The 55,471-nt window shown below is 73.2% G+C and carries 57 protein-coding genes (2 of these 57 cut by a window edge); 37 read left to right on the top strand and 20 right to left on the bottom strand.

Annotated features, from left to right (window positions below; translation table 11 throughout):
• From AC4BGE_RS07945 to AC4BGE_RS07875, 15 genes are all read left to right on the top strand, one after another.
• Positions 1–89, top strand: partial view of a response regulator gene (locus tag AC4BGE_RS07945; RefSeq protein WP_490574915.1) — the end only. Its footprint begins 577 nt before the window's first position; only the last 89 of its 666 coding nucleotides appear in the window; its start codon lies off the left edge, out of view; its stop codon occupies positions 87–89.
• A gap of 45 nt (positions 90–134) precedes the next feature.
• A complete protein-coding gene (locus AC4BGE_RS07940) occupies positions 135–857 on the top strand; it encodes a lysoplasmalogenase (RefSeq protein WP_490574914.1) in 723 nt (240 codons plus the stop codon).
• Positions 858–1,107: 250 nt separating this feature from the next.
• Positions 1,108–1,863 (top strand): GntR family transcriptional regulator, encoded by a 756-nt coding sequence (locus tag AC4BGE_RS07935; RefSeq protein ID WP_490574913.1) that lies wholly within the window; start codon positions 1,108–1,110, stop codon positions 1,861–1,863.
• 2 nt (positions 1,864–1,865) lie between these two features.
• The gene (locus tag AC4BGE_RS07930) at positions 1,866–2,810 is read left to right on the top strand and encodes an ABC transporter permease (RefSeq protein WP_490574912.1); all 945 of its coding nucleotides are present in this window, start codon (positions 1,866–1,868) and stop codon (positions 2,808–2,810) included.
• A 34-nt stretch (positions 2,811–2,844) separates the two neighbouring features.
• Positions 2,845–3,720, top strand: coding sequence for an ABC transporter permease (locus AC4BGE_RS07925; protein ID WP_490574911.1), 876 nt, complete (start codon positions 2,845–2,847; stop codon positions 3,718–3,720).
• Positions 3,717–4,649, top strand: coding sequence for an ABC transporter ATP-binding protein (locus AC4BGE_RS07920; protein ID WP_490574910.1), 933 nt, complete (start codon positions 3,717–3,719; stop codon positions 4,647–4,649). Before AC4BGE_RS07925 ends, AC4BGE_RS07920 begins: the two co-directional genes overlap by 4 nt.
• Positions 4,646–5,425, top strand: a complete 780-nt coding sequence (locus AC4BGE_RS07915) for an ATP-binding cassette domain-containing protein (RefSeq protein ID WP_490574909.1) — start codon at positions 4,646–4,648, stop codon at positions 5,423–5,425. Before AC4BGE_RS07920 ends, AC4BGE_RS07915 begins: the two co-directional genes overlap by 4 nt.
• Before the next feature lie 120 nt (positions 5,426–5,545).
• Entirely contained in the window at positions 5,546–7,189 is a 1,644-nt protein-coding gene (locus tag AC4BGE_RS07910; RefSeq protein WP_490574908.1) for an ABC transporter substrate-binding protein, read from the top strand.
• A 55-nt stretch (positions 7,190–7,244) separates the two neighbouring features.
• Positions 7,245–8,849 (top strand): amidase family protein, encoded by a 1,605-nt coding sequence (locus AC4BGE_RS07905; RefSeq protein ID WP_490574907.1) that lies wholly within the window; start codon positions 7,245–7,247, stop codon positions 8,847–8,849.
• Complete coding sequence (locus tag AC4BGE_RS07900) at positions 8,846–10,138, top strand: MFS transporter (protein WP_490574906.1); 1,293 nt, start codon at positions 8,846–8,848, stop codon at positions 10,136–10,138. Before AC4BGE_RS07905 ends, AC4BGE_RS07900 begins: the two co-directional genes overlap by 4 nt.
• Positions 10,116–10,322 carry a hypothetical protein gene (locus AC4BGE_RS07895; RefSeq protein WP_490574905.1) on the top strand — a complete coding sequence of 69 codons (207 nt, stop codon included), beginning with the start codon at positions 10,116–10,118 and terminating at the stop codon, positions 10,320–10,322. The genes AC4BGE_RS07900 and AC4BGE_RS07895 overlap by 23 nt, the downstream gene beginning before the upstream one ends.
• Positions 10,319–11,722 (top strand): amidase, encoded by a 1,404-nt coding sequence (locus tag AC4BGE_RS07890; RefSeq protein WP_490574904.1) that lies wholly within the window; start codon positions 10,319–10,321, stop codon positions 11,720–11,722. Before AC4BGE_RS07895 ends, AC4BGE_RS07890 begins: the two co-directional genes overlap by 4 nt.
• 30 nt (positions 11,723–11,752) lie before the next feature.
• Positions 11,753–13,147 carry an amidase gene (locus AC4BGE_RS07885; RefSeq protein WP_490574903.1) on the top strand — a complete coding sequence of 465 codons (1,395 nt, stop codon included), beginning with the start codon at positions 11,753–11,755 and terminating at the stop codon, positions 13,145–13,147.
• 80 nt (positions 13,148–13,227) lie between these two features.
• A complete protein-coding gene (locus AC4BGE_RS07880; RefSeq protein ID WP_490574902.1) occupies positions 13,228–13,419 on the top strand; it encodes a hypothetical protein in 192 nt (63 codons plus the stop codon).
• Positions 13,420–13,641: 222 nt separating this feature from the next.
• On the top strand, positions 13,642–13,779 hold the full coding sequence (locus AC4BGE_RS07875; RefSeq protein ID WP_490574901.1) for a hypothetical protein: 138 nt from the start codon (positions 13,642–13,644) through the stop codon (positions 13,777–13,779).
• A gap of 12 nt (positions 13,780–13,791) precedes the next feature.
• Here the strand turns inward: AC4BGE_RS07875 and AC4BGE_RS07870 are convergent, their stop codons facing one another.
• Positions 13,792–14,598 (bottom strand): hypothetical protein, encoded by an 807-nt coding sequence (locus AC4BGE_RS07870; protein WP_490574900.1) that lies wholly within the window; start codon positions 14,596–14,598, stop codon positions 13,792–13,794.
• A 153-nt stretch (positions 14,599–14,751) separates the two neighbouring features.
• On the opposite strand from AC4BGE_RS07870, the gene AC4BGE_RS07865 reads away from it, so the two are divergent.
• A complete protein-coding gene (locus tag AC4BGE_RS07865) occupies positions 14,752–16,107 on the top strand; it encodes an HNH endonuclease signature motif containing protein (protein ID WP_490574899.1) in 1,356 nt (451 codons plus the stop codon).
• A gap of 63 nt (positions 16,108–16,170) precedes the next feature.
• On the opposite strand, the gene AC4BGE_RS07860 is transcribed toward AC4BGE_RS07865, so the two are convergent.
• A complete protein-coding gene (locus AC4BGE_RS07860; RefSeq protein ID WP_490574898.1) occupies positions 16,171–16,638 on the bottom strand; it encodes a hemerythrin domain-containing protein in 468 nt (155 codons plus the stop codon).
• Positions 16,639–16,866: 228 nt separating this feature from the next.
• Between AC4BGE_RS07860 and AC4BGE_RS07855 the strand changes: the two genes are divergently transcribed.
• The 3 genes from AC4BGE_RS07855 (at position 16,867) to AC4BGE_RS07845 (ending at position 20,283) form a co-directional block, all read left to right on the top strand.
• Positions 16,867–17,970 (top strand): ankyrin repeat domain-containing protein, encoded by a 1,104-nt coding sequence (locus AC4BGE_RS07855; RefSeq protein WP_490574897.1) that lies wholly within the window; start codon positions 16,867–16,869, stop codon positions 17,968–17,970.
• Positions 17,971–18,198: 228 nt separating this feature from the next.
• Positions 18,199–19,704 carry an SDR family NAD(P)-dependent oxidoreductase gene (locus tag AC4BGE_RS07850; RefSeq protein WP_490574896.1) on the top strand — a complete coding sequence of 502 codons (1,506 nt, stop codon included), beginning with the start codon at positions 18,199–18,201 and terminating at the stop codon, positions 19,702–19,704.
• Positions 19,705–19,737: 33 nt separating this feature from the next.
• Complete coding sequence (locus tag AC4BGE_RS07845) at positions 19,738–20,283, top strand: maltokinase N-terminal cap-like domain-containing protein (protein WP_490572101.1); 546 nt, start codon at positions 19,738–19,740, stop codon at positions 20,281–20,283.
• A 20-nt stretch (positions 20,284–20,303) separates the two neighbouring features.
• Here the strand turns inward: AC4BGE_RS07845 and AC4BGE_RS07840 are convergent, their stop codons facing one another.
• Positions 20,304–20,861 carry a hypothetical protein gene (locus AC4BGE_RS07840; protein WP_490574895.1) on the bottom strand — a complete coding sequence of 186 codons (558 nt, stop codon included), beginning with the start codon at positions 20,859–20,861 and terminating at the stop codon, positions 20,304–20,306.
• 43 nt (positions 20,862–20,904) lie between these two features.
• Complete coding sequence (locus AC4BGE_RS07835) at positions 20,905–21,336, bottom strand: antitoxin (RefSeq protein WP_490572099.1); 432 nt, start codon at positions 21,334–21,336, stop codon at positions 20,905–20,907.
• 73 nt (positions 21,337–21,409) lie between these two features.
• Here AC4BGE_RS07835 and larB point away from each other — a divergent pair, with 73 nt between their 5' ends.
• From larB to AC4BGE_RS07810, 5 genes are all read left to right on the top strand, one after another.
• Positions 21,410–22,117: a nickel pincer cofactor biosynthesis protein LarB gene (gene larB / locus AC4BGE_RS07830; protein ID WP_490574894.1), complete on the top strand. Its 708-nt coding sequence runs from the start codon at positions 21,410–21,412 to the stop codon at positions 22,115–22,117.
• Entirely contained in the window at positions 22,114–23,343 is a 1,230-nt protein-coding gene (gene larC, locus AC4BGE_RS07825) for a nickel pincer cofactor biosynthesis protein LarC (RefSeq protein WP_490574893.1), read from the top strand. Before larB ends, larC begins: the two co-directional genes overlap by 4 nt.
• A gap of 5 nt (positions 23,344–23,348) precedes the next feature.
• Complete coding sequence (locus AC4BGE_RS07820; protein ID WP_490572096.1) at positions 23,349–23,966, top strand: TMEM165/GDT1 family protein; 618 nt, start codon at positions 23,349–23,351, stop codon at positions 23,964–23,966.
• A gap of 150 nt (positions 23,967–24,116) precedes the next feature.
• Entirely contained in the window at positions 24,117–25,370 is a 1,254-nt protein-coding gene (locus AC4BGE_RS07815) for an arginine deiminase (RefSeq protein ID WP_490574892.1), read from the top strand.
• An 89-nt stretch (positions 25,371–25,459) separates the two neighbouring features.
• A complete protein-coding gene (locus AC4BGE_RS07810; protein WP_490574891.1) occupies positions 25,460–27,613 on the top strand; it encodes a phage holin family protein in 2,154 nt (717 codons plus the stop codon).
• On the opposite strand, the gene AC4BGE_RS07805 is transcribed toward AC4BGE_RS07810, so the two are convergent.
• Complete coding sequence (locus tag AC4BGE_RS07805) at positions 27,524–28,303, bottom strand: MBL fold metallo-hydrolase (RefSeq protein WP_490574890.1); 780 nt, start codon at positions 28,301–28,303, stop codon at positions 27,524–27,526. The two genes, AC4BGE_RS07810 and AC4BGE_RS07805, sit on opposite strands and share 90 nt — an antisense overlap.
• Before the next feature lie 18 nt (positions 28,304–28,321).
• Positions 28,322–28,657, bottom strand: a complete 336-nt coding sequence (locus AC4BGE_RS07800) for a YnfA family protein (protein WP_490572092.1) — start codon at positions 28,655–28,657, stop codon at positions 28,322–28,324.
• Positions 28,658–28,710: 53 nt separating this feature from the next.
• Here AC4BGE_RS07800 and AC4BGE_RS07795 point away from each other — a divergent pair, with 53 nt between their 5' ends.
• The gene (locus tag AC4BGE_RS07795; RefSeq protein ID WP_490574889.1) at positions 28,711–29,238 is read left to right on the top strand and encodes a DUF2243 domain-containing protein; all 528 of its coding nucleotides are present in this window, start codon (positions 28,711–28,713) and stop codon (positions 29,236–29,238) included.
• A 146-nt stretch (positions 29,239–29,384) separates the two neighbouring features.
• On the opposite strand, the gene AC4BGE_RS07790 is transcribed toward AC4BGE_RS07795, so the two are convergent.
• On the bottom strand, positions 29,385–30,374 hold the full coding sequence (locus AC4BGE_RS07790; RefSeq protein ID WP_490574888.1) for a DUF5926 family protein: 990 nt from the start codon (positions 30,372–30,374) through the stop codon (positions 29,385–29,387).
• Between the two features lie 10 nt (positions 30,375–30,384).
• Complete coding sequence (locus AC4BGE_RS07785) at positions 30,385–31,167, bottom strand: glycerophosphodiester phosphodiesterase (RefSeq protein ID WP_490574887.1); 783 nt, start codon at positions 31,165–31,167, stop codon at positions 30,385–30,387.
• 132 nt (positions 31,168–31,299) lie between these two features.
• Here AC4BGE_RS07785 and AC4BGE_RS07780 point away from each other — a divergent pair, with 132 nt between their 5' ends.
• The 3 genes from AC4BGE_RS07780 (at position 31,300) to AC4BGE_RS07770 (ending at position 33,548) form a co-directional block, all read left to right on the top strand.
• Entirely contained in the window at positions 31,300–31,938 is a 639-nt protein-coding gene (locus AC4BGE_RS07780; RefSeq protein WP_490572088.1) for a fasciclin domain-containing protein, read from the top strand.
• 112 nt (positions 31,939–32,050) lie between these two features.
• The gene (locus tag AC4BGE_RS07775; RefSeq protein ID WP_490572109.1) at positions 32,051–32,650 is read left to right on the top strand and encodes an RNA polymerase sigma factor; all 600 of its coding nucleotides are present in this window, start codon (positions 32,051–32,053) and stop codon (positions 32,648–32,650) included.
• Positions 32,637–33,548 carry an anti-sigma factor gene (locus AC4BGE_RS07770; RefSeq protein ID WP_490574886.1) on the top strand — a complete coding sequence of 304 codons (912 nt, stop codon included), beginning with the start codon at positions 32,637–32,639 and terminating at the stop codon, positions 33,546–33,548. Before AC4BGE_RS07775 ends, AC4BGE_RS07770 begins: the two co-directional genes overlap by 14 nt.
• 72 nt (positions 33,549–33,620) lie before the next feature.
• On the opposite strand, the gene AC4BGE_RS07765 is transcribed toward AC4BGE_RS07770, so the two are convergent.
• Both AC4BGE_RS07765 and AC4BGE_RS07760 read right to left on the bottom strand, forming a co-directional pair.
• On the bottom strand, positions 33,621–34,055 hold the full coding sequence (locus tag AC4BGE_RS07765; protein WP_490574885.1) for a hypothetical protein: 435 nt from the start codon (positions 34,053–34,055) through the stop codon (positions 33,621–33,623).
• 103 nt (positions 34,056–34,158) lie between these two features.
• On the bottom strand, positions 34,159–35,373 hold the full coding sequence (locus tag AC4BGE_RS07760; RefSeq protein ID WP_490574884.1) for an ATP-binding protein: 1,215 nt from the start codon (positions 35,371–35,373) through the stop codon (positions 34,159–34,161).
• Between the two features lie 132 nt (positions 35,374–35,505).
• Between AC4BGE_RS07760 and AC4BGE_RS07755 the strand changes: the two genes are divergently transcribed.
• The gene (locus tag AC4BGE_RS07755; RefSeq protein ID WP_490572084.1) at positions 35,506–36,387 is read left to right on the top strand and encodes an Fpg/Nei family DNA glycosylase; all 882 of its coding nucleotides are present in this window, start codon (positions 35,506–35,508) and stop codon (positions 36,385–36,387) included.
• 13 nt (positions 36,388–36,400) lie between these two features.
• Here AC4BGE_RS07755 and AC4BGE_RS07750 read toward each other — a convergent pair whose 3' ends face one another.
• Both AC4BGE_RS07750 and aat read right to left on the bottom strand, forming a co-directional pair.
• The gene (locus AC4BGE_RS07750) at positions 36,401–36,841 is read right to left on the bottom strand and encodes a hypothetical protein (protein ID WP_490572083.1); all 441 of its coding nucleotides are present in this window, start codon (positions 36,839–36,841) and stop codon (positions 36,401–36,403) included.
• Positions 36,842–36,923: 82 nt separating this feature from the next.
• Positions 36,924–37,610, bottom strand: coding sequence for a leucyl/phenylalanyl-tRNA--protein transferase (aat, locus tag AC4BGE_RS07745; RefSeq protein ID WP_490572082.1), 687 nt, complete (start codon positions 37,608–37,610; stop codon positions 36,924–36,926).
• Positions 37,611–37,665: 55 nt separating this feature from the next.
• Here aat and AC4BGE_RS07740 point away from each other — a divergent pair, with 55 nt between their 5' ends.
• Entirely contained in the window at positions 37,666–38,346 is a 681-nt protein-coding gene (locus AC4BGE_RS07740; protein WP_490572081.1) for an EcsC family protein, read from the top strand.
• On the opposite strand, the gene AC4BGE_RS07735 is transcribed toward AC4BGE_RS07740, so the two are convergent.
• Genes AC4BGE_RS07735 through AC4BGE_RS07710 form a run of 6 tightly spaced genes read right to left on the bottom strand, consistent with a single transcriptional unit; the run spans position 38,307 to position 46,539 of the window.
• Entirely contained in the window at positions 38,307–39,569 is a 1,263-nt protein-coding gene (locus AC4BGE_RS07735; RefSeq protein WP_490572080.1) for a hypothetical protein, read from the bottom strand. The two genes, AC4BGE_RS07740 and AC4BGE_RS07735, sit on opposite strands and share 40 nt — an antisense overlap.
• Positions 39,566–40,750: a hypothetical protein gene (locus tag AC4BGE_RS07730; RefSeq protein WP_490574883.1), complete on the bottom strand. Its 1,185-nt coding sequence runs from the start codon at positions 40,748–40,750 to the stop codon at positions 39,566–39,568. Before AC4BGE_RS07730 ends, AC4BGE_RS07735 begins: the two co-directional genes overlap by 4 nt.
• 8 nt (positions 40,751–40,758) lie before the next feature.
• Complete coding sequence (locus AC4BGE_RS07725; RefSeq protein WP_490572078.1) at positions 40,759–41,844, bottom strand: hypothetical protein; 1,086 nt, start codon at positions 41,842–41,844, stop codon at positions 40,759–40,761.
• Positions 41,841–42,914: a hydroxymethylglutaryl-CoA lyase gene (locus AC4BGE_RS07720; protein WP_490574882.1), complete on the bottom strand. Its 1,074-nt coding sequence runs from the start codon at positions 42,912–42,914 to the stop codon at positions 41,841–41,843. Before AC4BGE_RS07720 ends, AC4BGE_RS07725 begins: the two co-directional genes overlap by 4 nt.
• Positions 42,911–44,911: an acetyl/propionyl/methylcrotonyl-CoA carboxylase subunit alpha gene (locus tag AC4BGE_RS07715; RefSeq protein WP_490574881.1), complete on the bottom strand. Its 2,001-nt coding sequence runs from the start codon at positions 44,909–44,911 to the stop codon at positions 42,911–42,913. Before AC4BGE_RS07715 ends, AC4BGE_RS07720 begins: the two co-directional genes overlap by 4 nt.
• Positions 44,912–44,916: 5 nt before the next feature.
• A complete protein-coding gene (locus AC4BGE_RS07710; protein ID WP_490574880.1) occupies positions 44,917–46,539 on the bottom strand; it encodes a carboxyl transferase domain-containing protein in 1,623 nt (540 codons plus the stop codon).
• Positions 46,540–46,652: 113 nt separating this feature from the next.
• Between AC4BGE_RS07710 and AC4BGE_RS07705 the strand changes: the two genes are divergently transcribed.
• From AC4BGE_RS07705 to AC4BGE_RS07675, 7 genes are read left to right on the top strand one after another with little or no spacing between them, the layout of a single operon-like run.
• Entirely contained in the window at positions 46,653–47,375 is a 723-nt protein-coding gene (locus AC4BGE_RS07705) for an LbetaH domain-containing protein (protein ID WP_490574879.1), read from the top strand.
• Positions 47,376–47,406: 31 nt separating this feature from the next.
• Positions 47,407–49,050, top strand: coding sequence for a DUF2142 domain-containing protein (locus AC4BGE_RS07700; RefSeq protein WP_490574878.1), 1,644 nt, complete (start codon positions 47,407–47,409; stop codon positions 49,048–49,050).
• Positions 49,007–50,116: a DegT/DnrJ/EryC1/StrS family aminotransferase gene (locus AC4BGE_RS07695; protein ID WP_490574877.1), complete on the top strand. Its 1,110-nt coding sequence runs from the start codon at positions 49,007–49,009 to the stop codon at positions 50,114–50,116. Before AC4BGE_RS07700 ends, AC4BGE_RS07695 begins: the two co-directional genes overlap by 44 nt.
• 13 nt (positions 50,117–50,129) lie before the next feature.
• Positions 50,130–51,359 carry a glycosyltransferase family 4 protein gene (locus tag AC4BGE_RS07690; protein WP_490572071.1) on the top strand — a complete coding sequence of 410 codons (1,230 nt, stop codon included), beginning with the start codon at positions 50,130–50,132 and terminating at the stop codon, positions 51,357–51,359.
• Positions 51,356–52,495 carry a DegT/DnrJ/EryC1/StrS family aminotransferase gene (locus AC4BGE_RS07685; protein ID WP_490572070.1) on the top strand — a complete coding sequence of 380 codons (1,140 nt, stop codon included), beginning with the start codon at positions 51,356–51,358 and terminating at the stop codon, positions 52,493–52,495. The genes AC4BGE_RS07690 and AC4BGE_RS07685 overlap by 4 nt, the downstream gene beginning before the upstream one ends.
• A gap of 27 nt (positions 52,496–52,522) precedes the next feature.
• On the top strand, positions 52,523–53,446 hold the full coding sequence (locus AC4BGE_RS07680; RefSeq protein WP_490572069.1) for an NAD-dependent epimerase/dehydratase family protein: 924 nt from the start codon (positions 52,523–52,525) through the stop codon (positions 53,444–53,446).
• Positions 53,447–53,451: 5 nt separating this feature from the next.
• Positions 53,452–53,907 carry an acyltransferase gene (locus AC4BGE_RS07675; RefSeq protein WP_490574876.1) on the top strand — a complete coding sequence of 152 codons (456 nt, stop codon included), beginning with the start codon at positions 53,452–53,454 and terminating at the stop codon, positions 53,905–53,907.
• On the opposite strand, the gene AC4BGE_RS07670 is transcribed toward AC4BGE_RS07675, so the two are convergent.
• Positions 53,894–55,435 (bottom strand): hypothetical protein, encoded by a 1,542-nt coding sequence (locus AC4BGE_RS07670; RefSeq protein WP_490574875.1) that lies wholly within the window; start codon positions 55,433–55,435, stop codon positions 53,894–53,896. The genes AC4BGE_RS07675 and AC4BGE_RS07670 overlap by 14 nt on opposite strands.
• On the bottom strand, positions 55,428–55,471 hold the 3' end of the coding sequence (locus AC4BGE_RS07665; protein ID WP_490572066.1) for a Gfo/Idh/MocA family protein. Its footprint extends 910 nt past the window's final position; the window shows 44 of its 954 coding nt (coding positions 911–954); its start codon lies beyond the right edge, outside the window; its stop codon occupies positions 55,428–55,430. Before AC4BGE_RS07665 ends, AC4BGE_RS07670 begins: the two co-directional genes overlap by 8 nt.

The raw sequence follows: 55,471 nt of genomic DNA, 5'->3' as shown, positions 1-55,471 counted from the left end.
CCAACCTGCGCAAGAAGCTCGAGGCGCAGCCGTCGCGGCCGCGGCACCTGATCACCGAGCCGGGGATGGGCTACCGCTTCGTTCTCTGAGGGCCCGGGTGGCGGGCGTGGCGCCCACCCCTCAGGATGGGCGCCATGTCTCCCGTCGCCCGCCCCGTCAGGACCCTCCTGCCCGCCGCCGCCTACGCCGTCGCGGCGGTCGCCGACAGCGTGGCGGCGGGCCGCCGCGGCAGCACCGCCCGACGGGCCCGTGTCCTCCTCAAGCCGGCCCTGATGCCGGCGCTGACCACCGCCTTCCTGGTCGCCACCCGCGACGACCAGGCCCGCGGGGAGACCCGGGTGCTGCACGCCGGGACGGTCGCCGCCCACGCACTCTCCTGGGGCGGCGACGTGGCGCTGCTCGGCACCGGCCGGCGGTCGTTCCTCACCGGGGTCGCGTCGTTCTTCGGGGCGCACGTCGCCTACATCGCGGCGTTCTCGTCGGTGCGCGGCGAGCGCGCGACCCACCAGAGCACACCGCTCAAGGTCGCGCTCGGCACTTGGCTGACCCTGGCTCCGGCGATGAGTGCCGTCGCCGGGCGCCAGGACCCGGCCCTGCGGCTGCCCGTCGCCGCCTACGCGACGATCCTGACCGGCATGTTCGCCACCTCGCAGATGCTCGACCCGGCGTTGCCGCGGGAGGCACGCCGGCCGCTGCAGGCCGGGACGGCGCTCTTCCTGATCTCCGACACCGTGCTCGGGGTGCAGCGGTTCGCCCTCCGGGCGCCGCACCCGGTCCTCGGGTCGGTGGTGATGGCGACCTACACCGCCGGCCAGGGCCTGATCGCGCTCGGCGTCGCGCGCGCCACGCGGGACTAGCCTCCGGGAGGTCGGCGAGCTCCTGCCCTGCAAGGAGACGCGCATCACGCGAATCGTGGAGACCCACGTCACACCTGCGCGACGCGGTGGCTGCACGCCGCGGCGTGGGGCCACCAACTTTCGGCGCTACGGGCCGCCCTGGAAGGAATATGCGCAGGTCAGGGGCATGAAGAGCGGACCCTTCGTGGCGTAACTGTCGCGTAACTCCTATGGGGTCGGGGCGGAACATCGCGCCCCCATCGTTTTGGTCATGGAAGCCGCCACGACCCGCCTCGATCCCCGGACGAGCCGCCGCCACGCCACCGCCCGGCGCATCCGCGACCTCGTGCGCTCCTCGATCGTCCGCCAGGAGATCGCCGCCGGCGCGCTGCCCAGCGAGCCCGAGCTGATGATCGCGTTCTCCGCCAGCCGTCAGACCGTGCGCGACGCCCTGCAGCTGCTGAAGGCCGAGAGCCTGATCCGCCGGATCCCCGGCAACGGAACCTTCGTGACCGCCTCCCGGGTGAGTCATCCTTTCGACCACCTGCACGGTCCGTACACGGACCGCGAGGTCTCGCACCGGCTCACGAGCGTGGAGACGATCACCGCCTCCCCCGGAGTCGCCGAGCGACTCGGCGTCCAACCCGGGGGGCCGTGCGGCGTGGTCGACTACCTCGCCACGATCGACGGGGAGCCGTACTACACCTGCACGGCGTACATCCGCCCCCAGCTCACCGGCATCATCCGGCACGCCTCGGCGGTCGACGAGTGGTACGCCCTCTACGAGCGGGCCGGGATCTCCATCGGGATCAGCGACGTGTCGGTCGAGGCCACCCTGGCCGACGACCACGCCGCCGCCCAGCTCGGCGTCCCGGTCGGCGCGCCGGTGATGCTCTTCGAGCGGCTGCTGCGCGACCAGAGCGGCCAGACCCTCGAGTACGCGTTCGCCCGGGCCCGCGGCGACCGGATCACTTTGCAGGTGCAGTCGCCCCGGCACGGCCGGCGTCCGCACGAGAGGAGGCAGTGAGCATGCTGTCGTTCATCGGAAAGCGCCTGATGATGGCGGTCCCCACCCTGATCGGGGTCTCCCTCGTCATCTTCGCCACCATCAAGATCATCCCCGGGGACCCGGTCACCGCGATGCTCGGCCCGACCGGAACCCCCGAGGCCCGAGCCCAGCTGGAGGAGCGGCTCGGCCTCAACGACGCCCTCCCCGTGCAGTACTGGTCATGGCTGACCAGCACGGTGACCGGCGACTTCGGCACCAGCCTCTCGAAGCGCACGGCCGTCGCGCCGATCGTGCTCGACGCCCTGGTCAACACGCTGATCCTCACGTTCGTCGCCGCCCTCATGGCCCTGGTCCTGGGGCTGCTCATCGGCGCGATCACCGCGGCGCGGGAGAAGGGCGTGGTGGCCCGGCTGGCCAACGCGTTCGCGCTCTTCTCGATCTCCGTCCCCCAGTACGCCGTCGGCCTGCTGCTGATCATCTACCTCGCCGCAGGCGCCCAGCTCTTCCCGGTCAGCGGGATGTACAGCGCGAGCGGCGACCGCGGGATCGCCGACCTGCTCCACCACGTCGCACTCCCGGCCTTCACCGCGGCCCTCGTGCCGGCCGGGATCATCGCCCGGATGTTCCGCAGCTCGATGCGCGACGTGATGAGCATGGACTTCATCGAGGCGCTCAAGGCGCGGGGGTTCTCCAAGCGCAGGATCATGGTCCACGCCCTGCAGAACACGGTGCCGTCGCTGCTCACCGTCGCCGGGCTCCAGATCGGCTACCTGCTCGGCGGCGTCATCTTCGTCGAAGCGGTCTTCGCGTGGCCCGGCGTGGGACAGCTGGTCTACCTGTCGATCTCCCAGCGCGACCTCCCGGTGATCCAGGCCGGCGTCCTCGTCTCCGCCCTCGCATTCGTCCTGCTCAACCTGGTCGTCGATGTGCTGCAGGCCCTCATCGACCCCCGCGTCCGCGCCTGAGCTCCGCCCTCCCCTCGATCGCCTAGGAGATGCCATGACACTCACCGCCACGGCGGCCGGGAGCCGGCGCCGCGTGCGCAGCTCGGAAGGCGCCAGACGCCGCCTCCCGCTCAGCGCCCGGATGTCCGCGCTCGTCGTCCTGCTGGTCTTCCTGCTGGCCCTGCTCGGCCCGCTCTTCGTGGGCGACCCCAACGTGGGCAACACGGCGGACAGGCTGCAGCCCGTGGGCTCCGCGGGCCACCTGCTCGGCACCGACAGTCAGGGCCGCGACGTCCTCACCAGGCTGGTCGTCGGCACCAAGCTCTCCCTGCTGGCAGGGCTGGCGCCGGTGATCTTCGCCGGCATCGTCGGCAGTGCCCTGGGCGTCGCTGCCGGCCTCGGCAGCCCGTGGCTCCACCGGGTCGTCATGCGGACCCTCGACGTCTTCTACGCCTTCCCGGCCGTGCTGCTCGCGATCGCCATCGCGGCCGCCCTGGGGTCTGGGACCAGCAATGCCGTCCTCGCCCTGGCCGTGATCCTCGTGCCTCCCGTGGCCCGGGTCGCAGAGACCGAGACCCGACGCCTGGTCGAGCTGGACTACATGGAGGCCGCGCGGGCGTCGGGGGCGACCACCGTCAGCATCGCCCTGCGCCAGGTCCTGCCGAACGTGGCCCCGCCCGTGGTCGTCTACTGCACGGCCCTGATCGGCCTCTCGATCGTCTACGCCGCGGGACTGAGCTTCCTCGGCCTCGGGGTCTCGCCCCCCACGGCCGAGTGGGGCCTGATGGTCAGCGAGGCCACCCAGTACCTGTACTCCGCACCCGTGCTGGCCGTGCTCCCGGCGGTGGCGATCCTCGTCCCGTCGGTGGCGTTCAACGTCCTCGGCGACGGTCTGCGGGACTACCTCGACGTCCGCGGAGGAGACCGATGAACACCACGACCACGACCACGACCACGACCCACCTGCAGAAGGGCGCCGTACCGGAGGACGCCCTCACCCCGAAGTCGCCACTGGCGGTCGAGGGACTGCACACCTCGTTCGTCCGCGGCGGCCACCGCAGCGCCATCGTGAAAGACGTCTCCTTCGCCCTCGAGCGGGGCAGGACGCTGATGCTGCTCGGCGAGAGCGGGTCGGGGAAGTCGGTGACGGCCCGGTCCATCCTGCAGCTCTACGGCAGCGGCGCCGAGATCTCCGGCTCCGTCACGATGAACGGCGTCGAGCTGATCGGCGCCAGCGAGGCCGAGCTGCTCCGCATCCGCGGCGGCGTCATCGCGATGATCCCGCAGGACCCGACCGGCGCCCTGAACCCGCTGCGCAGGATCGGGCCCCAGATCAGCGAGGTCCTGCGGGTGCATCAGGACCTACCCCGGCGGGCCGCGGCGCGGCGGGCCGAGGAGCTGCTCGCCCAGGTCGGGATCGACGACCCCCGCCGCGTGGCCGGCAGCTACCCGCACGAGCTCTCCGGGGGGATGCGGCAGCGCGCGGTGATCGCGATCGCGGTCAGCTGCGACCCGCAGGTCCTGATCGCGGACGAGCCGACGACCGCGTTGGACGTGACGGTGCAGAAGCAGATCCTCGACCTGATCGCCCGGCTGCGCGAGGAGACGGGCACGGCCGTCCTCATGGTCACCCACGACGTCGGGGTCGCCGCGGACTACGGCGACGAGGTCGCCGTCATGTACCGGGGCCGGCTGATCGAGCGCGGTCCCGCGGCCACCGTGCTGCGAGACCCCCAGCATCCGTACACCCGCGGGCTCCTGGCCGCGCAGCCACGACCGGGGGTGGCCCGGGGCGCACTGCCCACCATGGCCGCCTGGTCGCTGGAGAACATGGACCTGGACGAGGAGATCGCGTCATGAGCACCGCGCAGACACCCGTGCTGCGGGCCGAGGGACTGGTCAAGACGTTCGGCGCCTTCCGCGCCGTCGACGACGTCGGCTTCACCGTCGCCAGGGGCGAGATCCTGGGAGTGGTAGGCGAGTCCGGCTCGGGCAAGTCCACCACCGCCAAGATGTGCCTGGGCCTCCTCAAGCCGGACGCCGGGACGGTCGAGTTCGACGGCGTCGACCTCACGGCGCTCTCCCGCAAGGCGATGCGGGCCCTGCGGGCGCGTCTCCAGGTCGTGCCGCAGAACCCCCAGACCTCGCTCAACCCGCGGCTGACGGTCGGGTCGTCGATCGAGTTCAACATGCGGGTTCACGGCGTGGAGAGGCCGAGCCGGCGGGATCGGGTCGTGGAGCTGCTGGAGCGGGTGGGCCTGCGGGCCTTGCACGCCGAGCGACACCCGCACCAGCTCTCCGGCGGTCAGCTCCAGCGCGTGGCCATCGCCCGTGCCCTGTCCACCTCGCCGGACCTGGTGGTCTGTGACGAGGCCGTCTCGGCGCTGGACAAGAGCGTCCAGGCCCAGGTGCTGAACCTGATCGCCGACCTGCAGCAGGACCTGGGCGTGGCCTTCGTCTTCATCACCCACGACCTCACCGTCGTCGAGCACATCTGCGACAACGTCGTCGTGATGCGCCGCGGAAAGGTGGTCGAGCAGGGGCCGGCCGAGCGGATCTGGACCAACCCCGAGCACGAGTACACCGCCACTCTGCTCGACTCCATCCCCGGCAGGTCGCTGCTCGACACCGCCTAGCCCAGCGGGACCACCCCGCCCGGCCGACCCATCCACCTGACCGCCGACGCTCCGCGTCGTCGGGCGGTCGAGCACACCCTCCACCCGGTCCACCCCGGATCGCCTCAGAAAGGAACCGCCGTGCCCACTCCTCCTCCATCGAAGCGGCCCCCCGCCGCTCGACCGGGCCCGCTCCGCCGGCGTACCGCCCTTGCCTCCGTCGCCGTCCTCGGCGCCTCCCTGCTGGCCGCCTGCGGCAGCGGCACCGGCAGCGGTGGCTCGGGGGCCGGCGGCGAGAACGTCCTGGTCATCGGCATGACTACCTCCGACATCCCCGTGCTCGACACCGGGCTGGCCCAGGGACAGGGATACGAGGGCCTGCGCTTCGTCGCCAACCAGCTCTACGACGGGCTGACCCGGTTCGATCTCACCGACGAGGAGTCGATCCCCCAGATCGAGCCGGCGCTCGCGGAGTCCTGGGAGGCCAACAAGGACCTCACCGTGTGGACCTTCGCCCTGCGGCCCGACGTCACCTTCCATGACGGCGAGCCGTGGAACGCCGATGCCGCGGTCTTCAACCTCGAGCGCTACATCGACACAGGCAAGCCCCACTACTACCCGGACCTCAACGGTCAGGGCGGCATGTCGATCGCCGGCATCAAGTCGTTCCGCAAGGTCGACGACCTGACCCTGGAGATCACCACCAAGTCGCCCTGGTCCTACCTCCCGGTCGACCTGGCCACGGTCTACTTCGGCAGCCCCAAGGCGATCAAGGAGCTGGGCAACGAGGAGTTCGCGCTCAATCCCGTCGGCACGGGGCCGTTCGAGTTCGAGTCGCTCCAGCGCGGTCAGCAGCTGACCCTGGGAGCGAACGCGGAGTACTGGGACGGGGAGCCCGGGACGGAGAAGGTCATCCTGCGGCCGATCCCCGACGCGACCGCCCGGACCGCGGCACTGCGCTCCGGTGAGGTCAACTGGATCGAGGTGCCCCCGCCGGACGACGTGCCCGCGCTCGAGGACGCGGAGTTCCAGGTGCTGACCAACTCCTACGACCACAGCTGGCCGTGGGTCTACAACACCCGGAAGCCGCCGTTCGACGACGTCCGCGTGCGCCAGGCCCTGAACTGGGCGATCGACCGCGACGCCATGGTCGAGGACATCCTGCACGGCACCGCCGAGGCTGCCGCCGGCGTGGCGCCCCGGGCCAACACGGCCTACCGGGAGGAGAACGAGCTCTACGGCCACGATCCCGACAAGGCGAAGGCCCTGCTCGCGGATGCCGGCTACCCCGACGGGCTCTCGATCACCGTCTCCTACCCGACCAGCGGTTCGGGGAACATGATCCCCGGCCCGATGAACACCGCGCTCCAGGCCGACCTGGCCAAGATCGGGGTGGAGGTCGAGCTCAAGCCGATCGAGTGGGCCGCGATGCTCACCGACTTCTTCGCCGGCCGCATTCCCGACGACGCCGACGCGCTCAACATCTCGCTGTCCTTCCAGCAGGAGGGCTTCTGGGACATGTGGTTCGGCACCAGCGAGGGGTCGATCAACGCCGGGAAGTACGCCAACGACGAGGTCGACGCCCTGCTGGCCGAGGCCCGCACCATCCTCGACCCCGACGAGAGGGCCGAGATCTACGCCAAGGTCGCCGGGATCCTCACCAAGGACGCCGCCTGGCTGACGGTCGTGAACGACCGGAACCCGCGGGTGCTCGCACCCAACGTCAAGGGCTTCGTGCAGGCGCAGTCCTGGTTCGCCGACCTCACCCCCATCACCGTCGAGTGACCGGACCCGGGCCGGAGCGATCCGGCCCGGGTCCCCTACCCCGAGGAGCAACCCCATGGCCCAGCCACGCGGCCGCATCCGCGGCTTCATCCGCCGCCCCACCCCGACCCAGCTCACCGAGCTGGCCGCCCTCGAGCACATGACCCTCACCCCGTCGGAGGCCGAGCAGTACGCCGACGCGCTCGACGGCATCCTGGCGGCGGTCGACCGGCTCGACGAGCTGCCGGTCACCACGCCCCGGCTCCGGCACACCCACCGGGACCCCGGCTGGGTGCCCGGCGACGCCGAGGACCCGTTCCACGCGTTCATCCGTCGCTGCCTGGTGGAGGGCTCGGGCGAGGGGCCGCTGGCGGGCATGACGGTCGGGGTCAAGGACAACCTAGCGGTGGCCGGCGTGCCCGTGACCAACGCCAGCCGGACCCTCTCCTACACCCCGACCGCCGACGCCGTCGTCGTCGAGCGGGTCCTTGACGCCGGAGCCTCGGTGACCGGGAAGACCAACCTGGACGACTTCTCCTCCTCCGGCATGGGCGAGTCGAGCTGGTACGGGCCGGCGCGCAACGCGGTCGACCCGCGCCGCTCGCCCGGCGGCAGCTCCGGCGGGTCCGGGTCCGCCGTCCGCTCCGGCGCCGTCGACCTCGCGATCGGCGTCGACGAGGGCGGCTCGGCCCGGATCCCGGCGTCGTTCAACGGCGTGGTCAGCATCAAGCCCACCCACGGCCTGGTGCCCTCCCACGGCCTGACCTACATGGACCACACCATCGACGGGGTCTGCCCCATCGGCCCCACGGTCGAGCTGACCGCCCTGATGCTCGACGTGATGAGCGGGCACGACGACCGCGACCCCCAGTGGGTGCGCGGAGTGCCCGAGCGCACCCAGGCGGTCGCGACGCTGCGGGACGGGGTGGCCGGGCTGCGGATCGGCATCGTGGCCGAGGGCGTGAACCCCGACATGTGCGAGCCCGGCGTGCTGGAGGCGTTCGACGCGGCCTGCCAGGAGCTGGTCGCCGCCGGGGCGAGCGTCGAGCGCGTCGCCATCCCCCTCTGGGCCGAGGCGTGGGCCATCCAGCTGCCGCTCCTCCTCCACCTGGCGTGGCTGACCAGCCAGACCGACGGCGCCGGCTACTCCCACCTCGGTGAGGTCGACGTCGAGCGGACCCACGCCTTCGGGCTGGTCCGCCGGCTCGAGGCCGACTCGTTCGCCCCGTTCTTCAAGACGTGGCTGCTGGGTGGCCGCTACCTCCACGACGCCTACTTCTCGACGTACTTCGCCAAGGCCGCCAACTTGCGGCGCGAGCTGACCAGGCAGGTCTCGGAGGCGCTCGGGCAGTACGACCTGCTGGTCACGCCCACGACGCCGCAGGTCGCGCCGCTGCTGCTCGAGGGCCCGGCGGACGACGAGACGCTGCTCTCCCGGGGTACCACGATGGTGGCCAACACCTCGGTGCTCAACCTGACCGGCCACCCCGCCCTGGCCGTCCCCAGCGGGGTCGACCCGGCCACCGGGATGCCGACCTCCATCCAGATCGTCGCCGCCCACTGGCGCGACGCGCTGACCTTCAGGGCCGGCCAGGTGGTCGAGAACGCCGTCGGCGTGATGCCGGGAACAGGCGTGTCCGCCGACCTCGCGGACACCGGGGTCGCGGTGACCCGGCGGTGACCGAGACAGCACGGCTGGTGGAGGCACCGGTCGCCGGGATCGGCGGGGCCACCGGGGCACACCGCAGGTTCCTCGCGCTGGTCGTGGTCGCGGGAGTCGGACTGGGCCTGACCGCGCCGTTCACCGCGGTGCTGGTCACCGCGCTGAACGGTTCGGGGACCGCGGCTTCGGTCGTCGTCGCCTCGATGGGCCTGTCTCTGCTGCTCTGTGACGTCTTCGCCTCGCGGCTCATCCCGCGGCTGGACGCCCGGGTGCTGGTGGCGGGAGCGCTGCTCGTCTTCGGGCTGGGCTCGGCGGCCACCGCGGTGGCCGCCACGTGGGAGCTGGCGGGGCTGGCCCGGCTGGCGCAGGGGTTCGGCACCGCCCTGTTCATGAGCGGGGGAGTCCACATCGCCCTCGCGCTCGGGCGGGCCCGGTCGACGGTCCCGGAGTCCGGGCGTCAGGCGACGGCGATCGGGTCGTTCAACGCCGCCTGGTTCGCCGGGGTCGCCTGCGGTCCCCTGGGCGGCGGCCTGATCGCCTCCCTCCACCCCGGGGTGGACGGCCTGCGGCTGCTGTTCGCGGTCTGCGCCGGAGTCAACCTGGTGGGGGCCGTGCTCGGCTGGTTCCTCATCCCGCGGGTCCCGGTGGAGACCCCCAGGTCGCTGCGCGAGGCGATGCGCCTGCTCGGGCCGCCCGCCGGGCTGGCCCTGCGCGGTCGCAGGGTCTGGGGCGCGCTGGTGCTGGTGGCCGTCGGGCAGGGTGTGCGCTCAGCCATCGCGCTGACGCTGGTCCCGCTCGTCGCCGAGGAGCAGGGCATGGGCTGGCTGGCCATCGGGTTCGCGCTCGCGGCCCTCTCGGTCACCGACATCGCCACGATGCAGGTCTCCGCCGGGTGGAGCGACCGCTGGGGCCGGCTGCCGGTCATGGTGGTCGCGCTGGCCGTCGGGGCCGTGGCCACCGGCTTCCTCGCGGGACTGCCGACGAGCCCCGCCGAGATCGTGGCACTGGCGGCCCTGCTCGGGGTGACCGTCGGCATCACCTGGGTGGTTCCGGCCACCATGATCGTCGACCTCGTGCCGCGCGAGGAGGACGCCGTCATCTCCTACCGCATCGCCAGCGACGTCGGGATGCTCGCCAGCGGCCTCCTCGTGGGAGCCGCCCTCCTCTTCGTCCCCATCCGCGCCGCGTTCGGCCTCTGCGCCGCCCTGCTGCTGCTCAGCATCGCCCTCACCCGTGCCGTCGGGGAGACCCGCCCCGCGGCCCTCACCCACCCAGGAGGATCACATGCCGTTCCCGTCGATCGATGACTTCGAGGCGATCGCCTCGAGCCAGGACATCACCCTGCTCCCGGAACGGCTGGCCGCCGCCCGGGAGACCCACCTCGCCGCCTGGCCGGACCTGCTGGCCCTGCGGGCGATGGACCTCGACTTCCTGACCCCCGACGAGCCCGTGACGGCGCTCGCCTGGATCGCGAACGGAGGCCGGTCGTGAGCCCCGCCGAGCTTTCCGCCAGCGAGCTCCTGGAGGCCTACGCCGCCGGGACGCTCACCCCCACGGAGGTCGTGGAGGCCTGCCTGGCCCGCATCGAGGAGACCGACGAGAGGTTCAACGCCACCCGCCTCGTGCTGCCGGAGCTGGCCAGGTCCCGGGCCGCCGAGTCCGACCGCCGCTGGCGCGAAGGCACGGCGCGGCCCCTGGAGGGGGTGCCCTACGGCCTGAAGGACATCGTGGCCACCGAGGGCATCACGACCACCGGAGGGTCGGCGCTCTTCCGCGACCACGTCCCGGAGCACAGCGCGCTGCTGGCCGCCCGGCTGGACGAGGCGGGTGCGGTGCTCGTGGCCAAGCTGGAGACGTTCGAGTTCGCCTGCGGAGGTGCCGTGAACCGCACCTTCGGGCCCGTGCACAACCCCTGGGACGAGGCACGCACCACGGGCGGATCCTCCAGCGGCTCGGGGGCGGCAGTGGCACTGCGCCAGCTCCCCGTCGCGATCGGCACCGACACCGGAGGGTCGATCCGGATCCCCAGCGCCTTCTGCGGCATCACGGGGATCAAGGCCACCTACGGGCGGGTGCCGCGCGACGGCGTGATGGGCCTGTCGTGGAGCCTCGACCACGCGGGGCCGATGACCCGCTCGGTCGAGGACTGCGCACGGGTGCTGGAGGTGATCGAGGGGGCCGACCCGGCCGACCCGGCGTCGCTCCCGGCCGACGGGGGCTACGTCGACGCCGTCTCCCGCGACGTCGCCGGGATGAGGGTGGCACGCAACTCCGCGTACCTCGAGGCCGAGATGCACCCCGACGTGCGGGCTGCCTACGAGGCCTCGCTGGCCGAGCTCGAGGGGCTCGGGGTGACGCTGGTGGAGGTCGACCTCCCAGACTTCGAGCACATCGCGACGGCGTCCTGGACGATCATCTACGCCGAGATGCTGTCGCTGCACGAGGCGCACGTCCCCGACCTCGAGAACCGCGACGCGATGGGGGCGGGCCTGCTCGCCGCCGCGCCCTTCGTCAGCGCGGCGGACTACCTCCGGGCGCTGCGGCTGCGCAGCCGCTTCCAGCGCACGCTCGAGGTGGCGATGACGGGCGTCGACGCCCTCGTCTGCCCGGGCATGACCACCCTGCCCCCGTTCATTGCCAGCGACATGGTCTCCGACCTCGGCGACCGCGAGGTGTCCTGGCTGGACGCCGCCTGCCGCACCCACGTGCCGTTCAACCTGACCGGCAACCCGGCGCTCGTGGTGCCGGCCCACCCGGTCGACGGGCTGCCGACGAGCCTGCAGCTCGTGGGACGGCCCCGCGACGAGGCCACCGTGCTGGCCCTCGGCGCCGCCTTCCAGCGCGCCACCACCCACCACCAGCGTCAGCCCTTGCCGGTCATGGCGGGGTAGCTCGTCCCACCCACCCACGAAGGAGACACGATGTACCTGACGATCAAGGACGCGGCCGACGCGCTGCGGAGCGGAGAGACGACCTCGGTGGCGCTGGTCACCGAGGCCATGGAGATGACCGAGGCCCACGACAAGGAGCTCGGCGTCTATCTCGAGGTCTACCAGGAGTCGGCCCTGCTCACGGCGGCGAAGGCGGACGAGGAGCTCGCCGCGGGCCAGGACCGCGGGCCCCTCCACGGGATCCCCCTCGGGGTCAAGGACATCATCGCCACCGACGAGGGTGTGACCACCGCCCAGAGCCTGGTGCTCGACCGCACCTGGGGTGAGCGGGGCGACGCGCCGGTGGTGCGCCGCCTGCGCGACGCCGGGGCGGTGATCACCGGGAAGCTGACCACCATGGAGTACGCGATCGGCATCCCCGACGACTCCAAGCCGTTCCCGATCCCACGGAACCCCTGGAACCTCGACCACTACCCGGGTGGGTCCAGCTCGGGCACCGGGAACGGCGTCGCGGCCGGGTTGATCCTCGGCGGGCTGGGCACCGACACCGGGGGCAGCATCCGGTACCCGGCGACCAGCTGCGGGATCACCGGCATGAAGCAGACCTTCGGCCGGGTGCCGAAGTCGGGCTGCGTCCCGCTCGGCTACAGCTACGACCACATCGGCCCCATGGCCCGCTCCGCCGAGGACTGCGCGTTGATGCTGCAGGTCCTCGCCGGGCACGACCCCAGCGACGCCACGTCGGTGGACCGGCCGGTCGACGACTACGTCGGGGCCCTCCGGGGTGACCTGACCGGCGTGCGGATCGGCCTGGACATGCTCTCCACCAAGGGCGGCGTCGATGCCCCCGAGTCGGATGCGCTGCTGGCCGCGGCGGTGGAAGAGCTGGAGGCGGCGGGCGCGACGGTGGTCCCCGTCGAGCTCCCGTACTACGACGAGATCAACACGGTGACGATGTCCGGGCTCTCGGCCGAGGCATACGCCTACCACCGCCCGGACCTCCAGGACCGGTGGGAGGACTACTTCGCCGGAACCCGGGCCGCGGTGGTGGGCGGGGCGCTCGTGAGCGCGGGCGACTACGTGCAGATGCAGCGGGTGCGACGGGCGGTCCAGCGCATGGTGGCCGGGCTCTTCGCCGACGTCGACCTGATCGTGACGCCGACCGCGAGCGGCGGCGCCCCCGCCTTGGCCGACCTCACCTTCGACGGGCTGCTGGACCCGCTGCACACGCCGTACTGGAACGCGATGGGCAACCCGGCGATGTCGGTCCCGATGGGGTTCTCCGCCGACGGCCTGCCGATCGGCATGCAGATCGTCGGCCGTCCCTTCGACGAGGCCGCCGTCTTCGCCGCCGGGCACGCGTACCAGCAGCGCACCGCCTGGCACCTGGCCCTGCCCCCGATGGTTGCCCAGCACTTCGCCTGACCCCCCCGGGGGGGGCCGGGGTCGGCACAGACCCCGGCCACCCACGTGACCCCGACCCGACCCACCCTGAGGAGAGTTCCATGACGTTCGACTCCGCCGCGCTCGTCGACGCGCAGCTGCGCGCCGCCGGCATCACCCCCTCGCCGGAGGAGGTGGCGGCCGTCGTCGCCGCCACCCCCGCCCGGCTGGCCGCCATCGACGCGCTGTACGACATCCCCGAGGCTCGCTACGAGGAGCCGTCGCTGGTGCACAACGCTGCCAGCCCGGGCTGACGTTGCCAGCGGCCCGCCCCGTGGGGAGGTCGTCTGCCTGGAACGCCTGGTCCCAGGCGCGGGCGGCGACCTCCTCGCAACGGAGCCCAACGTGCCCACCGACTACGCCGGCGGCACTCCACGCGAGGTGAGCATGGACCGGACCGGCCGCCTCCTGCGGATCCAGGCCGACGAGGACGTCGTGGTCGGCACGGCGGCCAGGTCGACGACCAGCCGTTCTCGGTGGTGGTCGCCGGGTTCCGGCTGGTGGCCTGGGACCCCGCCGAGGGCGGGCTCTCGATCGTCAGCACGACCTCGCTGCCGGTGGGGACGCCGTTCGTCTTCGCCCAGTCCATGCTGCGCGCCGTCGATCTCGGCTGAGCGGGTGACGACTCAGCGGGCTCTCGTCGGGGCCTTCAAACAGCGCCACGCAGCGAAGGCGCTGACGAGCACGACCACCGCCACCATCACCATCGGCGGCAGCGTCTCCTCGGAGCCGTCGACGGTCATCAGGACCATGGCGGCCACGATGCTCGTCCCCATCAGCACGGAGAACACCAGCAGGGGCGCGACGAAGAACTCGCCCGCGGCGCTCCCTCTCAGGGTCTGGATGCCAGCGATGACGAGCGCGGGCAGCAGGACGGCCAGGTCGATGACGTGGATGGGGTTCACCCACAGGCCTGCGTCGACCACGCTCTGCGGCGGCTCGCCGGTCAGCGTGGCCGGGATCAGCTCACTGAGCCAGAGCAGCCCGAACAGCACCCCGATGGCGATCGAGGTCCAGCCCGCCAAACTGCGCGACCGGCGCTGGAGCAGAGCCTCGTCCTCGGCGCGCAGTCCGTTGACGCTGAAGATGATCGCGTAGGAGGCCAGCCCGAGCGCGGCCACGTAGACCAGGAAGAGCTCGTTGAAGTGGACGGCCATCGCGTAGACGAGGAACGCGTAGACCAGGTAGAAGAGCGTGCCGAGCCACACCAGTCCCGCTCTGTGGGAACCCCGGTAGTAGCCATGACCGCCGAGCAGCAGGACCGCCACGGCTATGAGGTTGCCGACGTCCTGGCCCCGCGCCTGGGTGGCCCAGTTCTCCGTCTCCTCGGCGTAGACGTCCGCGTCCACGAGGCCCAGGACGCTCGTCGCGGTCACGAGCGTCGAGATCGCGAGGGTCCACACCCAGACCGACTTCGAGCCTTGCTGACCCATCGCGCCTCCGTGGTGTTGGAAGGTGAGCGTAGCGAGATCGCGCCGGAGGGGCGGAACTCTCTCTATTCTGCCTCTTTTCGAACACTTGTTCACACTCTGAGATTACGGCGCAGGGAGGGTAGAACTGTCGGTGCCGACTGGTTGGGTTGACGCATGTCGACCACCCGCCCCGCCACTGCGGCACCCGGTGCCACCGGTGCTCCCGGTGGGTTCGGGGTGCCGTCCCGGGTCGGGGTCCTGGTCGCCGCCGCACGGGAGGCGGTCCGCTCCGCTGGCACCCTCGACCTGTCCACGGTTCCGCTCACCGAGCTCGGTGAGGTGATCCAGACCGTCGCCGAGCTCGAGTCCGCAGCCACCGCCCTGCGACTGGCACTCTCCGCCGAGGCCGACGCCCGCCAGATCGCCGACGACCCCGACGTCGGTGGCGCCGCCACCGGCACCGACGCCTGGCTCGCCGGGCTGCTGGGCTCCACCCGCGCCTCCCAGGCCGCCGGAGTGCGGTTGGGAGAGCTGCTGAAGACCAAGTACGCGGTGACCCGTGAGGCGTTCGCCGCCGGACGACTCCGCACCGACCAGGTCCGCGTGATCGTCGAGGCCGCCGAGCAGTCCCCCGACACCGCCACCCCCGACCAGATCGCCGAAGCCGAGGAGCACCTGGTCGCCAAAGCCACCGGCGACGCCACCCGCACCGGCCGACCGATGAACGCCAAAAGGCTCCGCCAGGCCGCCCGCCGCATGTTCGACCCCGTCGACCGCGACCTCGCCGACGCCCACGAGCACAAGATGCTCACCCGCGAGAAGCACGGCGCCGACCGGGAGACCTTCCTCTCCCTCCACGACAACGGCGACGGCACCTGGAGCGGGAAGTTCCGCATCCCCGAGCTCCACGGCCACCTCCTCGACACCGTCCTGGGCCACCTCACCTCCCCCCGCCGGCTCGCCGCCAAGCGCGCCGCCGACGGGACCCGTCAGAGCGTGATCGACGAGTCCGCCCCGTCGTCGCAGTCCTACCTGGTCACCCAGGGCCAGGCCCTGTGCGAGCTCATCGAGCACCTCCCCACCACCGGACTGGCCACCTCCCAGGCCACCGTCCTGGTCACCCTCAGTCTCGACGCCCTCCTGACCGGGATCGGTGCGGCCAAGCTCGACACCGGCACCACCATCACCGCCGGCGAGGCCCGCCGCCTGGCGTGTGGGGCCGGGCTGGTCCCCGCCGTGCTGGGGAGCCGGTCCGAGCCCCTCGACCTGGGCCGGCTGACCCGACTCCACACCCTCACCCAACGCCGCGCGCTCTCCCTGGTCTACGACAGCTGCGCCGTCGGCGGCTGTGAACGCCCCTTCGCCTGGTGCGAGATCCACCACCACCAGCTCTCCTGGGGCAACCACGGACACACCGACCTCGACAACGGGCTCCCCCTCTGCGGCCACCACCACCGCAAAGCCCACGACCCGGGCTGGGACCTCAGACGACACCCTTGTGGGGACTACCGATTCCACCGGCGGCGGTAGGAGCGAGGCGCCGCGGCGGGTCCCAGCGGGCGGGTCCCAGCAGGTGGGTCACGGCCGGGTGCTTCACAGCGGACCGAAGGCTGCCTCCGGGGAGATCTCCAGCTCCACCTCCCGCAGCACGCCAAGCAGCTCCCGCTCCTCGTAGCGGAAGTGCGACTCCATGATCGCGGCGATCCCGTCGAGGTGCCGTTGGAGCTTCGCCGGCGGGTCTTCCCGCTCGATCGCGCCGCGCAGCGCCGCGATCAGGTGCGCGATCATCGAGTGGTCCTGCCGCAGGTAGCCCAGCACCGAGGCCAGCTCCGGCCGCAGCTCGGCCAGCCGAGGGAACAGGGCGTCGTCCTCCCCGCGGTGGTGGCCGTCCAGGGCCACACAGAACCCGTGGCAGTAGAGCAGCAGCTCCCGCTCGACCGGCGGGATCTCGCGCCCCTCGCGCAACGACTCCTGGACGACCTCCAGCGCGTCGCGCAGCCGTCCGTGCACGGCCTTCATCTCGTGGTGCCAGGCGATCAGCCTGTGTACGTCCTCACCCACGGGTGAGGAACGAGGAACGGAGCGTCATCGACGTCACCTTCCTGGTTCGGCACCTCCATGCGTGACGCTGTCCGCCACCCGCACGCGATGCTGCGCCGAACATACTCGACGCTTCTCCGGGTGGCCAGCGGGTCGACGAGAGGGGGTCCACCCCGGTCGAGATGACCCCGGCTGACCCCTCGCACCCAGTAGCCTCCCTGTGCTGAGCGGTCCGGGCGGGAGGGCATCGTGTTCTCGAAGAGGCGGGGTGCGGCCATGGCCACGGCGGCCCGGTACCGCAGCGTCGAGGAGTTCCTCGCCTGCTACCGACCGAGGGCGGCCGCCCGGTGGGTGGGCGAGCATGGGGACACCCTCCTGCACGACGCCCTGTGCAACAGCGACCCGGTGGTGCGCCTGTGGATCGCCCGGCACGTCCTAACTGACGGCGCCGACGCAGCGGCGCTGACCAGCCGGGGCTACACCGCCGCCCATCTGCTCGTCGCCCGTGTGACACCCGAGCGTGCGGCGGACGAGGCCCCGCTGCTCTCCGCGCTGTTCGAGGCCGGTTGCGAGGTCAACCACTCCCAGCCTCGTGACGGCACCGCCCTGATGGCGCTGGCGGGCCGGTTCAAGTACTCCGACGAGGACCTCGCGCCGTACTACGCGGTCTTCCTGGCCCGGGACGATCTCGACCTGCTGGCGCCCACCACCCATGGCCGGTCCGTGTGGGAGGCGATCCGTCTCTGGCGGATCCGTCGTGACCACCTGGTGGCTCTCCTCGAGGAACGTCTGCGTCGCGACGGAGCGCTTCCCGACGAGACCGTGTTCTCCCTGGCGGGGTGGGCCGGCGCCGACCGCATCCTCACCGCCTACCGGCCCGACGACCTCGCGGCGGTCGACCCGGACACCGGCTGGCCGTTGCTGCACGCCGTCCTGCAGAACTCGGACCTGGAGGCCAGGATCACCGTCGCGACGCAGCTCCTCGACGACGGGGCCGATCCGACCGCGACCACGCCGGAAGGCCTCACCCCCGCGCACGTCCTGCTGCGTAGCCACGGAGAACGCGATCAGGTGCGCGAGGCTGCCGTCCTGGGGCGGCTGTTCTCGGGCGGCGCCGACCCGAACGCCGTCGCCAAGACGGTGGGAACGCCGCTCAACTGTCTCGCGCAGATGTCCAACCTCGACGAGGAGACCCGGCTCCCCCTGTACGACGTGCTGCTCGCTCATCCGCGGTTCGATCCGCACACCCCGGTCGGGCGGACGAAGACCGCGTGGGGCACCCTGCCCAAGACCCGCACGGCTGTCCTGCGCGCCCGGCTCGAGGAGCGGTTCCCACCCGCAAGCTCCCGCTGATCGGATCGCGCACTCCAGGGCACCCCAGGTCCCGTACTCCGACCGACGGGGCGATCGACAGCGAGACCTTCACCACTCGCTGCCGATCGACGCGTGGGTGCGAGCGTGGGAGGTAACGCCTCGGCAGGGCTGCACCGGCCTCCACCTGGCCTGGCGGGGTCACCGCAGGGCCGCCGAGGGGCCGTCGTGGAAGCGGGTCACCGCCTGACGGCGGCTTACGATCCCTGCGTGTACCACCAGAACGGCAGGCAGCACGGCCTCGATCCCGACGACCTCGCGACCACGATCCGCGTCCTCGAACGGCTCCACGAGCTCCCCGACGACCACCCCGACCTGATCCAGGTCAAGCGGGCGGCGTCGCACATGTACAAGGCTCTGAAGAAGGAGCGGCGTACCCGCAAGCGCGAAGCCGAGGCGGCGCACGACCGGGCGATCATCGAGCAGACCGCCACCGGCTCGCCGATGCGGATCGACGACGAGACCGCGGGGATCCCACTGGTCTCCCACGCGCCGGGCGCCTTCGCGGGCGAGCTGCTCACCCCGCGGGGCTGCTACATCTGCAAGGAGGACTTCACCCTCGTCGACGCCTTCTACCACTGGCTCTGCCCCCGCTGCGCCGCCATGTCGCACGCCAAGCGCGACCAGCGCACCGACCTCACCGGCAAGCGCGCCCTGCTCACCGGCGGCCGCGCCAAGATCGGCATGTACATCGCGCTGCGGCTGCTGCGCGACGGGGCGCACACCACCATCACCACCCGGTTCCCCAAGGACGCGGTCCGCCGCTTCTCCGCCATGGAGGACTCGGGCGACTGGCTGCACCGGCTCAAGGTCGTCGGGATCGACCTGCGCGACCCCGCCCAGGTGATCAGCCTCGCCGACGACGTCGCCGCCGCCGGCCCGCTGGACATCCTGATCAACAACGCCTGCCAGACGGTGCGCCGCACGCCGGGCGCCTACTCGCGCCTGGTCGAGATGGAGGACGCTCCCCTCCCCGGCGACCGGGAGCTGCCCGAGATGGTCACCTTCGACGGGATCTCCGAGGCCCACCCGGCCGCCATCGCCGGCGCCCTGACCACCACCGCGGTCGCCCACCACGAGGGGGAGCCGACCGAGCTCGCCGAGGCCGCCCACACCGCCGCCTCGATCACCGCCCTGGCCCTCAAGGCCGGCAACGCCTCGCTCGCCGCCCACCTGGACGGCTCGGCCGTCGACGCCGGCGGTCTGCTGCCCGACACCCAGAGCACCAACTCCTGGACCCAGCACGTCGACGAGGTCGACCCGCTGGAGCTCCTCGAGGTGCAGCTGTGCAACTCGATCGCACCGTTCCTGCTGGTCTCCCGGCTCCGCCCCGCGATGCGGCGAGCCGTGCAGGCGGGCGCGCGCCGGGCCTACGTCGTCAACGTCTCGGCGATGGAGGGCCAGTTCTCCCGCCGCTACAAGGGGCCGGGCCACCCGCACACCAACATGGCCAAGGCGGCGCTCAACATGATGACCCGCACCAGCGCGGGCGAGATGTTCGAGACCGACAAGATCCTGATGACCGCCGTCGACACCGGCTGGATCACCGACGAGCGGCCCCACCAGGAGAAGCTGCGGATCGCCGCCGAGGGGTGGCACGCGCCGCTCGACCTGGTCGACGGTGCGGCCCGGGTCTACGACCCGATCGTCCTCGGCGAGCAGGGCGAGGACCTCTACGGCTGCTTCGTGAAGGACTACAAGCCCTCTCCGTGGTGACCCCCGGGCCGCGCCCGGTCCTAGGCTGACCGCATGGCGATCCTCCACCGCGCGACCCTGACGCCCACGAAGGCCGAGCTCGTCGAAGCGTGGCTCGACCGGCAGCCCTGGGGTGGCGCCGGGGAGGTCGAGGTCATCGGCGGCTACCGCTTCGACGACCCTGACGGCGAGGTGGGCGTCGAGGCGCTCCTCGTCAGCCGCGGCGACGTCGTCCTCCACGTGCCGCTGACCTACCGCAGCTCACCCCTCGACGACGTCGAGCCGGTCGCAACCATGGACCACTCCGTCCTCGGAGCGCGCTGGGTCTACCCGGGCGACGCGGACCCCGTCGGGCGCGCCTGCTTCGAGCGCGCCCTGGCCGGTGAGCAGGAGCAGGCGGTCCTGGAGGTCCACGAGGACGGCGTGGTGGTCGATCGGCGGGAGCCCGTCGTCCGGGTGCGGCGCCGGGTCGGCGCCGCGGACGCCGCCGAGGCACCGGCCCGGCTGCGGCTCGCGCGGGTGCTGGGTGAGGCGCTGCCAAACCAGGAGCAGCTCGTCGCGACCTGGCCCGGCGGCGAGGCCGTGGTCGCCGCCCGCTGAGGTCTCAGACCGGGATGGCCTCACACGCCGGCGCGCTCGCGCACCAGCGCCACCGCCCGGCGCGGATCGTCGGCGTGGAAGGTCACCCGAGTCAGAGGGCCCAGCGCCGGGCCAATCGCCGGGTCCAGCTCGACGACCACGCCCGCCTGACCGGCGACCACCATCTCCAGCTCGTCGTCGAACTGCTCGGCCGACCGCTGGGTCCGCGGCTGGCGGTGGGTGGTGCTCACCGCTCGCACCGCGGCCAGCGGGAGCGACACGTCGTGGAAGACGCTGAAGCGCAACCGCAGACGCTCGGCTGAGACCACATGCGGGTAGCAGACCAGCGAGGCGACGAACCCGGCCAGCCAGACCACGCCGACCACCCCGAGCACCAGGGCGAGCCCCTTCACCGACTCCGGGAGCAGGGCGTGCAACAGCACCGCGACGATCCCGTCGACCACGGTCAGCACGGTGAGCATCGCGACCAGCGGCCCGGAGTAGGCGATGGGCTCCTCGCCCGGCGCCACGTCCCGGCGCCCGGTCAGCAGCAGCCCGAGCGCGCGCAGCAGCATCACCTCGCGGCGTACGTGCCTCACGAGCCCACCGCCCCCCGGCCGGTCCGTCTCCCCCGCGAGCCGCCTAGGAGAGCGGCGGGTCCGTCGGGCGCTCGGAGCCTGCCTCGGGGCCGGTCCCGGGAGCGCCGTCGGACGGCGTCGGGCCCGTCGCAGGCCCCCCGGTGGACGGGCTCGACGGGCTCGACGGGCTCGACGGGCCGTCGATCTCCGCGACCGGGTCCATCCGCCGCTTGGCGGCCAGCTTGTCGAGGCCGCTGAGGAGACCGGTGCGGACCTTCTCGACCTTGTCGGCGTACTGGCCCTTGGTCTTCGTGTTCACCCGCTCGGTGGCCTTGCCGATCCAGCCCTCGACCTCGTCGCGGCGCTCGTGGGCCAGGCCACCGGCCTTCTCGACCGTCTCGTTGACCGTCTTGTCGGCCTCGTCGGCGAGCTTCTTCAGGCGGCGCTCCACCTCGAGCTCGTCGATCTTCTTCTTCATGTCGTCAGCGAAGGCCATGAGGATCTCCCGGGTCACGGTGTCGGAGCGCAGCGCGTGGGCGCGTGCGTGGCACCAGAGTAGGTTGCAGGGCGTGACGGACGGGAGCGACGAGCAGCACGGGACCACCGCCGACCTCGGCTTCGCTCGCGTCGACCTGGACCGGCGGCGCCGCACCGGCGACCCCGAGGTGGTCTACGGCGCCGGCAAGACCGCCGCCGAGGTCGCCGACATCCTCACCACCCTGCACGCCGCCCACCCCGACCGGGCGGTGCTGGCGACCCGCCTCTCCGAGGAGTCGCTCGCCGCCTGCGCCGCGGTCGGGGCCGACGTGGACGCCGTGGCGCGCACCGCCGTCCTCGGGCCGCTGCCCACGCCCCGCGGGCGCGTCGTCGTGGTCGCCGCCGGCACCTCCGACGCCCCCGTCGCCACCGAGGTCGAGGTGACGGTGCGGGTCCACGGGGCCGGCGTCGAGCGGATCACCGACGTCGGGGTCGCCGGGCTGCACCGGCTGCTCGCCGTCCGCGACCGGCTCGAGGCCGCCGACTGCCTCGTCGTCGTCGCCGGGATGGAGGGAGCGCTGCCGTCGGTCGTCGGCGGCCTGGTCGGCGTCCCGCTGATCGCGGTGCCCACCAGCGTCGGGTACGGCGCCTCGCTGGGCGGGGTGGCAGCGCTGCTGGGGATGCTCAGCTCCTGCGCACCCGGAGTCACCGTGGTCAACATCGACAACGGGTACGGCGCCGGGGTCGCGGCCGCCCGCATCGCCCGCCAGTCGGCCGCCCAGCCGGAGGAGCGCCCGTGAGCGGGACCGTGTGGATCGACGCCGCCCTCTCCGGCGCCAGCGGCGACATGCTGCTCGGCGCCCTGCTCGCGGCCGGCGTCCCGCTGGAGGAGCTGCAGTCCGCGGTCTCCGCCGTCTCGCCCGAGCCGGTCACCCTGCGTGCCGAGCGGGTGAACCGCGGCGGCTTCACCGCCACCCGCTGCCACGTCGAGGTCGCCGACTCCCAGCAGCACCGCAGCTGGCGCGACATCCAGGAGCTCCTGGGAGACGCCGACCTGGCCGAGCCGGTCCGCGAGCTGGCGCTCCGGGTCTTCGAGCGGCTCGCCGTCGCCGAGGCAGCCGTGCACGGCGTCGACCCGGCCGAGATCGCCTTCCACGAGGTCGGCGCCCTCGACGCGATCGCCGACGTGGTCGGGGTCAGCGCCGGCTTCGTCTGGCTCCGCGACCGGGTCGACGTCACCGAGGTGGTGGTCAGCGCCGTCGCGGTCGGCTCCGGCACCGTCCGCGGCGCGCACGGGGTGCTGCCGGTGCCCCCGCCCGCGGTCGCCGAGCTGTTGCGCGGCGTCCCGTCGTACGCCGGACCCGACGGCGCCCCGGAGACCGAGCTCTGCACCCCCACCGGCGCGGCGCTGCTCACCACCCTGGCCACCGGGTGGGGCGCGCAGCCGGCGATGGTCACCGAGAGGATCGGCGTCGGCGCCGGCGGCCGCGACCCCGCGGGTCACGCCAACGTGCTGCGGCTGCTCGTCGGGCACCCGACCGCCCCCGGGCCCCACGAGGTCCGGGTGAGCAGCGTCCCGGACCCGCGCCCGCTGCTCATCGAGTCCAACATCGACGACCTCGACCCGCGCCTGTGGCCCCAGGTGATCGCCGCGCTGCTGGCCGCCGGCGCGAGCGACGCCTGGCTCACGCCGATCCTGATGAAGAAGGGCCGGCCGGCGCACACCCTCTCCGTCCTGGTCGCCGCCGAGCGGGCCGAGCAGGTCCGCGCGGCGATCTTCCGGCACACCAGCACCATCGGCGTCCGCGAGATCCCGCTCGGGAAGCACGCGCTGGAGCGTGAGATGGTGGACGTCGAGGTCGACGGGCAGACCATCGCGGTCAAGCTCGCCCGGCACCACGGGGACCTCGTCAACGCACAGCCCGAGTTCGACGACGTCGTGCGGGCCGCCAGTGCCCTCGGCCGCCCGGTCAGCGAGGTGCTGGCGGACGCCGCGGCCGCGAGCCGGGCTTTCCTCAAGGAGTAGGCCACGTGGACCTCGCGGTCGTCGCGCTCACCTTCGGCGCCCTCTTCCTGGTCGAGCTGCCGGACAAGACCTTCATCGCCACCCTGGTGCTCAGCACCCGGTTCCGCCCGCTGCTGGTCTGGATCGGCGTCGGGCTCGCCTTCGCGGTGCAGACCGGGATCGCGGTCGCCCTCGGCAAGGCGGCGGCGTTCCTGCCCACCGAGGTGGTGCGGGCCGCCGCGATGGTGCTCTTCCTGGTCGGCGCGGTGCTGCTCTTCCGGGAGGCCCGCAGCCACGACCAGGCCGAGGGCGAGTCCGAGACCGAGCAGGAGTTCTCCGAGAAGGCCGCCGCCCGCGGGGAGGTGCGCGGGTTCAAGGTCGTGCTGACCTCGTTCCTGGTGCTCTTCGCCGCCGAGTGGGGCGACCTCTCCCAGCTGCTCACCCTCTCGCTGGTCGCCAAGTACGACGACCCGGTCTCGGTCTTCCTCGGCGCCTGGGGCGCCCTGTTGACGGTCTCCGGCCTCGCCGTCATCGTGGGCCGGGTGCTGCTGGCGAAGGTGAGTCTCTCGGTCCTGCACTACGCGGGCGCCAGCGTCTGCCTGCTGCTCGCGGCGCTCTCGGCCTACGAGCTGCTGGCGGGCTGAGGCCGCGGGCTCCTCGGCGAGGCGGCCGACCAGCTCGAGGACCCGCCGCCGTGGCTGGTCGACGCCCGCCGACGACTCCTGCTCCCCCGGATGCCGGAGCTGCCGCTCGCCCCGCCGCCGGGCGTGGCGCCCGCCACTAGAGTGCCGGGCATGGTCGCGACGGATCCAGCCAGCGCCCCGCCCGCCCGGCACCCGCACGGCGCCGACAGCGAGGTCGGCACGCTGCAGACGGTGATGCTCCACCGTCCCGGGCCCGAGCTCAAGCGGCTGACGCCCCGCAACAACGACAAGCTCCTCTTCGACGGCATCCCCTGGGTGAGCCGGGCGCAGGAGGAGCACGACGCCTTCGCCGCCATCCTGCGCGACCGCGGCGTCGAGGTGCTCTACCTGACCGACCTGCTGACCGAGACGCTGGCCGGCGACGAGGCGCGCGAACGCGCGATCGAGGGCGTCACCAACACCCTGCACCTCGGCGACACCATGGCGACCTACCTGCGCACCGCGCTCCACGACCACACTCCCGACGAGCTCGCCCTCTTCCTCACCGCCGGGGTCCGCAACGACGAGGTCCGCGGCGGCTTCGGCCTCGTCACCTCGCTGATGGCCAGCGACGACTTCCTCATCGACCCGCTGCCCAACCTGCTCTTCACCCGCGACTCCTCGGTCTGGATCCGCGACCGGGCGGCGATCACCTCGCTGGCGATGCCCGCCCGGCGGCGCGAGGCGCAGCTGACCGAGCTGATCTACACCCTCCACCCGCGGTTCGTCGGCACCGGCACGATCCACGGCTGGCAGCACGAGTACGTCGAGGGCGGCGACGTGCTGCTGATGTCACCGGGCGTGGTCGCGGTCGGCGTGGGCGAGCGGACGACGGCGGCCGGCGTGGAGCGCTTCGCCCGGCACCTCTTCGCCCACGGCCTGGCCCACACGGTGCTGGCCGTGCCGATCACCCAGGAGCGGGCGACCATGCACCTGGACACGGTCTGCACCATGGTCGACGTCGACAAGATCGTGATGTATCCCAACGTCGCGGACTCGCTGCGGGCCCACGCCGTCACCCAGGGCGACCCGGCCGGCGACGGCACGGGCGAGCTGCTGGTCGCCCCTGCGGAGCCCTTCCTGGTCGCGGCGGCGAAGGCGATGCAGATCGACACCCTGCACCAGATCGACACCGGGCTCGACCCGGTCACCGCCGAGCGCGAGCAGTGGGACGACGGCAACAACACCCTGGCCCTGGCGCCCCGGGTGGCGGTGGCCTACGAGCGCAACGACGAGACCAACGACCGGCTCGAGGCGGCCGGCATCGAGGTGGTCCGGATCGCCGGCTCCGAGCTCGGCTCGGGCCGGGGCGGCCCGCGGTGCATGAGCTGCCCGATCTCCCGGGCGCCGCTCCCGCCCGGCTGACGCCGGCCCGAGGCCCCTTCCGCTCTGCGACCCGGTGGGGTAGGGATGGAACGGTCCGATTGGCGAACCGCCAAGGGCTGGAGGCGCCGATGTCGAGCGACGAACCCGCCACGGCGCGCCCGGCCCGGCACCAGTGGCGGCTCACCGGCTCCGACGTGTGGCGGCTGGTGTCGACCTGGGCGGTCTCGACCGCGGTCCTGTGGCTCTCGACCCGGCTGCTGCCCGGCCTCTCCGCCTCCTCCCTCTGGCGTCTCGCGGCGGTCGCGGCGGTCAGCGGGGTGGTCGGCCTCCTGGTGCGCCCCGTGCTGGTGGAGATGAGCGTGCGGATCGCCTGGCTCACGGTGCTGCCGCTCGCCTTCGTCGTCCAGGGGGTGGTGATGCACGTCGCGATGATCGCGGTGCCCGGGATCACCTCCACCTGGGCGATCGCCTTCGCGGTGAGCTGGCTGTGCGCGATGGCCGGCACGCTGGCGGCCTACGTCGCCTCCGCGGGCACCGACGCGTCGTTCACCACCGCGCTGGCCCGGCGAAGCCGTCCGGTGGCGCCGCCCGACCCCGAGGTCGACGGGGTGGTGGTCGTCCAGCTCGACGGCGTGCCCTTCCCGGTGCTGCGCTGGGCGGTGCAGGCCGGCGGGGTGCCGACGATCCGCCGGTGGATCACCTCGGGCAGCCACCGCCTCCTGGAGTGGACGCCGCAGCTGCCCTGCACCACCCCGGCCAGCCAGCAGGGCATCCTGCACGGCACCGTGGCCGGCATCCCCGGCTTCCGGTGGTACGACCGGGAGCTGGGCCGGGTGCTGGTCGCCAACCACCCGGCGGACGCCCGGATCATCGAGGAGCGGGTCAGCGACGGCCGCGGCCTGCTCTGCGAGGACGGCACCTCGATCTCCAACCTCTTCTCCGGCGACGCTGCCCGCGCGCTGCTCACGATGAGCCGCGTCGACGCCGACCCCGGCTCGCTCCAGACCAAGCGGGCCGTCGCCTGGTTCATGCTCACCCCCACCGGCTTCGCCCGCAGCCTGACCCGCACGGTGGGCGAGGTGGTCAAGGAGCGGTGGCAGGCGCGGGTCCAGGTGCGCCAGGGGCTGGAGCCGCGGATCCCACGGACGTGGACCTTCGCGATGCTCCGCGCCCTGACCAACGCCCTCCAGCGCGACCTCAACACCGCGCTGGTCGCCGAGGAGATGCTGGCCGGCCGCAAGGTGGTCTACGTCGACTACGTGGACTACGACGAGATCGCCCACCACGCGGGGATCCTCCGGCACGAGTCGATCGCCTCGCTCGAGGGGCTCGACCGGGTGCTGGCCCAGCTCGAGCGGCTCGCGGCCCGGGCGCCGCGCCGCTACCGGCTCGTGGTCGTCTCCGACCACGGCCAGTCGCAGGGCCAGCCCTTCGCCGACCGCTACGGCCGGGACCTCGCGGCGGTCTGCGCGGAGCTGATGGCGGTCGAGGTCCGTCATCCCGTGGCCGCGGACGAGGGATGGGGCCGGGCCCACGCCCTGGTCCAGGACCTGGGCAGCGAGGGCCTGGCCGGCCGGGTCGCCCGGCCGGCCCAGCGCCGGGTCGACCGGGAGGTCGACCGGGAGAACGGCGCGAGCCCCGGGCTCACCCACGGTGGGCGGCACGCCCCGGCCGCCGACGAGGTCGTGGTGCTCGCCTCGGGCAACCTGGGCCTGCTCTACGTGCCGGGCCCGACCCGCCTCAGCCTCGACGAGCTGGACCAGCGGTGGCCGCGGCTGCTGTCCGGGCTCGCACAGCACCCGGGGGTGGGGTTCGTCGCTGGCCTCGACGAGGAGGGGGCGCCGTGGGCCCAGGGGCCCGACGGCCGGTGCCAGCTCGCGACCGGCCACGTCACCGGGAAGGACCCGCTGCGCGACTTCGGCGAGCCGGCCCGCCGGCTGCTGGCCCGCGCCGTGCTGCGCCCCGAGGCACCGGACCTCTACGTCAACAGCTCGATCGATCCGCACACCCTCGACATCGCCGCCTTCGAGGAGCTCGTCGGGGCGCACGGCGGCCTCGGCGGGTGGCAGGAGAGCGCGGTCCTGCTGGTGCCCGGCGACCTGGCCGACGCGGTGCCGCAGCGGGTGGAGGGCGCCGACCAGCTGCACCAGGTGCTGCTGGGGTTCCTGCGCCTCAGCGGCCAGCGCCGGGAGTCACCCGTCCTGGCCGACGTCGAGGGTCCAGGGCTCGCCGGGGGCGACCTGCACCACCTCGCACCCCGGAGCCCCGTCGGCGACCGCTGAGACGAAGGCGTCCAGCGGCCGCTCGAACCAGCCGCCCGCCGCCCGCATCATCGGCGGGTGCAGGGTGCCCCAGTGGACCGGCAGGGCGTACCGCGCCCCCGTCCTCGCGCAGGCCTCCGCGGCCTGCACCGGGCCCAGGTGGCCGCCGGAGAGGCGCGGGCCCCACCCGCCGATCGGCACGATCGCCACGTCCAGCCGGTCCGTCCCGGCGAGCCCAGGCAGGTCCACCATCTCCCGGTAGAGCTCGGTGTCGCCGGCGAACCACACCGTGGTGCCGCGCGAGCGGAGCAGGTGACCGTGCGCGTCGCGGGGCCGGTGCGGCAGGGGCCGGTCGTGGTGCACCGCGCGCACCAGCCGCACCTGCACCTCGCCGACGTCGAGCCACTCCTCGGGACACACCCCCCGCAGGCCCTGGCGGGTCGCCCAGCGGGCGTTGGCCGGGCCGGTGACCACCGGCACCCCGGGCACCAGCCGCAGCGACGGGATCTCGGCGTGGTCGAGGTGCAGGTGGGAGAGGAGGACGGCGTCGGTGCCGGCCCACTGCTCGGCCCGCGGCGCCGGCGGCCGGCGGCGCAGCAGGTTGTTGTGGGCTCGCAGCAGCGGGTCGGTCAGCAGTCGGCTGCCGGCCAGGTCGATCACCACGGTCGAGTGGCCCAGCCACACCAACCGGAGCAGGCCGTCTCCAGGCACTCCTCGAGCGTAGCCCCCTCAGCCCGCCCGGGGGGCGTACATGATGACCGCGACCCCGACCAGGCAGAGCGCGGCCCCGACGAGGTCGAACCGGTCGGGGCGGAAGCCGTCGACCACCATCCCCCAGGCCAGGGAGCCGGCCACGAAGACGCCGCCGTAGGCCGCCAGGATCCGGCCGAAGCCGGCATCGGGCTGGAGGGTCGCGACGAAGCCGTAGAGCCCCAGCGCGATCACCCCGGCCCCCGCCCACAGCCAGCCGCGGTGCTCCCGGATCCCCTGCCACACCAGCCAGGCCCCGCCGATCTCGAAGAGCGCGGCGACGACGAAGAGCAGGACGGAGCGCGCGACGGTCATGGGGACAGGGTGCCGCACGGGTGGGGTCCGGGCCCGGCGGGTACCAGGACGGCATGGACCACACCGCAGCCGCCGGCACCACCGGCCAGCCCGCCCGCGGACCGGCCGCGGAGCCTCCCTCGCGGGGCCCCGGCCTGATGCTCGGTCTCGGCCTGGGCGGCTTCGTCGACGGGATCGTGCTCCACCAGATCCTCCAGTGGCACCACATGGTCAGCGACGTGGAGCCGGTCGACACCGTCGCCGGGCTCGAGGTCAACACCCTCGCCGACGGCTTCTTCCACCTCGCGACCTGGTTCCTGGTGGCCGGCGGGATCCTCGCGATGATCGCCACCTGGCGGCAGGGCCGGATGGCGCCGAGCTGGGGCTTCCAGCTGGGCCTGGTGGTGGCCGGCTGGGGGATCTTCAACCTGGTCGAGGGCCTGGTCAACCATCAGCTGCTGGGTGTCCACCACGTCCGGGACGACCTCGGCGCCCCGCTCTCCTGGGACCTGGGGTTCCTGGCCTCCGGAGTGCTGCTGGTGCTGGCCGGGTGGCTCTGGCACCGCCGGGGCCTGGCCGCGATGACGGGCGCCGGGAAATGAAGGTACCCGGCCGCTGTTGACGGGGGATACAACAACGACCGGGCTGTCACAACGTACGCCACTCCGCCCCGGATCTCAAACCCCTGAGCCGGTGAATCCCGCTAGATGAGAGCGATGTCTCACTTACCGTCCCGGGGTGGCGACCGTCAGCGGATCGTCACCTGGCGGTTGGCCAGGCCGGCCCGGGCGGAGCGCTGCTCGGCGCTGAGCTCGCTCCCGTCGGCCAGCGCCGCCTCGAGGGCGGCCGCGAAGCGCGCCGCCGGCTCCTCCAGGACCTCCGCGCCGGTGCCGACCGGCAGGTCCCACACCGGGGCCAGCAGACCGTGGGCGCGGAACATCCCGACCAGGCGGGAGCCCTCGGCGACCGAGTCCTCACCGGCCGCGTGCAGCCGGGCCAGGGCGGTGAGCAGCGCGTCCTCGTCGTGCGGCATCACCCAGCGCAGGTGCTCCTTGGGGCCCACGTTCGTCCAGTACGCCGCCTCGACGCTGCGCAGCCGCACCGTGGGGTTCGCCGAGCCGTTGGCCTGCTCCAGGGCCGCCTCCATCTCGGCGTCGCGCTCGGGCACGTCGTCGATCCAGTAGCCGAAGCCGTCGTGCACGGTGATCTCCAGCGGCTCGTCGACGACGAGGTCCTGCAACCGGGGGCCGCTGCCGGGGTCGGTGGTCAGCCCGACCACGCCGCTCTCGCCGGCTGCCGCCCGCGCGAGCGCCTGCTCCAGCACCGCCGCCAGGTCGCGCGAGGGGTCGCCGAACTGGTGCTGGACCTGGAGGCCGAGCCACACGTCGCCGGAGTCGCGCACCATCGCGGGGGAGGCCATCGGCAGCAGCGAGCACAGCCGCACCGAGCCGGTCCACCCCTCGGGGGCGACCCCGTCGCGCAGCCGCAGCGGCGCGGTCGCGGCGGGCACCAGCTCGCGCAGCGCGATGATGTCGCACTCGCCGGCCAGACCCTCGAAGGGACGGGCGACGAAGGGGGCGCTCGCCCCGCCGGCCGCGCCGTGGCACGCCTTGTAGCGCTTGCCCGACCCGCAGGGACAGGGCTGGCGGGGGCCGACGGCCCCTTCGGTCCCGGCGGCGGACCCGCCGTCGCCGGGTGCCTGGGCGTCTCGTGACTTGGTGCGCGACTTCTTGGCCATGCGCGAGAACCTACCTGCCGTCCAGCAGCTCCAGCATGTAGGCCGGTCGGTCGCTGATGACCGCGCGGACCCCCAGGTCGAGGCAGAGCTCGAGGTCGGCCTGGTTGTTGACCGTCCAGACATGGATGTCCCGGTGGCTGTTCACCAGGCGCCGGGCCAGCCCCGGGTGCTCGCGCAGCTCATCGATGCCGGGACCCACCTTCCAGTGCGGCCCGATCACCCGGCGCAGCATCGGCCAGTGGTGCGCCTTCTCGATCAGCATCACCAGCTCCAGCTCGGGGGCCTGCCGCTCCACCCGCTGCAGGGCCGCCCACGAGAAGCTCATCACCCGGGCCGGGGAGCCGGCGCCGGACCAGCCGAAGTCGGCGAGCGTCTCGACCAGGCGGCGCTCCACCAGCCCGCCGTACCGGACCGGGTGCTTGGTCTCGATGGCCACCTGCACGGGCCGCTCGTAGTCCCGGACCATCTCCAGCAGGCGGCGCAGCGTGAGCACCTTGCGGTAGGAGTCGTCGAGCTCCGGGCCCTCGTCGTCCAGCTCGGCCCACGGGTTCTTCCAGCTGGCGAAGTCGAGCTCGTCGAGCTCGGCCAGGCTCATCGTGGAGACCAGGCCCGGGCTCGAGGCGGTACGCCTCAGCGTGCGGTCGTGCACGCAGACCAGGTGGCCGTCGGAGGTCAGTCGGACGTCGCACTCCAGCGCCTCCGCCCCGGCGTCCAGGGCGGCGACGTAGGCCGCCAGGGTGTGCTCGGCCTTCTCGTGGCTGGCCCCCCGATGGGCGACCACCTGCGGTCTCATAGGGGGCAGTCTGCAACATCGCGGACCCGGCGGAAAAACCTGCGTCCAGGTGCATCCGGCGACGGCACTTCTCCGGAGAAGAGGGCACCAGGGCGTCGACCGAGACGCCCACGCGTTGAGAGGAACAGTTTGATGAAGCGACTCACCGGATCTCTGGCCGCACTCGCCACCGCCGCGACCGTCTTCGGCGCCGCCATGCCCGCCGAGGCTGCGAAGGCCCCCAAGGAGAAGTCCCTCGTCTCGGCCCTGACCTCGGACGGCAACAGGTTCGACGACAACAAGTCCGACTTCGACATCGTCACCGAGGCCGCGCTGGCCGTGGTCGGCGCGAAGCCCGACTCCCCGGTGGCCCTGCTCGCCGACGGCTCGACCCGCCTGACGGCCTTCGCGCCGACCGACCAGGCCTTCCGCCTGTTCGCCCAGGACCTCACCGGCAAGACCATCCAGAGCGAGGAGGAGATCTTCAACACCCTCGTGGAGGCCGCCGGGGTCGACACCATCGAGACCGTGCTGCTCTACCACGTGGTCCCGGGCGCCACCCTGACCAGCAACAAGGTGCTGAAGTCCAACAAGGCCAAGCTGACCACCGCCCAGGGCGGCAAGGTCAAGGTCAAGATCGCCAAGAAGGGCAAGCGCACCGTGATCACGCTCGTCGACCGCGACCGCAACGACAAGGACCCCCGCGTCGTGCTCAAGGCGCTCGACCTCAACAAGGGCAACAAGCAGGTGGCGCACGGCATCGACCGGGTGCTCCGCCCGATCGACCTGTGACACGCGCCTGAGGGCTCCCGGAGACACCGTGCGGGCGACCTCTCCACGCTCCCGGGCACGGTGGGTGATCCCCCGGACCCACCGTGCTCGGGGTAGCGTGAGCGCCGTGACGATGACCGTCGGGCCCGCCGGGCCCGAGCCGACGGCCGGCGAGGTCGCCGTGGGCCTCGGCGCCGGCGACGGCGAGATGCTGGCGGAGGCCTACCGCCGGTGGTCCTCGCTCGTCCACACGGTGGCCCTGCGGGCGCTGGGCAACCACCACGAGGCCGAGGACGTCACCCAGCAGGTCTTCGTCTCCGCATGGCGCAGCCGGCACACCCTGGTCCCCACGGAGCACGCGCTGCCGGCCTGGCTGATCGGGATCACCCGGCACCGCATCGCGGACCGCCGGGCCGAGCGGGCCCGCGACGCCCACCGGGTCTCCGCCGCGGCGGCCCAGGCCACCGGGGAGCAGGCCCAGCTCACCGGGGCCGCCGGCACCGGCACCGACCACGAGGCCGGTCTAGTCGACCGTTTGGTCGTCGCCCAACATCTTGAGAGCCTCGGTGACCCCCGCGGCACCATCCTGCGACTGGCCTTCCACGAGGACCTCACCCACGAGCAGGTCGCCGCCCGCCTGGGGCTGCCGCTCGGCACCGTGAAGAGCCACGTCAGGCGGGGACTTGCCCAGCTCCGCAAGACCTTGGAGGAGGTGAACCGTGCAACCGCATGACGACCGGGACGCGCACGTCGACGACCAGCTCCTCGCCGCCCTCGCCCTCGACGAGACGGGTCACGAGCCCGGAGACCACGAGGCGGGTCACGACGGGCCCGATCACGACACGTTGAACCGGGCCCGCGCCCATGCCGAGGCCTGCGCCGACTGCGGCGCCGAGGTCGAGGCGCTCCGCGAGATCCTCGCGGTGGCCTCGGCTGCCGGCGACGAGGTGCTGGTGACGCCCCCGCCCTCGGTCTGGGCGGCCATCTCCGCGGAGATCGCAGGAATCGAGCAGGAGCAGCCCGCGACCGCCGGCGCCTCGGCTCCCAGCCCCTCCCCCGGGACCCGGTCGACCGGTCCTGCCGCTCCCGTCCCAGCCCCCGTCCCGATGGCCGGCGGGGCCGGTGACCGGGCCGGTGACGGGGCGACGGTCTCCGACCTCGACGCGCGGCGCCGCGGCGTCCCGACGTGGATGGCGGGGACCGCCGCCGCGGTGACGCTCCTCGTCGGGCTCGGCGGCGGGATGCTGCTCGCCGGCGACGGCGACGAGGCCCCCGAGGCGTCCCCCGAGCCCACCGTGGTGAGCACCGCCAAGCTGGCCTCGCTCGACGCCGCCGCCCAGGACCGGGGCCGCGCCCAGGTCCGGCGCGAGGACGACGACCGGGTGGTGCTCCAGGTCCAGGCCCAGGAGCTCGACGGACCCGAGGGCATCCGCGAGGTGTGGCTGATCAACGTCGACGGCACCCGGATGATCTCGCTCGGCCTGCTCAACGACGGGGAGGCCGGCGACTTCGAGTTCCCCGAGGAGCTGCTCGACGAGGGCTACCGGATCGTCGACATCTCCTACGAGCCCGGCGACGGGGACCCGACCCACTCCGGGGAGAGCCTCGCGCGGGGCACGCTCGACGGCTGAGAGGCTGCGCGGGCGCCGTTCGGTGCCGTCAGGCGCTGGTCAGCCGGTGGTCAGGCGCTGGTCAGGCGCTGGTCAGCCGGTGGCGGCGGAGTCTCGCAGGTCGAGGTGCTGCTGCCAGCTGCCGCGCACGGCGTCGTACATCCGGTCGCACAGGATGCGGTCGACCTCGGTCTTGTGCTGGGGGAAGAAGTAGACGTCGACCGGACGCCCGTTCTCCTCGGTGACCAGGCGGAAGGCGTGGAACATCGCCACCCGTGAGGGGCGCTCGACGTCCATCAGCTCCGGGAAGCGGATCTCGAAGGCGGAGCCCTCGGGCATCCGCGGGTCGATGGTGCGCCAGATGATCTGGTGGCTGGTGACGAACAGGGTGCCCGAGTAGTCCTGGGCGCCCTGGACGCACCGCAGGTGCGCCAGGTGGACCGGCTGCTCGACGGGCAGCATCACGGGTCGCACGAGCCCCCAGTAGGGGCCCGCGGCCACGCGGTCGGCCAGGTTGCCATTCACCATGGGCGACAGGCTAGGTGCGGGGACCCGCAGCCACCGGGCGAATGCGCAGGACTTTACCTACCGCATGAGCCAGGTCACCTCCGCCTCCCAGCGCCCCGGCGACTCAGCCGCGCTCGCGCAGGTACCTGCCGAAGTGCGGGACGGTGAAGGCGATCCGGCCCCGCTCGCCGGAGTAGATCAGCCCCTTCTTCAGCAGCGCGTCACGCGCCGGGGAGAGCGACTGCGGCTTCTTGTCCAGCATGGCCGCGACCTCGGCGGTGGGCACCGAGGCGATGTCGTCGAGCTCCTCCTCGCCCGCCTCCGCGATGGCCACGGCGGCGTCCGCCATGGCCCGCAGGTACTCCCGCTCGCCCGGGGTCGCCCGCTCGTAGCGGGAGCCGAAGAAGCCGACCGCGAGCTCCGCCTCCGCCTCCGGCGAGGCCACCGCCACGTCGTCGACGGTGATCGGCGAGCGCGGGGCGAGGTCCCAGACCGCCTTGCCGTAGGCCTGGATGAAGTAGGGGTAGCCGCCGGTGGCGGCATACATGGAGGCCAGCGCGTCCTCGGTGAAGCAGGCGTCCTCCTCCTCGGCCGGGGTGGCCAGCGCCCGGTCGGCGGCCTCCCGGGAGAGGCGGTCGATGCGCTGGTAGCGGAAGAGGCGCTCGGAGTAGGACTTGCTCGCCGAGAGCACCGCCGGCAGGTGCGGCAGCCCGGCGCCGACCACGATCATCGGGAGCCCGCTCTGGCTCATCTCGTGGCAGGCGGCGCAGAGGGCCGAGACGTCGTCGGGGCCGAGGTCCTGCATCTCGTCGATGAAGACCGCCACGCCCTTGCCGACGTCGGCGGCCAGCCCCCCGACGTCGGTGAAGAGCTCGACCAGGTCGATCTCGATGTCACCGGAGTCGGCGCGGCCGCGCACCACGGGGGCGTCGATGCCGGGGTTCCACTGGTCCTTCAGCTTGGCGCCGACCCCGGCGTCGCGCTGGGCGAAGGCGCGGATCACCCCGAGCACGTGGTCGGCGTCCTCGGCCCGCGGGTGGCCCAGCTCGCGGACCGCCTGGTGCAGCGCGCTGGACAGGGGGCGCCGCAGCCCCTGGTCGGGCCTGGCCTCGAGCTTCCCGGTCCCCCACCGCTTGCGGACCGCCGCCGAGCGCAGCGCGTTGAGCAGGACGGTCTTGCCGACCCCGCGCAGGCCGGTGAGCACCAGGGAGCGCTCGGGCCGCCCGGCCGCGATCCGCTCCAGGACCACGTCGAAGGCGCGGAGCTGCTCGTCGCGACCGGCGAGCTCGGGCGGGCGCTGTCCCGCGCCGGGGGCGTACGGGTTCCTGATGGGGTCCACGATGGCACGGTATCCGGCTCTCTAGCCGGACGCCTAGATTGGGCAAGCGAGCGGCAGACGGGTCGCGGAGCCCGGGGTGGGAGGAGACGTCGGGCCGGTGCCGCGGGGGCGCCCGGGGTCTAGGCTCGGGGCATGCCCGAGCTGCCCGAGGTCGAGGCCCTCGCCCACGACCTCGACCGGAGACTCCGCGACCGGCCGATCACCCGGATCGACCTGGCGGCGTTCAACGCGCTCAAGACCTTCGACCCGCCCCTGACCGCGCTGCACGGCACGCTGGTCGACCGGGTGGGCCGGCACGGCAAGTTCCTCGACATCGAGGCCGGCGGGATCCACCTGATCATCCACCTGGCCCGGGCCGGGTGGATCCGCTGGCGCGAGCAGGTGCCGGCGCTGCCCGCCAAGCCCAGCTCCAAGAACCCCCTGGCCATGCGGATCGTGCTCGACGAGGACGACGCCGGCCACACCAACGGGCTCGACGTGACCGAGGCCGGCACCAAGAAGAGCCTCGCCGCCTACGTCGTGCGCGACCCCGCCGAGGTCGAGGGCATCGCCAGGCTGGGCCCGGACCCCCTCGTCGAGGAGTTCACCCCGCAGGCGCTCCACGAGATCCTCCAGGCCGCGGGACGGTCCCAGCTCAAGGGGGTCTTGCGCCACCAGGGCACCATCGCCGGCATCGGCAACGCCTACTCCGACGAGATCCTGCACGCCGCGCGGATGTCGCCCTTCAAGCCGGCCAACAGTCTCGACGACGACGAGCTGGCGGTGCTCCACGACGCCATCAAGGTCACCCTCGGCGACGCCGTCGAGCGCAGCAGCGGGCTGGCGGCCAGCGAGCTGAAGGGTGAGAAGAAGTCGCACCTGGCGGTGCACGGCCGCACCGGCCAGACCTGCCCGGTCTGCGGCGACACGGTCCGCGAGGTCAGCTTCGCCGACTCCAGCCTCCAGTACTGCCCCACCTGCCAGACCGGGGGCAAGCCGCTGGCCGACCGGCGGATGAGCCGGCTGCTGAAGTGACGCGACGCCGGGGTCAGTCGGTCGGCGACTCCTGCGGCACTCCCGTACGGCGGCTGCCCAGACAGGTCGAGTCGTTGTAGGCGAAGAACTCCTCGACCTCCCCCAGCTGCTTCTCGGTCAGCTCCGACTCCAGCGCGACCACGTCCTCCTGGTCGGCGTCGTCGTCGACCTGGGCGATCAGCTCGCTCCAGGTCCGGTGGCCGGCGCGGCCCTCCTCCGACATGCCCTCCGGGGGCCCGATCTCGGCCATCTGGCGGCCCCACTTCTTCAAGGTGGCCACCACCTCGGAGTCGGAGGTCCCGAGGTCCTGCTCGGCGCGCTCGTTGAAGAAGTCCCGGTAGGCGCTGCAGTAGCGCTGCTCGGTGCTGGCCTCCGGCTCCGGCTCCTCGCCCCCGCACCCGAGCGCCGCGAGCCCGACCAGGAGCAGGACCCAGGCCAGGCGAGCGGACTTCATGAGCACAGAGTGCCGCATGGACACCAACGAGCGCACCGTTGGGTCTCATGTGAGATGCGCCTCACTCCGGCCGTCCGCCGCCTCAGCGGGTGAACGGCGCGGGCAGGGGCGCCTCCAGCGCGACCCGGAGCCGGGTGGCGTAGGCGCGCCGATCGAGCTCGACCACTCCCAACGAGGCCAGGTGGTCGGTGCTCCACTGCACGTCGAGCAGGCGCCGGTCGGCGTGCTCGTCGCGCAGCATGTCGACCAGGGCCATGAGCGCGACCTTGGAGGCGTCGGTGGCCCGGTGGAACATCGACTCGCCGGCGAAGAGCCCGCCGATCGCCACGCCGTACAACCCTCCCACCAGGCGGCCGTCCCGCCAGGCCTCCACCGAGTGCGCCCAGCCGAGGCGGTGCAGGTCGCCGTAGGCACGGCGGATGTCGACGTCGATCCAGCCGTCACGGCGGGCGGGGTCGCCGCACGCCGCCACCACGTCGTCGAAGGCGGAGTCGACCCGGATCTCGAACTCGCGTGCGGAGCGGCGCATCGACCGGGAGACCCGCAGGCCGTCCAGCGGCAGCACGCCGCGGCGCACCGGGCAGAACCAGTACGGCGGGTCGCCCGGGCTGCCCGACGGCATCGGGAAGAGCCCGTGCCGGTAGGCGGCCAGCAGCGTGCCGGGAGCCAGGTCGGCGCCGATCGCGACCAGATCCTCCTCGGGATCCATCCGGCCCGGCGCACCCAGCATCTCGAAGGCCCAGGGTGAGGGCGGCGGCTCCACAGGCACCCTGACAACCTAACCTTTCGCCCGTGGTTGCGCGCCCCGGCCTAGGCTGGGCGCCATGGGGATCCCAGGCTCGATCGGCAAACGGCTCGCCCCCAAGGTGGGCAACCTCGCACCCGGCTACACCAGCCGGGCAGTGCTGGAGGCGTTCCGGCGGGCGGTGGACGGCGTCGGGCCCCTCCCGCCGGCGGCCAAGGCGGCCGACAAGCAGCTGGCCGAGCAGCGCGGCGACGTCGACCGCGCGATCCACGAGGTGATCGAGAACCACGTCCGACTGGCCGGCGCCCAGGGCTTCGGCACCAACCTCGGCGGCCTGGTCACCCTCGCGGTCGCCCTGCCGGCCAACATCGCCGGCCTGGCGCTGATCCAGTGCCGGATGATCGCGGGCATCGCCCACCTGCGCGGCCACGACCTCGACGACCCCCGGGTCCGCAACGCGGTGCTCGCCATCCTGCTCACCGAGGAAGTCGTCGACGACCTGGTCAAGCGGAAGAAGATCCCCGGCACCCCGATGGCGCTGGCCACGGCGCCGGCCGTGGAGGCGGCGCTGGCCGGCCTCATCGCCGCCGAGGTGGCCAACGTGCTGATCGCCAAGGTCGCGGGCAAGCGGCTCGCGACCGTGGCCGGCCGGCGGATCCCGGTGCTCGGCGGCGTGGTCGGGGCCGGCGCCGACGGCTACTCCACCTGGCAGGCCGGCCGCTACGCCGGCAGGGAGCTCCTGCCCCGGGCCCGTCGGTAGACCATCAGCGCCCCGCGCCCCAGCCGGCTCTCCTCCATCAGCCGGACCAGTCGCTCGCGCAGCCGGTAGGTGGGCCGCAGGTAGGAGCGCTCCAGCGCGGCCCGGGTCTCGTGGAGCTGGTGGGCCAGGTCGGCCTCCACGTGCCGGAGCCGGGCGCCCTCGACCAGCAGGGCCGAGATCGCGTCGACCGCGGCCCGTGAGACGGCCGCCTCCTCGGGCTCGTCGGGGTCGGCCCACGGGCCCGGCTCCGCGGCGCCCAGCAGGTCCTTGAGGTCCCCCACCACGTCGTAGCCGCGCCGTTCGATCTCCTCCACCCAGGTGGTCGAGAGCCCGCGCGCCCAGGCGTGCAGGTCGGGCGGGAGCGCCAGCCGGGGCGACCCCTCGCGGCGCGAGAGCGTCTGGTGGGCGAGGAGCTCGCGGACCAGCGGGCGGTAGTCGGCCGGGTCGACGGTCTTGACCACCTGCCGGTTGATCCGCCGCAGCAGGGCCGTCTCGGCGACCCCCAGCGACGGGTTGGCCCGCTGGGGAGTCAGGTCGAGGTCGATCCCGTCGAGGCCGAAGGCGGTGCTGAACCGCTGCCACAGCTCGTCGCGCGGGGCACCCGGCGCCGGGACGGTGACCAGGTGGATGCGCTCCGGCGGGATGGTCGATCCCCACCGGTTGATGATGTCGGGCAGCTCCTGCACGCCCCAGAACCAGGAGCCGATCCGGCTGTCGCGGTCGGGGTCGGCGATCTGCTGGAGGAACTTCGCATAGCTGATCGTGCTGCGGTGCTTGACGTTCTCCTGCCACTCCGCCGGGATCTGCCGCACCAGGTCGCGCACCGAGAGGATCAGGTGGACCTCGGCGTCGGCGCCGTCCTCGCCGGCCAGTGAGGTGAGCGCCCGGTCGACCTGCATCCGGGAGGCGGTGGCCAGGATCTCGTGGCTGACGATCGAGGTGCCGGGCCACGCTCGCACCTGCTCGGCGAGCCGGTCCCAGGCACCGACGGCCTCGAGCTCCAGCCCACCCCAGGTGAGCTTCATCAGGTCGAGGGCGGCGAGGAAGTGGGCGTCGAACCGCTCGGCGGGGTAGGAGATGCCGTGCTCGCGCAGCACCTCGGCGTTGCGGAACAGCACGTCCTGGAGGTGCGAGGTGCCCGTCTTGGGCGTGCCGACGTGGACCAGCACCCGCCGGCGCGCCGGTGCGCCCGCGCCCGTCTCGGCTCCCGCCACGCCTGTCACACCGCTTCCTTCCAGCCACCCAGGAGCATCCGCACCGCCAGGGAGAGTACGCCGTCGGGTCCGCCGCCCGGCGAGGAGTCCCGCCGCGGCGCGTCGACCGCGGGGGCGGGCACCAGGTCGACAGGGTAGCCAGCGCGGCCGAGCCGGCGGCTCATCCGCCGGGCCCGCCGCTCCACCCACTCGCGGTGCTCGTCGGTCACCTCGGGCAGCGCGGCGCCGCCCTGCCCGGCGGTGGCCCCGCCTGCGCCTCGCCCGTCACCCCGCGCACCCAGCGCACCCAGGGGCACGAAGACGTCGGCCGGCAGCCGGGGCAGCAGCCCCTCGCGCAGCAGCAGGGTCCGGCGCGGGCCGGTGACCATCAGCCCCAGCACCGCGGCCACCCGCCGGGCCAGCTCGGCGGCCTCCTCGCCCGGCCGCGGCGGCACGGGCAGACGGCGTACACCGACCAGGCGGGGCAGCCCGGCCCACTGCGGGGTGCCCTCGAGCAGCACGTGCACGTGCTCGCGGCCGCGGCGCTGCTCCCAGGTGCGCACCACCCTGGGCAGGTCGACCCGCGGCGGCACCTCGTTGCGCTGGTGCCAGGTCTCCAGCCAGGAGGGCCAGCTGCCGACGCCGTGGTCGAAGCAGTTGGCGGTCCAGGCGTCGGCCAGCATCCGGTCCAGGTCGGCGCCGAGCACCACGATCTCGCCGCCCGGGCGCGGGGGGCGGCCGCGGGCCACCAGGTCACGCCGGACCGGGTCGGCCAGCAGCGGGTCGCCGACCAGGCGGTAGCGGCGGCGCCACGGGCGGGGCAGCGCGTCGGCGCGCCGCGCCACCGGGCCGAGGTCGACGAGGTCCTGGGTGAGCAGGTAGGTGGCGACCCGGAGCAGCTCCTCCTCCGGCAGCCGGCTGGGGTCCACCGGGCGGGCACCGAAGCGGGAGTCCTGCCCCGCGCCCTCCAGCTCCAGGTCGGGCCGCCCCCGGCCGGGGGCGCTGGCCTCCAGCACCCGGCGGGCCAGCTCGGGCGGCACCTCGCGGCCGGTCGCGTTGAGCCGGCGCAGCAGCTCCAGCTGCTGGGCCCCCGGCACCACCCGGCCGGCGGGCTCGGCCGCGGTGTGCCACTGGGACCACTCGGTGGTACCGCCGTCGAGCAGGTGCCGCACCCATCCCCAGGCGCGGTCCCGGCCGCTGTCGCCAGACACGGGCGGCGTCACTTGCCGAGGAGCTGCTGGGTCCGGGTGCGGATCAGGCCCGTGACGCCCTGGCCGTCGGCGCGGGCCGCCGCCTCGTGGGTCATGGCGGTCAGCGCGTCCATGGCAGCGGCCAGCTGGGGCCGGGCCCGGACCTTGTCGGGGTTGACCCACCGGGTCTCGGGGTCGGGTCGGCGGGGCCGCAGGTCCTCCACGTCGCCGACCACGTCGATGCCCGAGGAGGCGATCCAGTCGATCCAGGCGGTGGCCTGCTGGTCGGCCCAGTCATAGCGGTCCGGCGGCAGGGTCACCGGCTGGGACTCGCGGTTGGCCAGCTCGCCCTGGGCGAGCATCTGCCGCACCAGCACGTCGTACGTCGGCTCGGTGCGCAGGTCGAGGCCGAGGCGCCGGTTGAGCTTGCGCAGCAGCTGCACCTCGGCGATCCCCAGCGACCGGTTGGAGCGCTCGCTGTCCAGGGGCGCCCAGGCGGGGTCGATGCCGAAGGCGGCGGAGAACCGCTCCCAGAGCACGTCGCCGGCGCGCCCGTGCGGGACGGTGACCAGGTGGACCCGCTCGGGGGGTAGCTTGGCGCCCCACCGCGAGAGCACGGTGGGCAGGTCGAAGGCCTTGCCGAACCAGGTCTCGCCGCGCTCCATCTTGGCCAGGAACCTGCGGTAGGTCCACCGGCGGCCCTGCTTGATGGTCTCCTGCCAGGCGGCCGGCAGCTGGCGGCCGAGGTCGCGGGCGGAGTAGACCACGTGCACCTCGAGGCCGGCGAGGTCGTTCATCGCCTTGGCGATCTTGTCGGGCTTGGCCGCCGCCAGGATCTCGTGGCTGACGATCACCGTCCCGCTGGCCCGGCGCGTCTTGGCGACCAGGGCGTCCCAGTGGCCGTCCATGTGGCCGGGGCGGCCACCCCAGTCCTGGTCGAGCAGGTCCAGCGCCGCCCGGAACTGGAACAGGTCGGCGGGGATGAAGCGGTTCTTGGTGGGGATGGTGACCCCGTGACGCGCCAGCTCGGCGGCGTTGCGGGTCAGCCGGTCCTGCAGGTAGGTGGTCCCGGTCTTCGGGGCACCGATGTGCAGGTAGACGACCGGGTTGCTCATGCCTCGGATTCTGCCAGCCCACCGGTTCCGGCGAGTGCGCGCACCACCGCCGAGGGGCTGGGCCGGCCGAGCCGGTCGGCCATCCACGCGCTGGTCGCCACCACCGCGTCGAGGTCGACCCCGGTCTCGATGCCCAGGCCCCGCAGCATCCAGAGCAGGTCCTCGGTGGCGAGGTTGCCGGTCGCGGACTTGGCGTAGGGGCAGCCGCCGAGGCCGCCGGCACTGGCGTCGAACGTGGTGATCCCGGCCTGCAGGGCGGCGTGGGTGTTGGCCAGCGCCTGGCCGTAGGTGTCGTGGAAGTGCATCGCCAGCCGGTCGACGCCGACCCCGGCCTCGGCGAAGGCGGCGACCAGGGCCTTGACGTGGCCCGCGGTGGCGACCCCGATGGTGTCGCCCAGGCTCAGCTGGCCGGCACCCAGCTCCAGCAGGCGGACGCCGGCGCGCACGACCTGCGCCGGCGGCACCGCCCCCTCCCACGGGTCGCCGAAGCACATCGAGAGGTAGCCGCGCACCTCCAGGCCGGCGTCCCGGGCACGCCGTACGGTCGGCTCGAACATCGCGAACTGCTCGTCGTAGCTGCGGTTGAGGTTCTTGCGGGCGAAGGTCTCGGTCGCCGAGCCGAAGACGGCGACGTGCTCGAGACCGAGCTCGAGCGCGCGGTCCAGGCCGCGCTCGTTGGGCACCAGGACCGGCATCCGGCGGGCAGCGTCGCCGAGCCGGTCGACCAGCAGGCCCATCAGCTCGGCGGCGTCGGCGAGCTGCGGCACCCACTTCGGGTGGACGAAGCTGGTCGCCTCGATGATCGGCAGTCCCGCCTCGTGGAGCCGCGTGACCATCTCGGCCTTGACCTCGACCGGCACCACGGTCTGCTCGTTCTGCAGGCCGTCGCGGGCGCCGACCTCGTAGACCGTCACCTGCGCCGGCAGCCCCTCGGCGCCGAACGTCATCGGCAGCGGTCGCTCCGACGACCCCTCGCGATGACGTCCCGCGGCGGCAGCGGCGGCAGCGGCGGTGGCGGCGGTGGCGGCGGCAGCGGCGGTGGCGGCAGCGGGGGTGGCGGGGTCGCTCACGGCGCGACCTCCTCGACGACGAAGAGGGGGGCACCCATCGCCACCTGGGCGCCGGCGACGGCGGAGACCGCGGTGACCACGCCGGCGAAGGGCGCCTTGAGGGAGAGCTCCATCTTCATGGCCTCCATCATGCCCAGCACCTGGCCCTCGGCGACCCTCTCGCCTTCGGCGACCGTCACCTCCAGCACCGTGCCGGGCATCGGCGCGGTGAGGACGCCGTCGCCGACGACGGCGGCGTGGTCGCCGAAGACGTCGGGCCGGGCGAAGACGTGGCGCTGGCCCAGGTGGACCACCTCGACCGCGTGCGGCTGCACGTCGACCACCGCGCGGTGCCGCCGTCCGTCGATCCGCAGCACGACCACGTGGTCGGCCACCTCGAGCTCCTCCACGTCGTACGGGCGTCCCTCGTCACTGCCCTCGTGGACCTCACCGCGACGCCGGTCGACGGTGAGCACCCGGAGCTCGCCGTCGTGCTCCAGCTCGACCAGCACCGGGGCGGCCTCGCCGGCCAGCCGCCAGCCGTCGGCGGCGAAGGGGTCGCCGGCGGGCCCGCCGGTGACCCGGACGTCGAGCAGCGCGGCCTCGGTCCAGGCGGCGATCGCCAGCGGCACCTCCGCGTCGGGCGCGGCGAGGGTGACCCGGTCCAGCCAGGCGGTGTCGATGGCGGTGTCGCGGAACTCCTCGGAGGCGACCAGCGCCCGGAGGAAGCCGGTGTTGGTGGTCAGGCCGAGGATCGCGGTGCGGTCCAGGGCGGCGACCAGGCCGAGGCGGGCGGACTCACGGTCCGGCCCGTGCACGACCACCTTGCCCAGCATCGGGTCGTAGGAGGTGCTGACCACCTGCCCGCTCTCCAGGGCGTGGTCGACCCGGACGCCGGGACCGTCGGGCCAGCGCACCAGCGAGGCGGTGCCGGCCTGCGGCAGGAAGCCGCCGAAGGAGTCCTCGGCGTAGACCCGCGCCTCGATGGCGTGGCCGGCGAGGTGCAGCTCCTCCTGGCGCAGGACGAGCGGCTCCCCGGCGGCGACGCGGATCTGGTGCTCGACCAGGTCGAGGGGTCCCTCTGCAGCCGAGCCGGTCGAGACCACCGCCTCGGTGACCGGGTGCTCGACCTGGAGGCGGGTGTTCATCTCCAGGAAGTAGAACTCTCCGGTGGCGTCGTCGAGCAGGAACTCCACCGTCCCGGCGCCGCGGTAGCCGACCTGCCGGGCCAGGGCCACCGCGGAGGAGGTGATCGCGGCGCGCTGCTCGGGGGTGATCGTGGGCGCCGGCGCCTCCTCGAGCACCTTCTGGTGGCGGCGCTGGGTGGAGCAGTCGCGCTCGAAGAGGTGGACGACGTTCCCGTGGGCGTCGGCCATCACCTGGACCTCGACGTGGCGACCGGACTCGACGTACTTCTCGATCAGCAGGGTGTCGTCGCCGAAGGCGCTGCCCGCCTCCCGCCGCGCGGCGGCCACGCCCGCGTCGTAGTCGGCCTCGTCGCGGACCACCCGCATCCCCTTGCCGCCGCCGCCGGCGGCCGCCTTGACCAGCACCGGCCAGGCGAAGGCGTCGGGGTCGTCGTCGATCCCGTAGGAGGGCACCACCGGGACGCCGGCGGCGAGCGCGACCTCGCGGGCCCGGTCCTTGCGGCCCATCAGGTCCATCACCTCGGCGGTGGGGCCGACCAGCGTGACGCCGGCGGCCTCGAGCGCGCGGGCGAAGGCGGCGCGCTCGCTGAGGAAGCCGTACCCGGGATGCACCGCGTCGGCCTCCGACCGCAGGGCGGCCTCGACCACCGCGTCGATGTCGAGGTAGCTGTCGACGTAGACCGAGTCGTCGGCGGCGCGCACGTGCGGGGCGTGGCGGTCGGTCTCGGTGTGCACCGCAACCGTACGGATGCCGAGCCGGCGGCAGGTACGCATCACCCGGAGCGCGATCTCACCGCGGTTGGCGACCAGCAACGTGCGGATCGGCCCGTCGGCGCTGAGGCGCCGGGGGTCCGTCGGAGGCTGGGTCATCGTGCTCACATCCTGAAGACGCCGTAGGAGGGCGCCGGGGTCGGGGCGTTCGCGGCGACCGCGAGGCCCATGCCGAGGACCCGGCGGGTGTCGGCGGGGTCGATGATCCCGTCGTCCCAGAGCCGGGCGGTGGAGTAGTAGGGCGAGCCCTGGGTCTCGTACTGGTCGCGGATGGGCGCCTTGAAGGCCTCCTCGTCCTCGGCCGACCACTCGCCACCGCGCGCCTCGCTCTGTCCATTCCTCGCTGCCGCGAGGGCGTCGCGCTTGACCGTGGCCAGCACCGAGGCGGCCTGCTCGCCGCCCATCACCGAGATCCGGGCGTTGGGCCACATCCACAGGAAGCGCGGGTCGTAGGCCCGCCCGCACATGCCGTAGTTGCCGGCGCCGAAGGAGCCGCCGATCACCACGGTGAACTTCGGCACCACGCTGGTGGCGACCGCGGTGACCAGCTTGGCGCCGTCGCGGGCGATGCCGCGGTTCTCGTACTCGCGGCCGACCATGAAGCCGGTGATGTTCTGCAGGAAGACCAGCGGGATGCCGCGCTGGTTGCACAGCTCGATGAAGTGGGCGCCCTTGAGCGCCGACTCGCTGAACAGGATGCCGTTGTTGGCCACGATCCCGACCGGGTGGCCGTGGATGTGCGCGAACCCGGTCACCAGCGTCTCGCCGTAGAGCCGCTTGAACTCGTGGAAGCGGCTGCCGTCGACGATCCGGCGGATCACCTCGCGGACGTCGTACGGCGTGCGGGTGTCGGCGGGCACCACGTCGGCCAGGGTGGCCGGGTCCTCCACCGGCTCCTCGGGGGTCCGCAGGTCGTACGCCGGGCGGCCGGGCGCCCCGGCCGCGGCGCCGTACCCGACGGTGGCGGGCAGGGTGTCGACGATGGAGCGGACGATCGCCAGCGCGTGCGCGTCGTCGTCGGCGAGGTGGTCGACCACCCCGGAGGTGCGGGCGTGCACGTCGCCGCCACCGAGATCCTCGGCGGTGACCACCTCGCCGGTCGCGGCCTTCACCAGGGGCGGGCCACCGAGGAAGATCGTGCCCTGGTCGCGGACGATCACCGTCTCGTCGCTCATCGCCGGCACGTAGGCGCCGCCGGCGGTGCAGGACCCCATCACGCTGGCGATCTGCGGGATGCCGCGCGCAGACAGGTTGGCCTGGTTGAAGAAGATCCGGCCGAAGTGCTCCCGGTCGGGGAAGACCTCGTCCTGCATCGGCAGGAAGGCGCCGCCGGAGTCGACGAGGTAGACGCACGGCAGGTTGTTCTCCGCGGCGACCGTCTGCGCGCGCAGGTGCTTCTTCACCGTGATCGGGTAGTAGGTGCCGCCCTTCACCGTCGCGTCGTTGGCCACCACCATCACCTCGCGGCCGTGGACCCGGCCGATGCCGGCGACCAGGCTGGCCGACGGCACGGCGTTGAGGTCGTCGGCGTCACGGCCGTACATCCCCCAGGCGGCCAGCGGCGCGAGCTCGAGGAAGGGGCTGCCGGGGTCGAGCAGCCGGTCGACCCGGTCTCGGACCAGCAGCTTGCCCCGGTCGGTGTGCTTGCGGCGGGCGCTCTCCGCGCCGCCCTGTCGGACCAGGGCGAGGCGCTCGCGCAGCTCGGCGGTGAGGTCGTGCAGGCTCATGCCCCTAGGTTAACGGTCATTAACCTCAGCGTCGAGGGAACGGGTCCGGCTGGCCGCGGGCGGCACTCGCCACCGGGGACGCCGACGGGCGGGGCGTGGCAGGCTGTGCGCCCATGACGACGCCCGCCCACGAGCACAACCGGATCCACCCCACCGCCGTCCTCGGTCCCGAGGTGCGGCTGGGCCGGGGCAACGTCGTGGGGCCCTACGCCGTGCTCCAGGGCCCGGTCACCCTGGGCGACGACAACTTCGTCTCCGCGCACGTCTCGATCGGCGCCGCCGCCGACGTCCGCGGCCACCACCTCGACGCGAGCTGGGAGGAGACGAGCCGCGACAGCGGCGTGGTGATCGGCTCCCGCAACGTCTTCAAGGAGTTCACCTCCCTCACCCAGGGATGGGCGCACGAGACGCGGCTCGGCAACGACTGCTTCCTGATGGGCAAGGCCCACGTCAGCCACGACTGCACCGTCGCCGACGGGGTCACCATGGCCCACGGCGTGGTGCTGGCCGGCCACGTGAGCGTCGGCGAGGGGGCCAACCTGGGGATGGGCACGGTGGTGCACCAGCGCGCCTGGATCGGTGCCGGCGCCATGGTCGGCATGCAGTCGGCGGTGCGGCACGACCTCCCGCCGTACGCCGTGAGCCTGGGAGTCCCGGCGCGCCCCACCCGCCTCAACACCCACCGGCTGGCGCGCCTGGGCGTGGGCGACGACGCCGTCGACGCGCTCGCGGCGCTGGAGGAGACCGTGCTGCGCGGCGGCAGCGCCCTCGACGCCGTGCCCGACGGGCTGCGCCCGGCGCTCGCCGAGTGGCTGGCCCGCCGCGCGGCGTCCTGAGGGTCGAGAGCGGGCCGATATCCTCCGGCGCATGCCGTTCCCGACCGCCCCGTGGCGACGTACCGACCTGGGTGAGCGCCCCGAGGCCCCGACCCGCCGCTCGCTGCTGACCCGCACGCTGGTCGCCTGGGTGTGGGTCTTCGGCTGCTTCATGGCCTGGTCGCTGGCTACCCCGGTCTTCAGCTCCCCCGACGCGCCGGCCCACGACCTGATGGCCTGGCACGTCGCGCACGGCAACCTGATCCCCGAGCAGACCGACGTCCTCAACGCCGGGGTCACCTCCAACGCGGTCACCCCGGCGCCCAAGGGGTTGGTCGAGACGGCCGACTCCATCGACTGCCTGCGGCACAAGCCGGAGAATCCCGCCTCCTGCCTCAAGCCGGTCACGAAGGAGTCGGAGCTGGTCGACTTCATCAACCCGGCGGGGCGCAACTTCCCCACCTACTACCTGGCGACCGGGTGGCCCTCCCACTTCACCGACGGCGCCACCGCGATCTTCGCCATGCGGACGGCGGCCGCCGCGCTCGCCGCCCTCTTCGTCGCCTGGGCCTTCAGCGCGGCCACCACCCGCGCCCGGCCGATGACCGCGGTCGCGGGGATCGTGGTGGCCCTGCCGCCGATGACGATGTATCTCGGCGGTGCGGTCAACCCCAACTCGCTCGAGATCACCGCGGCGATGGCGCTGGCCGCCTGCTCGGTGGTCTTCCTCCGAGAGCCGGAGACCTGGCTCGGCCGGGTGATGTACCGCCGGATGATGATCGCGGCCGCGGTGATGGTGACCATCCGGCTGCTGGCCCCGGTCTGGGTCCTGGTCTGGGTCGTCGCCTTCGTCCTGCTCGCCGACCGCCGGGTGTGGCGCCGGGTGCTGACCCGGCGCGGCATCGCCTGGGCGGCGCTCCCCTTCGCCGGTGCGGTCTTCAACCTGGTGTGGACCTACACCGCCGGGCTCACCGACTACCAGGCCGAGCCCAAGCACGACCTGAGCCTGATGGAGGCCTTCTGGGCCAGCAAGTCGTTCATCGACGAGTGGGGCAGCGTGACCTCCAGCGTCGGCAACTTCGGATGGCTCGACACCACGCTGGCCCCCGCCCAGTACTACTACTACTCCTTCACGGTCGTCTTCGTGGTCGCCGTCGCCTGGATCTTCCTGCGGGGCCGGGAGAGCCTGGTCACCGCGTGGCTGCTGGTCGCCGCCTACCTGGTGCCCGTGGTGCTGCAGGCGGCCCAGTGGAACACCAACGGCGGCGTCTGGCAGGGCCGCTACACCCTCCCGCTGACCGTGATGATCCCGATCATGACGCTGATGCTGGCCTCCGACCGGCTCGCCGAGCCGCGCCTCGCCCCGCTCGCCTCCCGCTACTCCCGGGTCCTGCCCGTCGCCCTCCTGCTGCTGCTCTGGGTGCACCTGGTGGCGATGCAGACCCAGCTGCGCCGCAACATCGCCGGTATCTCCGGGGCGGCGCCGGAGCAGGACCGGTGGGCGCCCCCGGTGCCCGCCGAGCTGCTCAGCGGGGGTCTCTTCCTCGCCCTGGCCCTGGCCTGGCTCGCCTTCGCCTTCGCCTCCTGGAAGGAGGGATCGGGCGCGGAGAGCGATAGGGTGCCCCGACCCGTTCAAGAGCCTGGAAAGAACCATGACGACGTCCTTCATCCCAGCCGCCAAGCCGATCATCGGTGACGAGGAGCGCGCCGCGGTCGACCGCGTGATGCGCTCCGGCATGGTCGCCCAGGGCCCCGAGGTCGCGGCCTTCGAGACCGAGTTCGCCGAGCGGCTCACCGCCGGCCGCACCTGCGTCGCCGTCAGCTCCGGCACCTCGGGCCTCCACCTCGGCCTGCTCGCTGCCGGGGTCGGCCCGGGCGACGAGGTGATCGTGCCCTCCTTCACCTTCGCCGCCACCGGCAACGCGGTGGCGCTGACCGGGGCCACCCCCGTCTTCGCCGACATCGACCCGGCGACCTTCTGCCTCGACCCGCAGAGCGTCAAGGCCGCGATCACCGAGCGCACCAAGGGCGTCATGCCGGTCCACCTCTACGGGCACCCGGCCGACATGGACGCCTTCGCCGACCTCGCCGCCGAGACCGGGATCCGGGTCTTCGAGGACGCCGCGCAGGCCCACGGCGCCACCTGGCGCGGGGCGCCGGTCGGCACCTTCGGCGACTTCGCCATGTTCAGCCTCTACCCGACCAAGAACATGACCTCCGGGGAGGGCGGCATGGTCTCGGTCGCCACCGACGAGATCGCCCGCCGGCTCCGCCTGCTGCGCAACCAGGGGATGGAGCGGCAGTACGCCAACGAGGTCGTCGGCTTCAACGCGCGGATGACCGACATCCACGCCGCGATCGGCCGGGTGCAGCTGACCAAGGTCGAGGGGTGGACCGAGCAGCGCCGCAGCAACGCGGCGTACCTCGACGCGCACCTCGAGGGGGTGCGGGTGCCCGGCGTGCACGAGAACGCCTCCCACGTCTACCACCAGTACACCGTGCGGGTCCCGGGCGGCGGTGCGGAGCGCGACCGGATGGTCGCCGCGCTGCGCGAGGAGCACCAGGTCGGCTCGGGGGTCTACTACCCGATCCCCAACCACCGCCTCGACTCGCTGGCCGAGCTCGCCGGCGGCGTGGAGCTGCCCGAGACCGAGCTCGCCGCCACCGAGGTGATCAGCCTGCCGGTCCACCCGTCGCTGACCGAGTCCGACCTGGAGCGCGTCGTCACCGGCATGAACGCGGTCGTCCGGGCCGGGGCCTGAGGAGACCGCAGCAGTGCGCATCGTCGTCGTCAACAACTTCTTCCCGCCGCGGGTCGGGGGCAGCTCCCACCTCTCCGACGCCCTGGCGCAGGGCTACGCGGCGCGCGGGCACGACGTGCTGGTGGTCACCGCGGCCTACGGGGACGCCCCGGCCACCGAGGAGCGCGACGGGCTGCGCATCGTCCGGCTGCCGGCGGTGATGCTGCCCGAGACCAAGCTCGCGGTCAGCTTCGACCTCTCCTTCGCCACCCGGCCCTCGCTGCGCCGCCGGCTGGCCAGCCTGCTCGACGACTTCGCCCCGGACGTCATCCACCAGCACGGCCAGATGATGGACCTGACCTGGGCCACCGGCGCCTACGCCCGCCGCCGCGGGATCCCGACGCTGCTGAGCATCCACACCCGGCTGGAGAACCCCTCGGCGCACTACCGGCACGCGTTCCGCGGCCTGGACGCGGCCCTGGTCAACCCACGGCTGCGCCGTTACCGGCCGCGGATCGTGATCATGGACCGGCACATGGACGACTACGTCCACGAGCGCTACCCGCGCGGCTTCAGCGACCTGGTGCCGATCCCCGTCGGCGTGAACGCCGACTGGGTGCGCGGCGGCTCCCGCGCCGAGGGCCGCGAGCTGCTCGGGGTCGCCGACGACGTCCCGCTGATCCTCTCGGTGGGCCACGTCATCCCGCTGCGCGACCGGGTCGGCCTGGTGGAGGCCATGCCGGCCGTGCTGGAGCGGCACCCCGACGCCGTCCTGGCCGTGGTCGGCCGCGTCTACTACGACCTCTTCGCCCAGCGCGCCGAGGAGCTCGGGATCAGCCACGCGGTGCGCAGCGTCGGCGCGATGCCCAAGCCGACCATCCCCCACCTGCTGGCCGCCGCCGACGTGGAGGCCCACGAGCAGGGGGACGGGCTGGGCACCGCGACCCTGGAGGCGATGGCTGCCGGCGTCCCGGTGGTCGGATGGGGCCGGGAGGACAACTTTCCGGGCGTCGACCTGGTCGACGGCCGCGACCTGCACCTGTGCCCGCGCGGCGACGTGCCCGGCCTGGCCGAGCGGCTGCTGCGGGTGCTCGACGACCCCGAGGCCGCCCACCTGGTGGGCGCCAGAGGACGCGCCGTCTTCGACCGGCACTTCACCCTGGACCGGGTGCTCGACCAGCACCTGGAGACCCTGGCCGACCTGGCGGGAGTCCCCGCGGGGTCCCCCGTGGCCGTCCCCGACGCGGAAGGCACCACCGCATGACCCGCTCCGTCGCCCTGGGAGAACCCACCGTCGGCGAGCCGGAGCTCGCCGCGGTCGCCGAGGTCTTCGAGTCCGGCTGGCTCTCCGGCGCCGGCCCGTCGTGCCTGGCCCTGGAGTCCGAGCTGGCCCGGACCGTCGGCACCGCCCACGCGCTGGCCACCTCCAACTGCGGCTCGGCCCTCCACCTCGGCCTCCAGGTGCTCGGGGCGGGGCCCGGCGACGAGGTGATCGTCGGCGACTACACCTTCCCGGCCACCGGGCACGCGGTCGCCTGGACCGGTGCCACCCCCGTCTTCGCCGACGTCCGCCCCGACATCTGGTCGGCCGACCCGGCGAGCGTCGCCTCCCTGGTGACCGAGCGCACCGTCGGCATCCTGGCGGTCGACCCGTTCGGCCAGCCGGCCGACTACGACGAGCTGAGGGCCGTCGCGGACAGGCACGGCCTGTGGCTGATGGAGGACGCCGCCTGCGCCGCGGGCGCCACCTACCGCGGCCGTCCGGCCGGCAGCCTGGCCGACCTGGCGGCGTTCAGCTTCCACGGGCGCAAGGGGATCACCGCCGGCGAGGGCGGCGCGCTGGTCGGCGACGACGCCGACCGGATGAGCACCGCCCGCAAGCTGCACACCTACGGCATCGCCCCGGCGATCACCCGCGAGGGGGCGGCCACCCTGCCGGTGCCCAGCTTCGACGTGGCCGGCTACAACTACCGGCTCTCCGACGTGGCCGCGGCGATCATGCGCGTCCAGCTCACCCGCCTGCCCGACCTCCTCGCCGCCCGCGGCCGCGCCGCCGACGGGTACGCCGAGCAGCTCGGCGACCTCGAGCAGCTCGAGCTGCCGGTGGTGGCCGAGGGCCGCACCCATGCCTGGCAGTCCTACGTGGTGGCGATCTCCCCCGAGCTCGACCGCGGCGCCGTCGCCCTGGCCCTGCGCGAGCGCGGGGTGGGCTGCAACTTCGGCACCTACGCCTCCCACCTGCAGCCGGTCTACGGCCTCGCCCAGGAGTGCCCGGTCTCCGCGGACCTGTTCGCCCGCCACCTGGCCATCCCCATGCATGCCAACCTGGAGCCCGACGACGTCTCCTACGTCGCCGAGACGCTGCGCGAGGTCGTCTCCTCGGCCGCCGTGCGTCGCTGACCCACCTTGAAAGGAAACCCCCGCCCGATGTCCAAAGAGACCGTCTTCTTCACCGGTGGTGCCGGCTTCATCGGCCTGCACGTGGTCCCGATGCTGCTGGAGAAGGACTACAAGGTCCGGATCTTCGACAACATGTTCCGGGGCGACCGCGAGGCCGTGGCCGCCCTCGGCGACGACGTCGAGCTGATCGACCAGGACGTCCGCTACGGCGGCGCCGTCCACCAGGCGATGAAGGGCTGCTCCAAGGTCATCCACGCCGCCGCGGTGTCGATCAACAAGAGCCAGTCCGACCCGTACGAGTCGATGGACATCAACATGATCGGCAACCACAACGTCTTCGCGGCCGCCGCGGACCACGGTGTGGAGCGACTGGTCTACTGCTCGTCGGCCTCGGTCTACGGCGACCCCGAGCGGCTGCCCATGCACGAGGACGACCGGCTCTCGCCGCAGACGCCGTACTGCATCTCCAAGCGCGCCGGCGAGGACCTCCTCGGCTTCTACCAGCGCCGGGCCGGTCTCTCCTGGATCGGGCTGCGGTTCTTCAACGTCTACGGCCCCGGCCAGAAGACGACCGCCTACTACACCTCGGTGATCAACCACTTCGTCAACCGGATCCGCAACGGGGAGCCCCCGGTGATCGACGGCAAGGGCGAGCAGTCGATGGACTTCATCCACGTCCACGACATCGCCCGTTCTGTGGTGCTCGCCCTGGACTGCGAGCAGGACAACGTGCCGGTCAACATCGGCACCGGGATCGACACCTCGATCGCCGAGCTCGCCGACATCCTCATCGAGGCGGTCGACGCCGACGTGAAGCCCATCTTCAACGAGCGCGACGTCATCGCCTCGCGGCGCGCGGCCGACATCACCCGGGCCAAGGAGGTGCTCGGCTTCGAGCCGACCATCGAGGTCCGCCAGGGCATGATCGACCTCATCCGCGCGGGCGGCTGAGCGTCATGACCGCGCCGCGACCGGCGTCGCTGCCCCCGAACCCGTGGAACGAGCACGCGTGGGTGGTCGGCGAGCCGGTCGTCGGCGAGGGCACCTGGATCGGTGCCTTCACCGTGATCGACGGCTCCGGCGGTCTGCGGATCGGCCGAGGCTGCGACGTCTCCTCGGGCGTGCAGATCTACACCCACTCCTCGGCCCGGCGCTGCGTCAGCGGCCGGAGCTACGACCGGGTGGACCACGCGCCGGTGACCATCGGCGACCGGGTCTTCCTCGGCGCCGGGGCCATCGTCAACATGGGCGTCACCATCGGTGACGAGGCGGTGGTCGCCGCAGGCGCCGTGGTGACCAGCGACGTGGCGCCGCGGACCATCGTGGCCGGGGTGCCGGCCCGGGTCATCGGCCACGTCGACCTCGACGAGCCCGACGCCGACGGCGGCCCCCGCTTCGTCACCAGGCAGTGACGCAGACCCCCACCACGGTGACCACCGAGAGCAGCGCCAGCAGCCTCGGCACCCCACGGCCGCGGACGGACCGCAGGGCGAGCAGCACCGCGAGCGGCGCCAGCGAGATCATGTAGCGCGGCACGATCGGGAAGTCGAAGCCGAAGTTGACGGTGTTGCTCGCCCGCAGGAACGGCGGGAACGCGAAGAGCACGAACAACAGCGACGCGACCAGCAGCCGGTCCTCGCGCAGCCAGGCCGGCCAGTGCGCCGCCACCCGGCGGCTCAGCCGACCCGCCCGCGGGCCGTCCGCCGCGACCGCGCCCTGCGCACCGATGCCGCCGTCGCCGGTTGTGCCGCCGGGACCGTCAGGGCCCTCGGGGAAGCCGCCCCGGCGGCGGAGCTCGCCGAGCACGGCCAGAGCCAGGACGCCGAAGACCACGACCGAGATCAGGTACGGGAACCCGTAGCCGAAGCCGCGGAGCACCGTCGTCCACAGGTCACCGTCGAGCACCGGGAACGCGTTGACGTCGTTCCACGGGGTGTGCAACGACGAGACCTCGGTGACCGCGCCGGCCAGCAGGGTGCGCAGGCTGCCGTCGGGCACCGCGGAGTAGACCACCGAGTTGGGCTCGGTGGCGCGGGCCTCGATCACCATGTCCCACACGACGACCGGGCCGAGGAAGACCAGCGCCTGCAGCCCCAGGTGCCACCAGGTGACCCGCCACCCGGCCACGGCCTCGACACCCGCACGGGCGGCCAGCCACACCAGGCCGGTGGCCACCATCACCACCGCGACGGTGAGCGAGGAGGTGGCCGCCACCCAGGAGGCCAGCGCCGCCGCCGCCAGGTAGCCCCAGAACCACTTCGGCGAGCGCATCCAGGCCATCGCGCCCATCGCCACCAGCGCCCCGCAGAGCGTGGCCGCCGACCCCGGGTTGACCATCGGCCCGTAGTAGAGGATCCCCGGCGCCGCCACCGGGGCGAAGGTGAGGGCGACCCGGCGGGCGCCGCTCATCCCCACCGAGCGGGCCAGCAGCCAGCAGGCGACCATCCCGGCGATCAGCACCAGGGTGGAGCTGAGCCGCACCGCGTCGATCAGGTCCACGTCGACGGCCGCCTGCACCGCGCGGGCGCCGCCGAGCACCGTCGCGAAGTAGGTCGGGTAGTGGATGTAGCCGGTGGTGAACTGCGTCATCGGCAGGTAGAGGGGGCTCAGCTGCGGGTTGCCGCACTCGTAGGCCAGCGGGCCGGTGTCGTGGCCCACCCCGCACGACCACTCCTCGACGATGGCGTCGGTGTAGATCGACCCGCGGTGCGGGTAGGTCCCGGCGTCCATCTGGAGCACGTTGTCGAAGTGGGTGACCTCGTCGACGTGCGACATCGGCCGGCCCTGGAGCGCGATGGTGGAGAGCGCCACCACCGCCAGCAGCAGCACCAGGGCGGTGAGCACGTCGCCGGCGCGCCGGTGGGTCAGCAGGTCCCGGGCCCGGGGCCGCGCCGAGCGCTGGGCCACGCGGGTGCCGGCGGCCCGCGAGGGCTCAGGCACGTCCGGCCAGGACCTGGTCGACCACGTGGTGGGCGG

The sequence above is a fragment of the Nocardioides sp. Z50_6 genome (assembly GCF_058215755.1).
The sequence above is the reverse complement of the archived record's forward strand: the minus strand, read 5'-3'. Positions and strand labels throughout refer to the sequence as shown.

Bases quoted from the DNA above. Each gene is read 5' to 3' on its own strand.
- AC4BGE_RS07715 (WP_490574881.1), bottom strand. From the start codon at position 44,911: ATGACCCAGCCTCCGACGGACCCCCGGCGCCTCAGCGCCGACGGGCCG.
- AC4BGE_RS07935 (WP_490574913.1), top strand. From the start codon at position 1,108: ATGGAAGCCGCCACGACCCGCCTCGATCCCCGGACGAGCCGCCGCCAC.
- AC4BGE_RS07810 (WP_490574891.1), top strand. From the start codon at position 25,460: ATGTCGAGCGACGAACCCGCCACGGCGCGCCCGGCCCGGCACCAGTGG.
- AC4BGE_RS07880 (WP_490574902.1), top strand. From the start codon at position 13,228: ATGACGTTCGACTCCGCCGCGCTCGTCGACGCGCAGCTGCGCGCCGCC.
- AC4BGE_RS07775 (WP_490572109.1), top strand. From the start codon at position 32,051: ATGACCGTCGGGCCCGCCGGGCCCGAGCCGACGGCCGGCGAGGTCGCC.
- AC4BGE_RS07750 (WP_490572083.1), bottom strand. From the start codon at position 36,841: ATGAAGTCCGCTCGCCTGGCCTGGGTCCTGCTCCTGGTCGGGCTCGCG.
- AC4BGE_RS07920 (WP_490574910.1), top strand. From the start codon at position 3,717: ATGAACACCACGACCACGACCACGACCACGACCCACCTGCAGAAGGGC.
- AC4BGE_RS07685 (WP_490572070.1), top strand. From the start codon at position 51,356: ATGACCCGCTCCGTCGCCCTGGGAGAACCCACCGTCGGCGAGCCGGAG.
- AC4BGE_RS07680 (WP_490572069.1), top strand. From the start codon at position 52,523: ATGTCCAAAGAGACCGTCTTCTTCACCGGTGGTGCCGGCTTCATCGGC.
- AC4BGE_RS07930 (WP_490574912.1), top strand. From the start codon at position 1,866: ATGCTGTCGTTCATCGGAAAGCGCCTGATGATGGCGGTCCCCACCCTG.
- AC4BGE_RS07705 (WP_490574879.1), top strand. From the start codon at position 46,653: ATGACGACGCCCGCCCACGAGCACAACCGGATCCACCCCACCGCCGTC.
- AC4BGE_RS07725 (WP_490572078.1), bottom strand. From the start codon at position 41,844: ATGAGCAACCCGGTCGTCTACCTGCACATCGGTGCCCCGAAGACCGGG.
- AC4BGE_RS07815 (WP_490574892.1), top strand. From the start codon at position 24,117: ATGGTCGCGACGGATCCAGCCAGCGCCCCGCCCGCCCGGCACCCGCAC.
- AC4BGE_RS07740 (WP_490572081.1), top strand. From the start codon at position 37,666: ATGGGGATCCCAGGCTCGATCGGCAAACGGCTCGCCCCCAAGGTGGGC.
- AC4BGE_RS07700 (WP_490574878.1), top strand. From the start codon at position 47,407: ATGCCGTTCCCGACCGCCCCGTGGCGACGTACCGACCTGGGTGAGCGC.
- AC4BGE_RS07790 (WP_490574888.1), bottom strand. From the start codon at position 30,374: ATGGCCAAGAAGTCGCGCACCAAGTCACGAGACGCCCAGGCACCCGGC.
- AC4BGE_RS07755 (WP_490572084.1), top strand. From the start codon at position 35,506: ATGCCCGAGCTGCCCGAGGTCGAGGCCCTCGCCCACGACCTCGACCGG.
- AC4BGE_RS07765 (WP_490574885.1), bottom strand. From the start codon at position 34,055: ATGGTGAATGGCAACCTGGCCGACCGCGTGGCCGCGGGCCCCTACTGG.
- AC4BGE_RS07895 (WP_490574905.1), top strand. From the start codon at position 10,116: ATGCCGTTCCCGTCGATCGATGACTTCGAGGCGATCGCCTCGAGCCAG.
- AC4BGE_RS07865 (WP_490574899.1), top strand. From the start codon at position 14,752: ATGTCGACCACCCGCCCCGCCACTGCGGCACCCGGTGCCACCGGTGCT.
- AC4BGE_RS07695 (WP_490574877.1), top strand. From the start codon at position 49,007: ATGACGACGTCCTTCATCCCAGCCGCCAAGCCGATCATCGGTGACGAG.
- AC4BGE_RS07780 (WP_490572088.1), top strand. From the start codon at position 31,300: ATGAAGCGACTCACCGGATCTCTGGCCGCACTCGCCACCGCCGCGACC.
- AC4BGE_RS07800 (WP_490572092.1), bottom strand. From the start codon at position 28,657: ATGACCGTCGCGCGCTCCGTCCTGCTCTTCGTCGTCGCCGCGCTCTTC.
- AC4BGE_RS07940 (WP_490574914.1), top strand. From the start codon at position 135: ATGTCTCCCGTCGCCCGCCCCGTCAGGACCCTCCTGCCCGCCGCCGCC.
- AC4BGE_RS07835 (WP_490572099.1), bottom strand. From the start codon at position 21,336: ATGGCCTTCGCTGACGACATGAAGAAGAAGATCGACGAGCTCGAGGTG.
- AC4BGE_RS07795 (WP_490574889.1), top strand. From the start codon at position 28,711: ATGGACCACACCGCAGCCGCCGGCACCACCGGCCAGCCCGCCCGCGGA.
- AC4BGE_RS07915 (WP_490574909.1), top strand. From the start codon at position 4,646: ATGAGCACCGCGCAGACACCCGTGCTGCGGGCCGAGGGACTGGTCAAG.
- AC4BGE_RS07905 (WP_490574907.1), top strand. From the start codon at position 7,245: ATGGCCCAGCCACGCGGCCGCATCCGCGGCTTCATCCGCCGCCCCACC.
- AC4BGE_RS07925 (WP_490574911.1), top strand. From the start codon at position 2,845: ATGACACTCACCGCCACGGCGGCCGGGAGCCGGCGCCGCGTGCGCAGC.
- AC4BGE_RS07845 (WP_490572101.1), top strand. From the start codon at position 19,738: ATGGCGATCCTCCACCGCGCGACCCTGACGCCCACGAAGGCCGAGCTC.
- AC4BGE_RS07785 (WP_490574887.1), bottom strand. From the start codon at position 31,167: ATGAGACCGCAGGTGGTCGCCCATCGGGGGGCCAGCCACGAGAAGGCC.
- AC4BGE_RS07710 (WP_490574880.1), bottom strand. From the start codon at position 46,539: ATGAGCCTGCACGACCTCACCGCCGAGCTGCGCGAGCGCCTCGCCCTG.
- AC4BGE_RS07870 (WP_490574900.1), bottom strand. From the start codon at position 14,598: ATGGGTCAGCAAGGCTCGAAGTCGGTCTGGGTGTGGACCCTCGCGATC.
- AC4BGE_RS07675 (WP_490574876.1), top strand. From the start codon at position 53,452: ATGACCGCGCCGCGACCGGCGTCGCTGCCCCCGAACCCGTGGAACGAG.
- AC4BGE_RS07885 (WP_490574903.1), top strand. From the start codon at position 11,753: ATGTACCTGACGATCAAGGACGCGGCCGACGCGCTGCGGAGCGGAGAG.